45 protein-coding genes (1 of these 45 cut by a window edge) are annotated in these 57,671 nt (G+C 49.8%); 12 read left to right on the top strand and 33 right to left on the bottom strand.

All coding sequences use genetic code 11. The features are described 5' to 3' along the window. The 3 genes in view from AC0YNS_RS15410 to AC0YNS_RS15400 are tightly spaced (at most 51 nt apart) and all read right to left on the bottom strand, a layout consistent with a single transcriptional unit that may run on beyond the window. Window positions 1–503, bottom strand: the 5' portion of a protein-coding gene (locus AC0YNS_RS15410; protein WP_475781856.1) for a phosphotransferase. It extends 358 nt beyond the left edge of the window; 503 of the gene's 861 nt are visible here — the first part of the coding sequence; the start codon lies at window positions 501–503; the stop codon falls past the left edge of the window. Window positions 504–554: 51 nt separating this feature from the next. Further along, entirely contained in the window at window positions 555–2,165 is a 1,611-nt protein-coding gene (locus tag AC0YNS_RS15405) for a gamma-glutamyltransferase family protein (RefSeq protein WP_475781855.1), read from the bottom strand. Window positions 2,166–2,177: 12 nt separating this feature from the next. Further along, on the bottom strand, window positions 2,178–2,744 hold the full coding sequence (locus tag AC0YNS_RS15400) for a DUF1697 domain-containing protein (protein WP_475781854.1): 567 nt from the start codon (window positions 2,742–2,744) through the stop codon (window positions 2,178–2,180). A 155-nt stretch (window positions 2,745–2,899) separates the two neighbouring features. Here AC0YNS_RS15400 and AC0YNS_RS15395 point away from each other — a divergent pair, with 155 nt between their 5' ends. Further along, window positions 2,900–3,685, top strand: a complete 786-nt coding sequence (locus AC0YNS_RS15395; RefSeq protein WP_475781853.1) for an IucA/IucC family C-terminal-domain containing protein — start codon at window positions 2,900–2,902, stop codon at window positions 3,683–3,685. Between the two features lie 68 nt (window positions 3,686–3,753). On the opposite strand, the gene AC0YNS_RS15390 is transcribed toward AC0YNS_RS15395, so the two are convergent. After that, on the bottom strand, window positions 3,754–4,560 hold the full coding sequence (locus AC0YNS_RS15390) for an ABC transporter ATP-binding protein (protein ID WP_475781852.1): 807 nt from the start codon (window positions 4,558–4,560) through the stop codon (window positions 3,754–3,756). Between the two features lie 169 nt (window positions 4,561–4,729). Between AC0YNS_RS15390 and AC0YNS_RS15385 the strand changes: the two genes are divergently transcribed. The 4 genes from AC0YNS_RS15385 to AC0YNS_RS15370 all read left to right on the top strand — a co-directional run bounded on the left by AC0YNS_RS15385 (window position 4,730) and on the right by AC0YNS_RS15370 (window position 9,037). After that, entirely contained in the window at window positions 4,730–5,509 is a 780-nt protein-coding gene (locus AC0YNS_RS15385; protein WP_475781851.1) for a hypothetical protein, read from the top strand. A gap of 118 nt (window positions 5,510–5,627) precedes the next feature. After that, window positions 5,628–6,902, top strand: coding sequence for a stalk domain-containing protein (locus tag AC0YNS_RS15380; protein ID WP_475781850.1), 1,275 nt, complete (start codon window positions 5,628–5,630; stop codon window positions 6,900–6,902). A gap of 84 nt (window positions 6,903–6,986) precedes the next feature. Next, on the top strand, window positions 6,987–8,000 hold the full coding sequence (locus AC0YNS_RS15375) for a FecCD family ABC transporter permease (protein ID WP_475781849.1): 1,014 nt from the start codon (window positions 6,987–6,989) through the stop codon (window positions 7,998–8,000). After that, window positions 7,997–9,037: a FecCD family ABC transporter permease gene (locus AC0YNS_RS15370; protein WP_475781848.1), complete on the top strand. Its 1,041-nt coding sequence runs from the start codon at window positions 7,997–7,999 to the stop codon at window positions 9,035–9,037. Before AC0YNS_RS15375 ends, AC0YNS_RS15370 begins: the two co-directional genes overlap by 4 nt. A gap of 80 nt (window positions 9,038–9,117) precedes the next feature. Here AC0YNS_RS15370 and AC0YNS_RS15365 read toward each other — a convergent pair whose 3' ends face one another. From AC0YNS_RS15365 to AC0YNS_RS15325, 9 genes are all read right to left on the bottom strand, one after another. Continuing rightward, window positions 9,118–10,995: a methyl-accepting chemotaxis protein gene (locus tag AC0YNS_RS15365; RefSeq protein WP_475781847.1), complete on the bottom strand. Its 1,878-nt coding sequence runs from the start codon at window positions 10,993–10,995 to the stop codon at window positions 9,118–9,120. 165 nt (window positions 10,996–11,160) lie between these two features. After that, window positions 11,161–12,762: a gamma-glutamyltransferase gene (gene ggt, locus AC0YNS_RS15360; RefSeq protein ID WP_475781846.1), complete on the bottom strand. Its 1,602-nt coding sequence runs from the start codon at window positions 12,760–12,762 to the stop codon at window positions 11,161–11,163. Continuing rightward, complete coding sequence (locus tag AC0YNS_RS15355; RefSeq protein ID WP_475781845.1) at window positions 12,755–13,999, bottom strand: pyridoxal-phosphate-dependent aminotransferase family protein; 1,245 nt, start codon at window positions 13,997–13,999, stop codon at window positions 12,755–12,757. Before AC0YNS_RS15355 ends, ggt begins: the two co-directional genes overlap by 8 nt. Continuing rightward, on the bottom strand, window positions 13,986–15,233 hold the full coding sequence (locus AC0YNS_RS15350; protein WP_475781844.1) for an allantoate amidohydrolase: 1,248 nt from the start codon (window positions 15,231–15,233) through the stop codon (window positions 13,986–13,988). The genes AC0YNS_RS15355 and AC0YNS_RS15350 overlap by 14 nt, the downstream gene beginning before the upstream one ends. A 24-nt stretch (window positions 15,234–15,257) precedes the next feature. Continuing rightward, window positions 15,258–16,667, bottom strand: coding sequence for an allantoinase AllB (gene allB / locus AC0YNS_RS15345; RefSeq protein ID WP_475781843.1), 1,410 nt, complete (start codon window positions 16,665–16,667; stop codon window positions 15,258–15,260). A 304-nt stretch (window positions 16,668–16,971) separates the two neighbouring features. Beyond that, window positions 16,972–19,602 carry an SLC13 family permease gene (locus tag AC0YNS_RS15340; RefSeq protein ID WP_475781842.1) on the bottom strand — a complete coding sequence of 877 codons (2,631 nt, stop codon included), beginning with the start codon at window positions 19,600–19,602 and terminating at the stop codon, window positions 16,972–16,974. 187 nt (window positions 19,603–19,789) lie between these two features. After that, window positions 19,790–20,587 (bottom strand): hypothetical protein, encoded by a 798-nt coding sequence (locus AC0YNS_RS15335; RefSeq protein WP_475781841.1) that lies wholly within the window; start codon window positions 20,585–20,587, stop codon window positions 19,790–19,792. Between the two features lie 118 nt (window positions 20,588–20,705). Beyond that, complete coding sequence (locus AC0YNS_RS15330) at window positions 20,706–21,644, bottom strand: phytanoyl-CoA dioxygenase family protein (RefSeq protein WP_475781840.1); 939 nt, start codon at window positions 21,642–21,644, stop codon at window positions 20,706–20,708. Window positions 21,645–22,063: 419 nt separating this feature from the next. Continuing rightward, complete coding sequence (locus tag AC0YNS_RS15325; protein WP_475781839.1) at window positions 22,064–22,315, bottom strand: YolD-like family protein; 252 nt, start codon at window positions 22,313–22,315, stop codon at window positions 22,064–22,066. A gap of 214 nt (window positions 22,316–22,529) precedes the next feature. Here AC0YNS_RS15325 and AC0YNS_RS15320 point away from each other — a divergent pair, with 214 nt between their 5' ends. From AC0YNS_RS15320 to AC0YNS_RS15310, 3 genes are read left to right on the top strand one after another with little or no spacing between them, the layout of a single operon-like run. Beyond that, on the top strand, window positions 22,530–24,077 hold the full coding sequence (locus AC0YNS_RS15320) for a spore germination protein (protein ID WP_475781838.1): 1,548 nt from the start codon (window positions 22,530–22,532) through the stop codon (window positions 24,075–24,077). Next, complete coding sequence (locus AC0YNS_RS15315) at window positions 24,074–25,168, top strand: GerAB/ArcD/ProY family transporter (protein WP_475781837.1); 1,095 nt, start codon at window positions 24,074–24,076, stop codon at window positions 25,166–25,168. Before AC0YNS_RS15320 ends, AC0YNS_RS15315 begins: the two co-directional genes overlap by 4 nt. After that, on the top strand, window positions 25,165–26,319 hold the full coding sequence (locus AC0YNS_RS15310; protein WP_475781836.1) for a Ger(x)C family spore germination protein: 1,155 nt from the start codon (window positions 25,165–25,167) through the stop codon (window positions 26,317–26,319). Before AC0YNS_RS15315 ends, AC0YNS_RS15310 begins: the two co-directional genes overlap by 4 nt. A gap of 54 nt (window positions 26,320–26,373) precedes the next feature. On the opposite strand, the gene AC0YNS_RS15305 is transcribed toward AC0YNS_RS15310, so the two are convergent. The 7 genes from AC0YNS_RS15305 to AC0YNS_RS15275 all read right to left on the bottom strand — a co-directional run bounded on the left by AC0YNS_RS15305 (window position 26,374) and on the right by AC0YNS_RS15275 (window position 34,315). After that, window positions 26,374–27,360 carry a cell wall hydrolase gene (locus tag AC0YNS_RS15305; protein ID WP_475781835.1) on the bottom strand — a complete coding sequence of 329 codons (987 nt, stop codon included), beginning with the start codon at window positions 27,358–27,360 and terminating at the stop codon, window positions 26,374–26,376. 142 nt (window positions 27,361–27,502) lie between these two features. Next, complete coding sequence (locus AC0YNS_RS15300) at window positions 27,503–27,814, bottom strand: hypothetical protein (protein ID WP_475781834.1); 312 nt, start codon at window positions 27,812–27,814, stop codon at window positions 27,503–27,505. A gap of 24 nt (window positions 27,815–27,838) precedes the next feature. After that, window positions 27,839–29,686 (bottom strand): UbiD family decarboxylase, encoded by a 1,848-nt coding sequence (locus tag AC0YNS_RS15295; protein WP_475781833.1) that lies wholly within the window; start codon window positions 29,684–29,686, stop codon window positions 27,839–27,841. 117 nt (window positions 29,687–29,803) lie between these two features. Further along, window positions 29,804–31,669 carry a bifunctional diguanylate cyclase/phosphodiesterase gene (locus AC0YNS_RS15290; protein ID WP_475781832.1) on the bottom strand — a complete coding sequence of 622 codons (1,866 nt, stop codon included), beginning with the start codon at window positions 31,667–31,669 and terminating at the stop codon, window positions 29,804–29,806. Between the two features lie 303 nt (window positions 31,670–31,972). Then, the gene (locus AC0YNS_RS15285; protein ID WP_475781831.1) at window positions 31,973–32,431 is read right to left on the bottom strand and encodes a DinB family protein; all 459 of its coding nucleotides are present in this window, start codon (window positions 32,429–32,431) and stop codon (window positions 31,973–31,975) included. Window positions 32,432–32,474: 43 nt separating this feature from the next. Beyond that, window positions 32,475–33,290: an ABC transporter permease gene (locus AC0YNS_RS15280; protein ID WP_475781830.1), complete on the bottom strand. Its 816-nt coding sequence runs from the start codon at window positions 33,288–33,290 to the stop codon at window positions 32,475–32,477. Further along, window positions 33,287–34,315 (bottom strand): ATP-binding cassette domain-containing protein, encoded by a 1,029-nt coding sequence (locus tag AC0YNS_RS15275; protein ID WP_475781829.1) that lies wholly within the window; start codon window positions 34,313–34,315, stop codon window positions 33,287–33,289. Before AC0YNS_RS15275 ends, AC0YNS_RS15280 begins: the two co-directional genes overlap by 4 nt. Before the next feature lie 233 nt (window positions 34,316–34,548). Here AC0YNS_RS15275 and AC0YNS_RS15270 point away from each other — a divergent pair, with 233 nt between their 5' ends. Beyond that, on the top strand, window positions 34,549–35,298 hold the full coding sequence (locus AC0YNS_RS15270) for an SDR family oxidoreductase (protein WP_475781828.1): 750 nt from the start codon (window positions 34,549–34,551) through the stop codon (window positions 35,296–35,298). A gap of 67 nt (window positions 35,299–35,365) precedes the next feature. On the opposite strand, the gene AC0YNS_RS15265 is transcribed toward AC0YNS_RS15270, so the two are convergent. The 7 genes from AC0YNS_RS15265 to AC0YNS_RS15235 all read right to left on the bottom strand — a co-directional run bounded on the left by AC0YNS_RS15265 (window position 35,366) and on the right by AC0YNS_RS15235 (window position 45,365). Next, window positions 35,366–37,135 carry a methyl-accepting chemotaxis protein gene (locus AC0YNS_RS15265; protein WP_475781827.1) on the bottom strand — a complete coding sequence of 590 codons (1,770 nt, stop codon included), beginning with the start codon at window positions 37,133–37,135 and terminating at the stop codon, window positions 35,366–35,368. Window positions 37,136–37,295: 160 nt separating this feature from the next. Continuing rightward, window positions 37,296–38,573: an L-cysteine desulfidase family protein gene (locus AC0YNS_RS15260; RefSeq protein ID WP_475781826.1), complete on the bottom strand. Its 1,278-nt coding sequence runs from the start codon at window positions 38,571–38,573 to the stop codon at window positions 37,296–37,298. Window positions 38,574–38,731: 158 nt separating this feature from the next. Beyond that, on the bottom strand, window positions 38,732–40,000 hold the full coding sequence (locus AC0YNS_RS15255) for a Gfo/Idh/MocA family oxidoreductase (RefSeq protein ID WP_475781825.1): 1,269 nt from the start codon (window positions 39,998–40,000) through the stop codon (window positions 38,732–38,734). Between the two features lie 68 nt (window positions 40,001–40,068). After that, window positions 40,069–41,817 carry a glycoside hydrolase family 35 protein gene (locus tag AC0YNS_RS15250; protein ID WP_475781824.1) on the bottom strand — a complete coding sequence of 583 codons (1,749 nt, stop codon included), beginning with the start codon at window positions 41,815–41,817 and terminating at the stop codon, window positions 40,069–40,071. An 82-nt stretch (window positions 41,818–41,899) separates the two neighbouring features. Further along, entirely contained in the window at window positions 41,900–43,516 is a 1,617-nt protein-coding gene (locus tag AC0YNS_RS15245) for an extracellular solute-binding protein (RefSeq protein ID WP_475781823.1), read from the bottom strand. Between the two features lie 55 nt (window positions 43,517–43,571). Beyond that, on the bottom strand, window positions 43,572–44,456 hold the full coding sequence (locus tag AC0YNS_RS15240) for a carbohydrate ABC transporter permease (RefSeq protein WP_475781822.1): 885 nt from the start codon (window positions 44,454–44,456) through the stop codon (window positions 43,572–43,574). 15 nt (window positions 44,457–44,471) lie between these two features. Further along, window positions 44,472–45,365 (bottom strand): ABC transporter permease, encoded by an 894-nt coding sequence (locus tag AC0YNS_RS15235; RefSeq protein WP_475781895.1) that lies wholly within the window; start codon window positions 45,363–45,365, stop codon window positions 44,472–44,474. Window positions 45,366–45,624: 259 nt separating this feature from the next. On the opposite strand from AC0YNS_RS15235, the gene AC0YNS_RS15230 reads away from it, so the two are divergent. After that, the gene (locus tag AC0YNS_RS15230) at window positions 45,625–47,880 is read left to right on the top strand and encodes a helix-turn-helix domain-containing protein (protein WP_475781821.1); all 2,256 of its coding nucleotides are present in this window, start codon (window positions 45,625–45,627) and stop codon (window positions 47,878–47,880) included. Between the two features lie 55 nt (window positions 47,881–47,935). Here the strand turns inward: AC0YNS_RS15230 and AC0YNS_RS15225 are convergent, their stop codons facing one another. Then, a complete protein-coding gene (locus AC0YNS_RS15225; protein WP_475781820.1) occupies window positions 47,936–49,078 on the bottom strand; it encodes a Gfo/Idh/MocA family protein in 1,143 nt (380 codons plus the stop codon). 143 nt (window positions 49,079–49,221) lie between these two features. Here AC0YNS_RS15225 and AC0YNS_RS15220 point away from each other — a divergent pair, with 143 nt between their 5' ends. Continuing rightward, entirely contained in the window at window positions 49,222–50,136 is a 915-nt protein-coding gene (locus tag AC0YNS_RS15220; protein ID WP_475781819.1) for a helix-turn-helix transcriptional regulator, read from the top strand. A 10-nt stretch (window positions 50,137–50,146) separates the two neighbouring features. Here AC0YNS_RS15220 and AC0YNS_RS15215 read toward each other — a convergent pair whose 3' ends face one another. The 3 genes from AC0YNS_RS15215 to AC0YNS_RS15205 form a co-directional block, all read right to left on the bottom strand. Beyond that, the gene (locus AC0YNS_RS15215; RefSeq protein ID WP_475781818.1) at window positions 50,147–50,986 is read right to left on the bottom strand and encodes an MBL fold metallo-hydrolase; all 840 of its coding nucleotides are present in this window, start codon (window positions 50,984–50,986) and stop codon (window positions 50,147–50,149) included. A 148-nt stretch (window positions 50,987–51,134) separates the two neighbouring features. Further along, complete coding sequence (locus AC0YNS_RS15210; RefSeq protein ID WP_475781817.1) at window positions 51,135–52,097, bottom strand: helix-turn-helix domain-containing protein; 963 nt, start codon at window positions 52,095–52,097, stop codon at window positions 51,135–51,137. Window positions 52,098–52,223: 126 nt separating this feature from the next. Beyond that, window positions 52,224–54,329: a multicopper oxidase family protein gene (locus AC0YNS_RS15205; protein ID WP_475781816.1), complete on the bottom strand. Its 2,106-nt coding sequence runs from the start codon at window positions 54,327–54,329 to the stop codon at window positions 52,224–52,226. A 219-nt stretch (window positions 54,330–54,548) separates the two neighbouring features. Between AC0YNS_RS15205 and AC0YNS_RS15200 the strand changes: the two genes are divergently transcribed. Next, the gene (locus AC0YNS_RS15200) at window positions 54,549–55,418 is read left to right on the top strand and encodes an SPFH domain-containing protein (RefSeq protein WP_475781815.1); all 870 of its coding nucleotides are present in this window, start codon (window positions 54,549–54,551) and stop codon (window positions 55,416–55,418) included. Between the two features lie 273 nt (window positions 55,419–55,691). Here AC0YNS_RS15200 and AC0YNS_RS15195 read toward each other — a convergent pair whose 3' ends face one another. Together AC0YNS_RS15195 and AC0YNS_RS15190 are read right to left on the bottom strand one after the other, a co-directional pair. Beyond that, the gene (locus AC0YNS_RS15195; RefSeq protein ID WP_475781814.1) at window positions 55,692–56,462 is read right to left on the bottom strand and encodes a GNAT family N-acetyltransferase; all 771 of its coding nucleotides are present in this window, start codon (window positions 56,460–56,462) and stop codon (window positions 55,692–55,694) included. A gap of 23 nt (window positions 56,463–56,485) precedes the next feature. Continuing rightward, on the bottom strand, window positions 56,486–57,592 hold the full coding sequence (locus tag AC0YNS_RS15190) for a winged helix DNA-binding domain-containing protein (RefSeq protein WP_475781813.1): 1,107 nt from the start codon (window positions 57,590–57,592) through the stop codon (window positions 56,486–56,488). Window positions 57,593–57,671 lie beyond the last annotated feature (79 nt).

Here is a 57,671-nt window from a genome sequence, read left to right as displayed (position 1 = left end):
TTCCTCGCAATCGCAAGCACCAGCTCATAGTCGGCAGCCGGCAGCAGACTTCCAATCTCGTTTTTTGCAAAATCTAAACCATCAAGCGTGTGATCATCCCGCACGAGAGACGAGTCCGACTGCTCCACTTTCAAGTAATGATTCAACAAGTCTACCGTCAACTGAGGCAGCCATTCTTTCTTCAAACCACGCTCATCACCTGTAGTTCCGGGAATGAACGCATACACGATGAAGGAGTGATCCGGCGCCGAATAATGCACACTCGGCAATAGCGGACTACCCGCGTAATCATTAAGAAATTGCGCCACAACAGTCAAATACTCCGCTTCTTCCAGCTTCAGTACATAACGCGGCGCCTCGTCCACCATTAAGATATAAACGCGCCCTTCTGTCGTGCCATTCATCTGATGCATAAGCTTCGAATCCGGATGAATGATGTGTTTAACCGCAAGCTTGGTGATGATTTCACTGATATCCGCACCAGCAGTTTGTTCTGCTTCCACCTTGTTTACGCTCTCCATTCCTTTATCAAATTCCAACCACCGCGTCAAACGCTACCACGAAGCAATACAGCCGTCTGTTCTCGGTTCCGTTCCACCGATCAAGACACCATTCGCATCCCGCCAAATAATCTGTCCGCAGCCAAACGCTTTACGATCTCGCAGCACTTGAATGTCATGACCTTTACGCTTAAGCTCCTCTACGACCTCCGCACTAAACTCACCTTCAACGGCTACATGTTTGCCTTCCATCCATTGCCACCTAGGCGCATCGAGCGCAGCTTGCGGATTCTGATGATGATCCAATAAATGAGAGATCACCTGCAGATGACCCTGCGGCTGCATGAAAGCACCCATCACGCCGAATGGTCCGATCGGCTCACCGTTCTTCGTAAGAAAACCCGGAATAATCGTATGATAAGGCCGTTTGCCCGGCTCCAGTACATTCGCATGTGCAGGATCAAGGGAGAAGGATGCACCTCTGTTCTGCAGGCTGATCCCGGTTCCCGGTACCACGATTCCCGAGCCGAACCCCATATAATTGCTTTGGATAAAAGAAACCATGTTCCCTTCTCCGTCGGCAGTAGCCAAATAAACCGTTCCGCCTTTAGGCAATTGTCCAGGTTCAGGCATCAATGCCTGTTCACCGATCAAACCGCTGCGAAGCGCAGCATAGGAAGGCGACAGCAGCTGCTCGACACTGGCTTTCATTCGGTTTGGATCCGTAATATAATGCTTCCCATCGGCAAAAGCGAGCTTCAGTGCTTCAATCTGGACATGAAACCTGCTCGCGCTCTCCTGACCGGCGAGATCCCGTCCATTCAACATATTCAAGGCCATTAAGGCCACTAGTCCTTGCCCGTTTGGCGGCAGCTCCCATACATCATAGCCTCGATATGGCACAGAAATCGGGTCCACCCATTCCGGCTGAAATGAGGCAAGATCCGTGCTGCGAAGCAGCCCCCCGCTTTCTCTCGCATACCGATCAATCAACTCTGCCAACTCGCCTCGATAGAACGATTCGCTGCTAGATTCTGCAATCAGCCGAAGTGTCCGAGCATGATCCGGTGACCGCCACATTTCGCCTGCCTTCGGTGCTCGTCCGTCCGGAGCGAAGACGCGAAACCACTCTTCGAATGCCGGATCATTCCCGCTTCTCTGCGAATACACCTCATAAGCACGCTGCCATTTCAAAGCGAGCTCCGGCGAAACCGGATAGCCGCCATCGGCGTAATCAATCGCGGATTCCAGCAGCTTCGCGAATGGCAAAGCGCCGAATCGAGCAGATAAACCTGCCCACGCTCCCGGAGCACCGGGAACGGTCACCGGAAGCCATCCGCTTGATGGCATATCCGTTTCAAAACCGCGCTGGCGAACCGCTTCCGGCGTCAATAGCTCAGGCGCTCCACCGCTCGCATTCAATCCATACATTTGTCCTTTGTACCATACGATTGCGAACGAATCGCTACCAATGCCATTGCCTGTCGGCTCCACCACGGTAAGACATGCTGCCGCTGCAATCGCCGCATCAATGGCATTGCCGCCTTGCTGCAGCACACGAAGTCCCGCTTGAGATGCGAGCGGCTGCGAGGTAGCGACCATTCCTTTCCTCGCAACGACTGCCGTTCTTCTGGATGGATACGCATACTCGGATAGATTAAACATGATCGGCCTCCCTTAGTTGGCATTACCCATTTCCTGCGACATCGCGATAAGCTTCGTCAATGTATTCCAATTCCGAACGGTTACCGGTGCATTCAGCTTGTCCACTTGGACGGAAAGCTTGGAATCCCGCACACTTTGGCGAAATAATAGATAGACATCCCGGCCCGCAATAACATAGCGATCTTCTTTAAAATCATAGCTCTCCAGCTTCTCTATTTTATCGGACTGCGGCGCATCGAGCATCATCGCAATATAGAGGCATTCTCCTTCAAAAGAAGCTTCGGCTGCCGCAACTTCTGCATCCGAGAATGGCCGATTGGCAGCCATTGCCGCTAGCTCATCTGCTGTGCGAATAATGACGCGAATGGACAAACCAAACCTGTTCGCAATCAGTGCCTCGATTTGCCCACGCAATGTCGGTTCATCCTCATCCGACTCAAACAAAATATTGCCGCTCTGAATATACGTTTGAACTCGCGATAAACCCAGTGTTTCCAGCGCTTCTCGCAGCTCTGCCATCTTAATCTTGTTCTTCCCGCCGACGTTGATACCGCGCAACAAAGCAATTTGAATCGCCATCTACGCTTACACCACTTCCTGAAGAATCTATTTTTCAATAGTCTACCATATCCGTGCATCTGGGGCGTATAGGTCAGGAGGAATTCATTGACAAATGTAATTGAGAACAATTATCATGATCGTAGTTTTAAAACCAAAGGTCAGGAGAATTGCCCATGCTTCCATTGGATCCAACCGTTATCTTAAACCGACATAAGTTTAATTTCGGCGCGCCATCCGTCGAAACGAACGTATATTCATTCGAAGGTGATGACCCTGCTGCACGGATTAAAGAGCTGGTTGATCGATTCGGCTCGCAAATTAACGCTCCCGACAGCAAGACAGTCGGCATGTTGTTTTGGAAACGATATTGTGCTTTATTCGCCGGAGCGGTCTATACGTGGCTGCATCAGCGTTTTCCGCTTGATCTCTCCTTCCAGAATGTTCGTTTCGTACAGAGTGGCGCTAACGTCAAATTCTATTTGCTCAGCGATGCGCCTGTTACAGCTATCACGCTGCTGCAGAGCGAAGCCGAACAAGACGAAGCCTATCTGCGTCATCTCTTCCAAGACCATGCCTCGCAAGTGATTGCTGCTGTCGTCAGTCATACCGGTGTTCCCGTCGCCGGAATGTGGCATACGATTGCCTATTTGCTCGCCCATTGGAAGCAGACTTGGCTGCGCGAATCGCCTTCTGAGGCGTTTACTTCACACATCGAGCAATGGTTCGAATATGCGACAAGAAAGCTGGAGCCGGCTTGGCTGCCCGGTCGCGCCGTCAATCCCATGTCCTGCACCTTTAGGGCCGTTGAAGATCCGCTGCATGAGGGCCGCAGCATATTGGTGCGCAGAGCCTGCTGCATGAATTACAGACTTCCCGGGGATGACGATCCATACTGCTATACTTGCCCGCTTATCACCGACGAACTGCGCATCAAGAAATTTCTGGAATCTCATGCCTAACTAACCGCCCTACTAGCTTCCCTATAGTCATAAATAAAAGCGGCTTGCTCAACGCAACCCGCTTTTATTTATGCGAACGATAACGATAACGATCTGCCTTTTCCATGCGGAATACACATCGGTGTGCCAAATAACGGATCGGGAATAATGTCTGCTTTCATGTTGAAAACCGCATCAATCATGCCGGAGGTGACAACCTCCTCGGGAGGTCCCTCTGCATAAACACGATGGTTCTGGATGGCCACAATATGATGCGCGTACCGGCAAGCCAGATTAATATCATGCAGCACCATCACGATCGTACGGTTCTCCTTCGCATTCAGCTCAAACAGTAAATCAAGCACTTCGATTTGATGCGTTAAATCCAAATAGGTGGTCGGTTCATCTAGCAGAATGATATCCGTACCCTGTGCCAGAATCATCGCAATCCATGCACGCTGCCGCTGTCCCCCCGACAAGGAGTCGACTGTCCGCTCAGCTAAATCCGTCAACCCCGTCGTCTGCAACGCTAACGTGACATGACGTTCATCCTCCTTCGACCATTGCTGGAGCCAGCTCTGATAAGGATAACGCCCTTGCTTGACGAGCTGCAGCACGGTCAACCCTTCCGGTGCCGTCGGTCCCTGTGGAAGAAGCGCCATCCTCTTGGCAACTTCCTTCGTAGGCAGCGAAGCGATATTAACCCCTTCAAGCAGCACATTGCCCTGTTCAGGCTTTAGTAAACGCGCCATCGTGCGGAGCAGCGTTGACTTCCCGCAGCCGTTGCTGCCGATTAGCGCTGTGACTTTACCTTTCTCGATAGCGACATTTAAATCCTTAAATATAAATTGGCTACCGTATGCTACCGATAGCCGGTCGGTTTGCAGGGCATTCACGCGGCGCTCAACTCCTTCTTTTACCATCGATTGTATGAGGATTCGAACATTGTTGTCAATGAAAACGAAAATCATTATCACAAAAGTATTGAAAATGATTCTCATCTGAACTAGAATAACTTAGTATTGTTCCGCAATTCCATATTCTCACTCCTAAGGAGGTATCAGGATGAAACGTTATTTCGTAATCGCCATTGCGGCGGCCGCATTAATGACCGCAGGCTGCAATAATACTCCTGGCGCAGAACGCTCGCTTACAGGCGAACAGAACGATAACGGCAAAGCAGTATCGCAAGAAGCAGCACTTCTGGATGCACAGGAAGCTCAGGCAAATGCATCAGAACCGGAGAATACCGAGGTTGAAACGCCTGCCAAGGACACCGTCACAGAAGAAGCAGTCGCAGCAGATCCCTCTGCCGCAGCAGAAGAAGATACGGCTGCAAACAAATCGTCAGAAGTGAAGAGTGAATCTACCAAGTCGGAAGTGAAACCGGCAGAAGAGAAGCCTGCACCTCCCAAGAAAGCAACAAAGACAGAACAGAAAGTAAAGGAAGCTACGAAGAGTAACCTCGATGCTAACAAAGCCGTTACGGATTCCATTATGGATAACGCTGCGGATCAGAAGGCGGCAGATAAGCAAGTGTCCGAAGCGTTCAAGAGCTCCATCGAACTAATCAGATCTCAGATCAAAGACCTGAAGCAGCATGCAGAGAACAACGACGCCGAGCAGATCAAGACAGTCTCCGATCAAATTATTGCCAGCTGGGACGCGATGAAAGCAGATGTCAAAGCAGCGGTTCCCGATATGGTTAAATTTCTGGATGAGAAAGTCGTCAAGCTGACCGAGCTGAATGGCGCCGAAACAATCGACCAGACTGCTATTCTGCAAATCGACTATGAGCTGTATCAAGGATTCCGTCAGCTTGCAGATAAAGCAGGCGTGAAATAAACATAGCTCCTTCCTCATGGGAAATATTGTATTGACAGCGAAAGCCAACTTATACTATTATTCAATTTGACAATGATAATCATTATCAATATAAATCGAAAGGTTGTGCACTTCCCCCATGTTTAAACCCGTATTTCGTACGTTGGCCTTATCGCTTACTTTCATTCTTGCAATCGTCTCCGTACCATTCACAGCGGCGGCCGCAGAAACGCCGATTAGTGTCGTCCTTGACGGCAGCAAGCTTTCCTTCGACGTACCACCGCAAGTCATCAGCGGCTCAACTATGATTCCCTATCGTCTATTGTCCGAGAAGCTGAATGCCAAGATCGGCTTTGAACAAGCTTCTAAGAAACTAAGCGTTACTCGCGGCACAACGACCGTACAATTGACGATTGGCAGCAATCAAGCGACAATCAACGGCAAATCGGTCACACTCGATGCGAAAGCCGTTGAGAAGAACGGCCGTACACTTGTCCCTCTTCGCTTCCTTGGCGAAGCATTCGGCTTATGGGTCAATTGGAACAGCAGCTCCAAGACAGTCAACCTGGACAGCAAACGCACCATCACGCATGCTATGGGCAAAACAACATTGAATGCTGTGCCCAAACGTATTGCTGTTTTGTTTAACGGCGGGGTCGACGTATCCCTCACACTCGGTGTGAAACCGGTAGGTGCAGTTGAATCTTGGGTACAGACGCCTTGGTACCACTACCTCCGCGCGGATATGGCCGGCGTTACAAACCTCGGCAGCGAGCTGCAGCCGAATATGGAAGCCATCGTTGCTCTGAAACCGGACCTCATTATCGGATCGAAAACACGCCACGAGAAAATTTACGATCAGCTCTCTGCTATCGCTCCGACGATCTTCGTTGAAGAAGTTTTCGGCTGGAAAGCGAACATGCAGATGGCTGCACTGGCTTCGAACAAAGAAGACAAAGCCGCAGCATTCATGGCGGACTGGAACAAACGCGTTGCTGACTTTAAATCCAAACTCGGCAGCCGTGCGAACACGCAAGTATCGATCATTCGTTTCCAAGACGATAACACGGCTCGTTTCTATGTCACCGGATTTGCCGGCAATATTCTCGAGGAAGTTGGCTTGCAGCGCCCTAAAGCTCAGAAGGTCGATGGCAAGGTGCTTGTGAACCTAACCTCGCAAGAGCAAATTCCACTCATGGATGGAGACGTTATCTTCGATATCACATCAAGCTACGGTGAAGGCGAAGAGTTCAAGTCCCAACAAGAATGGCAGAAGAACCCGCTGTGGAAGAATTTGAAGGCGGTTAAGAACAACAAGTACTATAAAGTCAACGACATCACATGGAACATGTCCGGCGGTGCAACTGCTGCGAAAATGATGCTTGACGACCTCTACTTCTACTTCGATCTATAAGAGACTGTATCTACAATAAGTACGTCTGAGAGAATGGGCCGACCGGCTCATTCTTTCGTGCGTCAGGGGACTGGAGCGACGAGCATGGAAAGGTTGTTTGCCGGAATTCCGGCTAAGATTACAGGTCTGCTACTTGGATTCATTATTATGATCCTCTTTATTATTGCAAGCATGGTATTCGGCGCAACGCCAATTTCGCTTTCGGATGTCTATCATTCCTTCACTCATTACGACGAAGCATCGAACGAACAAATTATCGTACAAACATCGCGTGCGCCGAGAGCTTTCGTGGCAGCCGCTATCGGAGCGAGCCTAGCCGTTGCCGGGTCGTTGATTCAAGGGTTAACCCGTAATCCGCTGGCTGATCCGAATGTGCTTGGCATTAATTTTGGCGCATCGTTTGCCGTCGTGTTTACCGTAACCATGTTATCGATCAGCTCACTGCCTGTGCTTACCGGCGTTTCTTTTTTAGGTGCCGCAGTCGCTGCTCTGGCTGTTTACTTCTTAGGGTCAATCGGACGCGACGGTCTGACGCCGCTCAAAATCATTCTTGCCGGTGCAGCACTCAGCGCACTATTCTCTTCCTTCACGCAAGGCATGCTTGTCCTTGATGAGCAAAGCTTAAACGAAGTAATGTTCTGGTTAACCGGCTCTGTTGCCGGCCGTTCCCTGGATATGCTGCAGGCCGTGCTGCCCTTCATGGCGGCAGGCTGGGTTGCGGCATTATGGATTGCGCGACATATGAACGTGCTGACCATGGGTGAAGATACCGCGCAAGGACTTGGTCAGCGGACGATATTCATTAAGCTGATCGCAGGAATCATTATCATGGCACTCGCAGGCAGCTCTGTCGCTGTAGCCGGCCCCGTCGGGTTTATCGGACTCATCATTCCTACGATTGCGCGCCTATTTGCCGGAAACGATTATCGCTGGATTATCCCTTACAGCGCATTGCTTGGCGGGATTCTGGTACTTGCAGCTGACATCGGCGCGAGATTCGTCGTAAGACCCGAAGAGCTTCCGGTTGGCGTCATGACCGCCGTCATTGGCATTCCTGCGTTCATCGTGATCGCCAGAAAGGGGATCGTTAAGTCATGAGAAACTTCACCTATATCCGGTTCAATAAGGCTCCGGTATCCTTTTTCCTACATAAGAAAACGGTCAAACTCACGACCTTGCTGCTGCTCGCAAGCATTGTCTCCTTACTGGTCAGCACGGCGCTTGGCGACATGCGCATCTCTCCAATGAACGTGATCCGTACGTTGGTCGGCGGAGGAACGGAGGAGTATAAACTCATTATCCATACCCTTCGGCTGCCTCGCATTATCGCTGCGTTCCTGGTAGGCGCTTCGCTTGCCGTCGCCGGTGCCATCTTACAAGGGATCATCCGGAATCCGCTTGCCTCCCCGGACATCATCGGCATTACGAGCGGAGCTTCTGTTGCAGCAGTCGCGTTTATCAGTTATCTATCGGGTACGCTCAGCATTGCGTGGCTGCCGGTTGCGGCTATGGTTGGCGCAGGCATTACCTCTATCCTGATCTACACGCTCGCTTGGAAGAAAGGCGTGACGCCAATTCGCCTCGTGCTTATCGGGATCGGCATCAATTTCCTGCTTGCCTCGGTTACCAAAGTCATGCTCGTCATGAATCCCATCTATACCGCTTCGCAAGCCTATGTCTGGCTAACAGGTACCGTTTACGGCACCGATTGGAAAATGGTATGGACCATCGTGCCATGGGTCAGCGTCTTTATCCCCCTTTCCTTCCTGTTCGCACGGAACGTCAATGTGCTGCAGCTTGGCGATGATATTGCCAAGGGGGTAGGCAGCACCGTGCAGCGTCAACGTTTCGTGCTGCTTATGATCAGCGTCGCGTTAGCCGGCGCCGCCGTTTCGGTCGGCGGAGCTATCTCTTTCGTCGGTTTGATCGCGCCGCATATGACTCGTAAACTAGTAGGTCCTGCCTTCGGCGGGGTGTTGCCGATTGCAGCATTGATTGGCGGACTCATGGTAGTCATAGCCGATACAGTGGCTCGAACTGCCTTCTTGCCTTATGACATTCCGGTCGGCGTCTTTACAGCTGGCATCGGAGCACCATTCTTCATCTTCTTGCTCTATCGCAATCGAAACGCGTAGGGAGTCTAAAAGCAACGATTGCAGGAATCGTCCCACCCACGAAAAAGACGTGCCCCAACCAGGCACGTCTCTTCTCTATTCTAATATTTGAATTTCTCCACAGACTCATTGAGCTTCGCGGCCATATAAGAAAGTTCCTGCGAAGAAGCAGCCGTCTCTTCCGCCGCCGCTGCCGATTGTTCGCTGATTGCCGCAACCGAGCTGATCGACTGCATAACTTCACCTGATGCTGCTGCTTGGACCTGGCTGTCCTTGAAGATTTCTTCCACTTTGCTTGAGGTCATCTGCACATTCATGACGATATCCCCGAAGGAATCTCGCGTTCTGCCAAACTGGGCTACACTTTCGGCAACCGCTAGAACGCTCTTCTCCGCGCTGTTCTGCATAACCTTAATGATTCCTGCGATTTGTCTGGTGGCATCACCGCTTCGTTCAGCCAATTTGCGCACTTCATCTGCTACAACCGCGAAGCCGCGTCCCTGCTCCCCTGCACGGGCTGCTTCGATGGCCGCATTCAGCGCCAGCAGATTCGTTTGCTCCGCAATATCGTTAATAACGCCGCTAATATCGCCGATTTTGCGCGAATCGCCCTCCAGCTGGGACATATGCCGATTCACTTCGTCCATCTGACCGATCGTTTGATTAATCAGGTTCGTGCCTTCTTTGGCAATGTTCACCGTTTCACCCGACAGCGATTTCGCTTCTCTTGCACTTGTCGACACAGACCGGATGGAGTTATCGAGACTGCCGAACAATTCTGACATGACACCTGCTTGTGCTGCCTGATCCACGCTTCCTTTTGCCACTTCATCCGTACTGATCGTAATTTGTTCAGCCGACGAGGCTACGCCTACGGAAGCTGTCGATACCTGCTCAATCATACTGGACAAGCCGTCTAACATCCCGTTCATATGAACGGCCAGTTCGCCCAATTCATCCTTGGAACGAATTTCGATTCTAGGTCGGAGATCACCTGTCGCCAGTTTCTTTACCATCGCTGTAATGTAGATGATCGGCTGAACCATTCTGGTTGTAAACGTATAGATCGCGACTAAAGCGACTAATGCAACAATGAGTGCTGTAACCAGCGTAGTGCGCATCATTTGATTGATTGGCGCCATTAGTTCGCTCTCCGGAACGGCCAGCATGGTCACGAATCCGGTTTCAGATCCGTACGCGTAGCCGATTTTTTTGACGCCGTCAAATTCATAGGAGTAAGAGGCCGGTTTTCCTTTCTTCGCCGACTCGAACGCTGCTGTAAGTTCAGGAATGTTTAGATCAGCGATGTTTTTCTTCATGATATAAGTGGCATCCGGATGATAGACCATTGTCCCGTTCATATCCAGGAGGACCGCATAGCCGGAGTCGCCGATTTTCGTTTCGCGAATGACGCGAGTAGCTTCATTGATCTCTATAGCAGAGGAATAGAAGCCGTAAGTGACGCCATCCTTAATCAGCGGGGCTGCAAATGGAACAATCAAAGTGGACGGATCTGCCTTGGAGGCTGCAGGAGGTGCAATCGCCGACTCTCCACGTCTTAATTGCGGAATATACGTCCTTCCCGATAGGTCTATGCTCAAGCCTGTACTCAACACGGCATTCTTGCCATCCAGATCCATGGAGAGAGAAACACCTTGCCCAAATTCTTTGTGCTGTGCCGCGAAATCCTTCACCATCTCCAAGTGACGCGCTTTATCAGGGCCAAGCAACTGCGCGTAGCTCGCAAAGGACTCCAGCTTTGTTAACTCTTGTTGTAGATTATGATCAAAGGAAGTGGCTATATTCTCTGTCGTTAACGCCAATTCCTGATTAATCTGATCACGAAACAATTTAGAGTTGGGCAAGAAAAGTGCGATCGACATCGCCGCAACGATGATAATCATAATGAAGAGTGTTACCGCTGAGAACCTAGTTGCTAGCTTACGGAATGTGAATAATTGAAGTGCGTTCTTAACCATCGCTTAATGCTGCCCCCTACTTGAAGTGAATAGTTTCTGGTTGACTTCCAGCTATCTCCAAGTTTAAGCGCTAAATGTTTAAGAAGATTATGTATAACAATTAGATCCCTACGAGATTTCATAGAAAAGTTAAATAAATATTAGATTGCAACCAAATTATGTAAGCTAGCCGCCAATTGCAGTTCCGTCTCCCCTTGGATCCGCCGCTCCACTGATGACGCCATCACTGCCAATGAGGATCCCTTGCGCCTGACCCATTATGCCGTCCCAGCCATCAACCAAATCCACCTTATGTCCCCAAGCTTTCAATCGCTCAGCGGCATCGCCGAGATCGCGGTTCTCCAAACGGAGCCGATCACTATCGTCGCCCCAGGTGCGCCCGTACACCCACCTTGGTAATTCAATAGCCTCTTGCATGGTGCAGCCGTAATCCAATACGCCGGTAATAAGCGACAACTGGGTCTGCGGCTGCCCTTCTCCGCCTTGCGTTCCCATCAGCATGATCGGTTTTCCATCCTTTAGCGCCATACCGGGCATAAGCGTATGGAAGGGACGTTTTCCCGGAACCAGTACGTTAGGATGAGCAGGATCGAGAGAAAAGTAGGAACCGCGATTTTGCAAAATAATGCCTGTCTGCCCGGCCGTATACGCGGAGCCGAAATCGTAATAGAGGCTTTGAATGAAGGACACGGCATTCCCCTCTTCATCTACGACCGAGGCGTAAGCGGTGTCTTGACCAGTGGGCACGGAGTCAAAATCACTTGCCTGCACAGGATTCTTCTGAATCTCGTTAACCAGCTGCTCCGCCATTTCCTTACTAAGCAGCAGCTCCAGCGGAATTGTGCGGAATGCCGGATCGGTAAGATACATGTCTCTGTTGCGAAATGCTCGCTTCACCACCTCGGTCACCAAATGATAGAAAGCCGAAGAGCTGCGCGGTATTCGCTTTAGATCGAACAGCTCCAACATATTCAACATCATGAGGAGCGAAAAGCCTTGTGAATTAGGCGGCATTTGATAAACCTGTACCCCTCTGTATTCCACGGCGAGCGGCTCCACCCACTCACTATGGTGCGAGGTGAAATCCGATTCGGCAAGCAAACCGCCATCCGCCCGCACCGCATCGACGATTGTTTTCATGAGTGTGCCTTCATAGAAGGCATCGCGACCTTCATGCATTAAGATGCGCAGTGATTCGGCAAGCTGCGGCTGTTTGAGCTTCGCACCTTCGGGCTTGATCGCATTCATGACGGGATCGATGTACAAGTCGCGCAGAACAGGATCCGCACGCAGCAGCTGCTCATCGCGAGTCATCCAAACATGCAGATTGCGCGAAATCGGAATGCCTTCTTCGGCATATCGGAGTGCCGGTCGCAGCAGCTCTTCCCAAGGCAGCTTGCCGTATTTCGACCAAACCTCCCACCATGCATCCACCATCCCGGGAACCGTTATCGCACTCTGCACGCCGCGATCAGGAAGCCGACTTAGCCCGTCCTTCAGGAACAGGTTCGGATTTGCAGCCGCTGCTGCTCTGCCGCTGCCGTTCAGGCCGATGATTCTACCTTCTTGCGCGGAATAAATCATAAAGAAGCTGTCACCGCCAAGCCCTGTCATATGCGGATACATGACGGCAAGCGCAGCGCTGACCGCCACGGCAGCATCTATCGCATTGCCGCCTTGAAGGAGAATCGCGCTTCCCACCTGGCTTGCCAAATAATGAGGTGTCGTCACCATATAGCGATAGGATCGCGGCATTACGTTATGCATCCGGCTTCGCCCCTTCCACATAAACAGCCAGTGCCGCCGAAATTGCAGAACCTTGTATAATGCTTGCTCCATTTAGCGGCAATACCGCTTCGAGCGCCGCCAAACCAAGTAAGATATTGGATTTGCGGCAGCTGTACCCCATTGTGCCGATTCGCCAAATTTGACCTTTGAGCGGGCCGAAAGAGCTTGCGATCTCGATACCGAAATCCGCAAGGAGCTGGCTGCGCACCGCTTCACCGTCTACGCCTGAGGGAATGCAAACGCAGGTAACGACAGGCATCTTGCAGCTGTCGTCGCCGTATCTTGTCAGTCCCATCGCTTGAAGCCCTGCGACTAACGCATGTTCATGCAGGCGGTGACGCGCAAAACGCTGCTCCAGTCCTTCTTCCAGCACAAGACGCAGTCCTTCTCGAAGTCCATACAGCATCGCCGTCGCTTCGGTATGATGGTTCAATCGCTGCGGACTCCAATATTCCTGCAGCTGCGTCAAGTCCAAGTAATTGCTGCGGATGAATAATTGCGGATCCTCAACGATGTAACCATCCGGCCGGATTCCCTTCTCAATCCGCTTACGCTTCATTAGCTTCGCTTCAATCCGATCGTTATACGTGATTGGTGCCATGCCGGATGGGACAGATAGGCATTTCTGCGTTCCGCCGATCACGGCGTCGAGCTGCCATGCATCCGTTTCAACAGGAACGCCGCCGATTGTCGCGACTGCATCCACGACGAGTAAGATATCCCGTTCGCGGCAGGCTTGGCCTATCGCTTCAAGCGGCTGCATGCAGCCTGTCGAAGTTTCGCCATGGACAATGGCTACAAGAGTCGGCTTGAGTCTGTCGATGGCATCGATGACATCGCCGGGCTTAAACACAGTGCCCCACTCCGTCTCGATGGTCACGACTTCCGCGCCGCAGCGTTCCGAGATCTCGGCGAGCAGATAGCCGAATCGGCCGAAGATCGGAACGAGCACCCGGTCTCCCGGCTCGATGAGTCCGGTTAGCACCGCCTCCAGTCCTGCGCGAGAAGTACCGTCAATCGGGTAAGCCCATCGATTGGACGTTCGGAAGAGCTCGCGCAGCATTTGCATCGTCTCATTCATGAGCGCCGTAAACTCCGGATCGAATTGACCTAGCATCGGATAGGAGAGCGCTCTGGATACGCGCGGATCAACCTCGACGGGACCCGGTGTCAGTATAATGCGTGGCGAGGGAGATAAATCCTTATATCGCTTCATGGGACTCCTCCACATAGGCAAGTTGATAGAGCAGTTCGGTTAATACGTCGGTACCGCGCACGATGGCGTCCGGAGCTGTATATTCCAGCGGTGAATGGCTGATGCCGCCTTGACTCGGCACGAAGATCATCGCGCACTCACATTGCGGAGCGAATAATCCTGCATCATGGCCGGCTCCGCTGGTGACCATCATATGCGAATACCCTTTCTGTTCAGCGATGCGAGCAATGCGTTCTTGTATCGCCGCATTCATTGGAGCAGGATGCTCGCTCAGCCAGCACGACTTCGATATCTTGACGTGATGCCGAGCCGCTGCCTCTTCGAACGCTTGAAAGGTCCTCTCACAGAATGCGGTAATCACGACTTCATCTCGGTGCCGAATGTCTACGGAGAAGCGAATTATACCCGGTATGACGTTGGCGATATTCGGTGAGACGTCAAGCTTTCCGACCGTGGCCACGAGACCATCCCCATGCTCCACGCAGGCTTTGCGCAGCCAGACAATCATTTCCGCTCCCGCTGCCAATGCATCCTCGCGGATCGCCATTGGTGTCGTACCTGCATGTCCGCTTCGTCCCTCAATATCCACGAAATAGCGCCGCTGCCCGCAGATGGCATCTACGACTCCGATATCACATTGCGCACGCTCCAGTACTTCGCCTTGCTCAATGTGCAGCTCGATGTACATGCCGATATCCGTCCGCCTGCTTCGCCGATGTGCATCCGGATCGAATCCTGCTTCTACCATCGCTTCGCGAAGTAAGATGCCCTCGGAATCCTTTGCTTCCAATGCGCCATCGAAGCTCTTGCAGCCGGTAACATTGCCCGATCCCCAATACGCCAGCGGGAAACGGCTGCCCTCTTCCTCACAGAACGACACCACTTCAAGCGTTCGGCGAGGCTGTCCGAACTTGAACTGCAGCTCCGAGAGTGCCGCAATGCCAGCCGCAATACCAAGCGCACCGTCATAATGTCCTCCGCATGGCACCGTGTCGATATGCGAACCGGTCAGCACATGTGATGCTTCGGCATCCGATCCGGCCAACCTCCCATATACATTGCCGACTTCATCGATGGTGACAGCGAGTCCGGCATCAGCCATCATACGAGCAGCCGCTTGCTGCGCTTGCCGCCAGGCTGAATCATACAGCAGCCGAGTGACGCCTCCACGCGGATCTACGCCAATCGCAGCGAGTTCCGCAAGCAGCTCTGATGTCCCTATGCTTGCCTTCAATACAGACTCCCCCTCCCTGCATATTCAAGTCCCGGCAACATGAGGCGATAGCCGCTGCCCACCGCCACCCACCGTCCGGACTCCTCCTGCTTCAGCGCTTCTGTTATAAAGGATATTCCCGCGCAGCAGAGTCATGTCTACTTGGCAGCCAAACGCATAGCCGACATATGCGCTGTGCGGATGCCGATATTTCAGCTGCTGCTCAGTAAGCACATAGGGAGAAGTCAAATCGACTATAGCCAAGTCGGCATCAAATCCGAACGTAATCTTCCCCTTCTTATGCCCGAAGCCGAAGCGTTCAGCAGGCGCAGCCGACATTGCCCTGGACAACACGTGAAGGGGGATACCGCGTTTCAACCCGCCCTCGCTCACGATGACTTCAAGCAAACTCTGCGCGCCGAGTATTCCGCCCCAAACGTCAAAATAATTCCCACCCGTCTCTTCCTTCATTGCCGGCGGACAAGGAGAGTGATCGGATGCGATGATCTCGATCTCTCCTGCGGCAAGCTGCTTCCATAGTGCCTCGCGCTCGCGTGAAGAGCGTATTGGTGGCGAGCATTTCGCTGCGGCGCCAATTCGAATCACATCCTCATCGGTGAAAGCCAAATAATGCGGGCATGTTTCCGCCGTAACATCGAGCCCCGATTGCTTGGCCTCACGAATGAGATCAATCGCCTCAGGCGTACTGATATGGACAAAATGCAGCTTGCACCCCGTACGCTGTGCCAAATGCAGCGCATGCTTCACTGCTTTCCATTCAGCCGCAGGCGGTCTGGCGTCCAAATAATCTCGCAGGCTTACTTTGCCTTCTGCTTGCTTGGCAGCAGCAAGCGCCGATACCATCGCTTCATCCTCCGCATGCAGCGCCAAGATTCCGTCTAGCGAGGCGATTACTTTCATGCCCTCCATTAATGTCTCGTCGTCCACATTCATGAAGCACCCTTCTCCCGTATCGCCGGGATAGGACATGAAGGCTTTAAACCCCACAACTCCTGCTTCGGATAGCGCCGCCAAATCGCCGATATTCCCGGGGACCAGCCCTCCCCAGACGGCATAATCCGCACACGATCCGTTCTCCCCGGCTGCCGCATCCAGCTTCAACTTCAGTGCCGACAGATTTACGGTAGGCGGTAATCCATTAAGCGGCATATCAATGAACGAAGTGCAGCCTCCTGCAGCAAGTGCCGCAGTACCGGTCGCGAAGCCTTCCCAATCGCCAAGCCCCGGCTCATTGAAATGCACATGGGCATCCACAACACCGGCGAAAATATGCTTGCCTGCTGCTGAAATCACGAAATTCGCAGCGGCTTCCGGTAGATTCGATGACAGGCCGGTTATTCGCCCATCTGTAATTCCGATGTCGAGTACCTCGACTCCATCCGGCAGCACGACACTGCCGCCTTTAATGAGGAGATCCCATTGCCTATCGTTCATCTCGCCTACCTCCCTATTTATGCACAAAAACGGCAAACCTCGCCCGAACCCACGCTCAAAGTTTGCCGCCTTACTATACTCCAACTAATAATGTCAGATAACATAACACAACAGTGACTAATAAACCTATATTATCCTGATTATTTCGTGATGTCACTTCCTAATTCATACAACTACTACCCTATGCTTGTATATCATCTGCTAGAACGAGCTTGCCAGGCAACCACAATAACAATCTAGCGTTACATAGTCTTACACAAAATAAAAAGAAGACTCGCGAAACGCGACTCTTCCAATGAAATCATTATTGCAGCAGCCCGATCCACTTCCAATAAGGAACGGAAACGACTACAGCGAGCAGCACGGCAAGGGCATACCCGAAAGCAACCTTTTGCCCCTGTCGATGACTGAACGCTCGCTCTTCCGAACTGAAATAGGCAGTCAAATAAGTAGGAGACTGATAGCTGAAGAAGAACGGATCTGTTGAGAGCAAGATGACAAATACCAAGATCCAAGGATGCACCCCAGCCTGCTGGGATAATGGAAGCAGTGCCGTCACAAGCAGGATAACCGCCGGATCATCTCTGACGATCAGCGTCACAAGAAAGCACAGCACAATTACTGCCGTCAAGAACAGCGCAGGCGAGCTGATAAAGAACGACATGTTGGAACCCAGAAAATCAGTCAGCGACTCCACGATACCAAGCTCATTGGCTACATTGGCGAAGCTAAAAGCGATGCCAAGGAAGATCAGGAACGTCCAGTCGATGCCGCTAATGAGCGACTGCCTGTCAAGCACGCCGCTTATGACGAGAACCGAGAAGCCGATCAGCATAATCCACGTACTGTCTATGCCATGCAAAGGCTGCAGCATCATGAGCACAATACATCCGACCACCGTGCACACCGATATTCGTTCCTCATTGGTCAAAGGCCCCAGCAAACGAATTTGCTCATCGAGTACTTTGCCGGAAACTTGTTTGACTGCTATCGTACTACCTCTAAACATAAGTGATAACGCAGCCAGCATGACCGCCCCGAAGACGACGAAAGCCGGCAGCGCGTACAGCGCCCACTCCAGCCATGTGACCGGCCTGGCTGCTCCCGCCAAACTATACGCCATCACGTTGGTGTAAGATCCGGTTAATACAAAAGGAGCTGTAAACCCGTAGAACACCATGGCAGCGAGCCCCAGCCCGGCAGCGCCATGACTGCGATCCTTGAAGCCCATCGACTCCGATAACGTTTGGGCAATCGGAACCCCCAGTGAAACTTTGGCGGAAGAGGATGGAATGAGTGGATTCAGCACAATGCCTCCCGCCACGATTCCCCAGAGCTGACCGCGAAAATGCGGCGGAAATCTTTTTAACGCATGTAAGGACAGCCGGTAAAGGATGCCTGATTTCGTAATGACCACGCTGATCGACATGATGAAGATCATATACAGCCACGTAGGGGAAGCGAACCCCGATAAGGCCACCTCCGGTTTTGCAACGCCTCCAAGCACCCACAGCATGGCCATCCCTAACGCTACAATATAGTCCGGGATGATATTGACAATCCACAGAATAACCGCTGCGATGGCGATTCCGATGAACAGCATGCCCTTGTCAGACAGGCCGGCGACCGGCGGCATGAAGCCGAAAATCACAATCATGCTTATCGCCATTACAAGTGCAAGCCAGCGAGCCCATTGACTCGGATTAATAAGGCGGCTTGCCCGCTCAGCGAAGAACATGCTTTTGCGATTGGTCAGCTTCTGCTGGGCCAGCTGATATTCCCGTTCCTCATCTTGAATCGTATGCGGCCTGCGGCCTGACAACGCCTGTGCCGCTGCTTCTGCCAGCTGCAAGTAATCCAGTGCCTTATGCCGATTATGCAGCAGTCGGCTTAGCTCAGCTCCCCATTCATACAAGGCAATGAGCTGTACGGCTTTGTCATTTAACGTTCCCTCTCTTACGGCATATTCGACGATCCGAAGGCCCTCTTCTGCGCCATGAAGCATACTTAATCGAACAGCCAGCTCCAGTGCAGGATTACAGCGTAACAATACCTCGATCGGACATTCCGTGAGCAGCCTGAACATGTCCTGTTCTTGCGACTCCGACATCGCTTGCTGCCTAATGACAGTGTGTACGACTTTGTCCCAATTGCCCTCATCCTTGTACATAGCCGCTAGGGCGAGCCACTGTTCCTGTTCCGTATAGAAGGCTTGTGCATCCTCGGTCCATTGCCGTTTCTCCTTGTAGCTGTACGCAGCAGTTGCCATTTCCATCAAAGCCGACTTGGCTTCCTGCTTGATATGGCTCCACTGTTGCTCGCCACTGTCATCATTATCTAGCGATAGGAATTTGGTCATAGCCGGGTATTGCTTGATCTGCTCTTGAAGTGAGAAACCAAAGCGAAGCTCGATCAGTTGGTTATGAACCTTCGCCATATGAGCGGACCAGAGCAGGAATTGGACAAGCGGTTCCGGCAGCTGCTCCAGCTCTTGCATGATCCAATGCGTCCGCATTTCCTTCGAATCGCGCAAGCGTTCATTCGTATTCATCAAACGCTGCGAGATTAATCTGATAAAATAAGCCGAAATCGTCGGGTGCTCCGTTATGAGTTGGTCGAAGGTTTCCCGATCCAGCTGCATCAACACGACATGGGTTGTCGCTACTGCCATGGCTGAACGAGCTTCGCCGGTGAGCAGAGCCATCTCCCCAAGCGTGTCACCTTCACTTAGAAAAGCAAGCGAGTGTCGCATCCCATCCGAACGCGTAAACAGCTCAATCGTGCCGCTGTCGATAATAAACATCTTATCTCCGGGGTCACCTTGTTCGAACAAGGTAGCTCCGGCCTGCAGCGTTAGCCTCTCCAGCTTGCCGAGCAGCTTAGCCAGCTCCATATTGGTGAGTTGCTTGAACATTTCAATTTCAATTAGTTTCATGGACCCTCTTCCCAAACTTTTGACCTATAGCTTCACATTATCTTCTATGATTTACGACATAAACCGACTGGTTCCCTTCTTTACGTATCAATAATTTCAAAGCTTCGTGGTTGCCGCCATGAAAGACAACAAAAAACACGCCGCATTCGGCGTGTTTGATGACCTCTATATCGTCACTTGGCTCGGTTTAGGAAGGTATTCTTTCCAGCATCTCTTTGGCTCTAACATTCCGCTCTTCCGGCGTCATTCGCGGACAGACATAACATTTGGTCCCATCGACGCGGCGGTCAAACAAACAGCAGGAGGATCGCATGACCCAGTTCTCGTCAGGCTTCAAAGGATTTGCTACATAGCGGCGGGTCCACTGAAACGGATTCCGTTTACGGTTAAAGACTTCAAGGGAAATCGACTCTGTGAGGAGCTTGAAATGATAATTAAACCCATCCTTCACTTGCTCCGGCAGCTGCATAGCATGAACGAACTCCATCATCATGCCCGCTAATCCGCCAAACTGCTGCCAAATCAGCTCCGGCTTCATCGATGCTGCACTTGCAATCGCTTCGACCGCCGGCCTAACCGTCGTAACGATGAACTGCTCCCAATCCGCCAATACGAAGACCTCGCCATTCTCCGAAGGAATATCTTGCGTAATGAGCTGGTTAATCTTGTAGCCCAGATGAGCGTGACCATGTCCTTCTTCATAATCAATTTGAAATAGAAGATGATCGAGGGATAAGTCCAGCACCTTGTTGTACGCCGACAGAAAATACAGCTTCGTAATACATAGATTGCACAGAGAAGTGCCGAAGAATGAGCCCGCCAGCTGGTTGTCACTCGCTTGAACCGTCTCCCCTGTCTTGCGCAGCATGTCATCTAAGCGAGCAGGTTGAAAGAAATCCACGGCCGGCATTTCATCCAGAATATGATCGGCTCCCTCAGGCGAGATATGTAAATACATTTTAATTAAGGAAAAATCGTAAGCCATTGTCATCTCTTCACCTCACATGAAAATGATTATCATTGTCGTCATTCTATCATGACAACCACTTTCCTACAATGAAATAAAGAAAAGTCCACGATCATGATCGTGAACTCTTCCTTATTTATTCCGCTCTGGACCAAGTACACGGTTCCCCGTCTTTCAGGCCGAGCGCTGTACGTATCATGCGTTCCACAACCGAGTAATCCTCTGGATTCTCCCGATTGAAATTCATTCGTTCATGCGTTGGCGCTACACGGTTGCACATGAAGCGAGGAACGCCAAGCTCGTTGTCGGATGGAGCATGGTACAGGAACGGATGACAAATCACCATGTCGCCGGGTTTTCCTGTTGTCTCTACTACACGAAGCGAGTAGCCGTCCGGATCTTCGTAAGCCGTATCCTTAAACTTCTGCAGACGCTCTTTCTTCGCTTGACGATTGTCGGAAGGCGTTGCAGCATAGATGTCATCGGAAGCTGGGATGTTCTTGCCCAGCAAATCAGCCAGCCATGGGTGCTTGTTACACTCGCGAATCGCCTCGCCAAGGCCGATGCCTTCAGGGTGCTTCTCCAGCATCTTAGCCACAATATTATGGGAGCCTTCGGCAACCAACGTTCCCGAGCCGCCTTTGTTAACTTCGGAGAACAAGCAAACGAGAAGTACGCCCTGTTCCCAGCTATCCAGGTAATGACGGAAATGGCTGCCATCGTAATGCCAGTTGCCCGGCACCTCCGGTCCGAAATTGACGATATAACCGCCCCAGCTGACATTCTCTCTTTCTTTGCCCAGTTGCCAGCGGCCTTCACCGATCAAATCTTCAATTGCGCCCGTCAGTCGATCCGAGTTCAAACCGTTATGGATGGGATGAACATAGTCGCCAAGCCGAACGACAGGTTCCGTCCAAGTGGTTTGATCTTCTCGTTGCACCCCCCGTTTCGCCAGCTCCTCCCACAAGAAATCCTGCACCTTAAGCGCTTCTTCCCGCGGATAAGCTTCCTCGACTTTAACCCAGCCTTTGTCTATGAAATGCTTCACTTGTTCTTCTGTAAGTACTTTGGGCAATCTGAACACTCCCTAAATAATGAGATGGTTGAACTTGCTTGTCCTTATGTTAGCGCTTTTATGGAATCAGAGCGAGAGAGGATTATCATAAGCTGATAGGAATATCGTAGGAAACTCCTCAGGATTGCTAACAATTATCGGAGGTTCTGCCAACAATATTCCTACCTGAGAGGCTAGGCGCATCGTGGAGGCCCTATTTGGCGTTTCACATCTAGTTAAGAGCCAATTTCCCCATAATAAGACCTCTACGATTCGTTAGCTATCCAGAACCGAGAAATTTATCCAAATAACATCTCTACGGTTCGTTCGCTTTTCAATTAAAAGCTCTGCTCTAACAATCGAGCTGTTCAGTTGAAAGCGACAAGAAGCTGCCGGTACCAGCCGGCAGCTTCTTGCTTCTTGCTTTTTGTGCTTCTGTTTTACATTCTCGGATAATTCACTTGCATGATGTCCATAAACGGCACCTTCTGCAGGCCCTCGGCCGTCTCGACATGCACCCGACCGGTCCGCGAATCCATCGTGACGATTTGACCTTGCACGCTTTCTTCTTTTCCCCACACCGATAACACGATTATGGATTCCTCTTGATACGCTTCAACCAATTGATTACCCAATTCCTCCATTACAAACTCGTCTCGCGTCGGCCTTTTTGGAACCTTTGCTTTAGCCACTACTGTCACTCCCCATTTATATATGAATCCGTTATGTCTATTGTTAAATTGCAGCCAAGCGTCTACTAAAGAGCCCTGGACTTCCTATTATACCAAATTATTTCTACTATAAATAAAAAATTGTGCTGCTAGAATGCGATCAACTTGCCAAGGTGCATAAATATTCCAATCTGTCGCAAAATAACCATATTGAGCGTACTGGGGGTATTCGACGATGGGATTTTTTCGCTACATACTGCGAGGAAAACGGCAAAACAGCCGGCATCACAGTTCGGCAGCTCAAGCGAAGAAGCCGCAAGCTACGAAGCTGATCAGCAGTGAACTGGACACCAATATATCTGATCTACAATCCTTGCTCACCGAATCTCCCGAACTCATTACACGACGATTTCTAATTAAATCGACGCAAGAGCGCGCAGCCTTGATCTATCTCGATAATATGACGGACAAGGTTGCCATTAATAACGATATCCTTCGGCCGCTTATGCACGAAACCATAGCCGATCCTCAAATCGAACATATTATTACCGTCGGCGGGATCAAAGCCGCAACGGATTTATATGTAATCGAGCAGGCCGTTCTGCAAGGAACAAGTGTCCTATTTGTTGAGCATACTAGCACGGCTACTCTTCTAGATACATATGGCTGGCCGCAAAGAGCCATTGAAGATCCCCAAATGGAAGCCTCATTGAAAGGTGCTCACCAAGGCTTCGTGGAAACGGGATGCCAAAATATCGCCCTTATTCGAAGATACATTCCGAACCGGGAATTGAAAATAAAGGAAACCAGCGTCGGAGAACGCGGGATGACCAAAATCAGTATTTTATATTTGGCAGACGTAGCTAATCCGCAATTGCTTCAAGAGTTAATCGACCGAATCGACCGAATCGATGTTGATGCAATCCTATCCTCCGGTGAGTTGGAGGAGTTCATCGAAGATAACTCGTTCTCTCCCTTTCCGCAATTCATTACGACGGAACGACCGGATTCCGTCGCATCGCAAATCCTGCAAGGCCGCTTAGCCATCGTGATCGATAAGTCTCCGGAGGTTCTGATCGGTCCTGCCAATTTCGTGATGTTCTTCCAAACGATCGATGACTACAGCAATCGCTGGCAGGTGTCGTCCTTTATTCGGATACTGCGGTTTCTCGCCTTCTTTATTACCATATTCTTGCCCTCGTTCTATATCGCGGTCATCTCGTATAACTTCGAGGTCATCCCGCTTCGGTTACTATTATCGGTCGGGCAATCCCGGGCAAGCGTTCCGTTCCCTCCGATTCTTGAAGCATTGATTATGGAAATTACACTTGAAATGCTGAAGGAAGCCGGGATTCGACTGCCGGCTCCGATTGGCCAGACCGTCGGGATCGTCGGCGCCATTGTAATTGGACAAGCGACTGTTCAGGCAGGTGTCGTGAGCAATATCATGGTTATCGTTGTTTCGCTAACAGCGCTATCTTCGTTTATTATCCCAAATAACGACATGTCATCCGCCATCCGATTAATTCGCTTCCCCATGATGCTGGTTGCGTTCATCTATGGCATCCTTGGCGTAGCCATTGGCATGCTGGTGTTGCTCATCCATTTGATTTCGCTTGAGTCGCTTGGCACCCCTTACTTCAGTCCCTTCAGCCCGGTAAGGTTTAGAGATTTGAAGGATACGATCATCCGTTTGCCGATTTGGAAAATGACTACGCGTCCACTCAGTGCCAGAGGCATTCAGAGTAAGAAGCAAGCTTCTGACCGAGGTGATAAAAGTTGAAAAAATATGCGTTGAACGAGATAACGGTGATGCAATATATCTTAATGATCCACTCGACGCAGTTAGGATTTGGTTTATTGTCGCTGCCGGCGGATTTAGCGATGTATGCCGGAACGGACGGCTGGATTTCCCTTCTGATCGGATGGGCACTTGCCGTTCTTGCCAGTCTCTTTATTGTCCAAGTGATGAAAAAACACCAAGATGACACGATCTACGATCTTTTTCCTCGCTACTTCGGCAAAGTACTGGGGTTTTTCCTGAACAGCTGTATGATCGTCTTTTTCATGTGCGGTTTCTTTGTATCGTTCTTTTCCGCTGTTGGCTTCTTCAAATTAGAGCTCTTAGCCAATACGCCGAATTTCTTATTGGTACTCTTGTTTGCCTTGCCCACCTATCAGCTTGCCCGTAACAATGTTCGCATTCTAGCGAGATATGCGGAAATCACGTTTTGGAGTTTCATGTGGATTATGCTCGTCATCCTGTATCCTTTGAAAGAAGCGCACTGGCTGTACTTATTGCCGGTCCTCAAAGATGGATGGGGGCCAGTCCTGAAAGCGGTAAACCCGACCGGACTCTCTTTCCTCGGGTTTGAAATCAGCTTTATTCTGTATCCATTCCTTAAACATAAAGAGAAGGCGGCAATGGGTATTATCGTGGGAAATACGATCACGCTTGTGATCTATATGGTTGTGATCCTGATTTGTTTCCTGTTTTTCTCGCCGGACGATATTACCTCGTACAAATATCCAACTTTAAAAGTATTAAAGATTATAGAATTTCGCTTCATGGAACGGATTGAAATTATCGTCCTGGTCGCCTATTTGTTCTTGATCTTTCGCGTATGGACCTCTTATTTGTATGCATCCACGTTTGGGATCAGCCAGCTTCTGGGAAAACAAGACCATGAACCCTTTGTTAGGCTCACCATGATTGTAGTGCTTCTAGTATCAACCTTTTATAGACCTTCCAGTACTGGATTTGCTTCTCTCCTTCTCAGGTTCGGTCAGGTGGGGTGGTACTTCTCTTTTGCTCTTCCTTTATTCTTATTGGCATACACAAGTGTATTCACGCGTAAAGGAGGACTACAATGATCCGCATCCTCAAGGTGCTCCTTACACTAGCCATGTTTGTGCTGCTGCTGCCCGGCTGCTACGATCAGATGAATCTGGAGGATGCCTCCATTTCACTCATGCTCGGCATTGATGTCGATGAGGATAATCAAATTGTCATCTACTCACAGAGCCCTGTCTTTTATAAAGAAGCGCAGGAAAAAACCGAAACCGCGTCCGTACGTGCAGATTCAATCAGGCTTGCGCGAGCAAAATTCGACTCCATGTTAACAGGGATTACAACCGGCGGGAAGCTCCAATCGATTCTAATTGGCAAGCGACTGTTACAGCAGAAAGATTGGTATAATATGTTCGATCTTTTCTATCGCGTCCCGAAGCAGACGGAGACGCCTATCGTAGTCGTTGTTGACGGGCCGATCGAGAGCATCTTTCACTATAAGCCGATTGATAAGCCGCGCCTCTCCCTTCATGTACGGAAGCTCATTGAAACGGCGAATAAAAGCAACATTACGGTTTCAAGGAATTTGCAGGAGCTGCGGCGAGAGATGAAAGACAAAGGAATGACAGCCTCTTTAACGCAGGTAAGGAAAGAGAAGAAAAACGTTGTTGTAACCGGAACTGCATTGTTGAACAAGAAAGGTCAGTTTACTGAGCATTTCTCGCTTCAAGAAACAACATTGTTTCTCCTCTTACAGCATCAATTTATAGGGACGCCTTCGTTCATTCTCGAATTGGATGGCGTTCAAGAACAAAGTGAAGATAGTAATCAAGCCGTCAAGAATGCAGTAGCGTTCGAGATTGTAAAAAGCATCTACGACGTGGATACAAACGTACGAGATGGAAGGTTTATATATGACGTAACGATGCAGCTCAATATAATCATATCGACGCTGCAAACCGATAATCCAGAACTCGCCAAGGAAACGACACCCAAATTACAGCGTTTAATTGCAGCTAAACTTCAGCAGCAGTTCGAGCAGCTCATCCATAAATGTCAGGACAAGCAAATTGACCCTTTTGGATTCGGCATATATGCCAGAGCTTACCAGTATAAAGCCTGGAAGCCTGTTCAGGATGATTGGGGTGCTGCGTTCGCGGATGCGCATGTGAACATCAAGATGAAAGTCGCGATTAAGAGTACAGGGGTCGTCGATTTGTATAGTCCTTTGTAACACGAACGGCAAGGCAAGAGAAAAGCCCACGATCATGATCGTGGGCTTCTACGTTTATTTGGCAAAACGATGATGGCCAATAGTTGAAATGACTTCAAGACCGGACCAGAATGGTCCTTGGGAGACCGCAGGATTGAAGAAATAGACGGCATCCTTGATATTGTTCTTCCCGTTCAGCGCATCCTTGGCTGCCCGCAGCGCACCTGCATTCGGCTGGCTCTTGTCCAGCATCCCGTTATGGGCCGGAGGAAACTGTCTTCCGGAATAAATGACATCGCGGATCGAATCCGGGAACTTCGAATTCTTCACTCGATTTAGAATCACATTAGCTAATGCAAGCTGACCTTCATACGATTCATAACCGGCTTCCACCATCGTAATCTTGGCGAGCAGCATCAGATCTGCTTCTGTGAAAGGTTTGGCCGCTTTATTAAAGAACGAAGGAATGACAACTTTAAGCTTCTTTCCAGCGGCAATCTTCGAATCACCTGATAGAGCATTACGCTTCAGGAGTTCTTCCTTAGAGATATCGAATTGCTGACTGATTTGGTCCAAGCCATATTCTTCTGTAATCGCTGCGGGTTCAACTGTCTTCAGTTCAATGACATCCGTGTCGGCATTCCATTTCAATTCTGCGTGGAGCAATTCTGAGAGCTGACGCAAAGGAACATAGAGCCTATCATCCGCCAGAAACGGGAGAGCTCCCATCCGGTAACGTGCACCGTTGAAATAAACGACCGGAACTTCATTTCCAAGCACAATCTTATCGCCGAGCGCTGTGTTTATCGTTAATTCCTCATTCACTTTGTTCCAGCTTGTCTTCGCGCCAAGCAGCTGTGCAACTCGAGCCACAGGTATGTAGGTTCTGTTCTCTACCATCATTGCAGGATCGGCCAGTTTCACCGTCTCGCCATTCAGTTCAATCGCAATATGGGTCTTCTTCGTAGTTTCCGCTGCTGAAACGATGGACTTTGGCCCAATTCCAATCAGAAGTAATGCCAAGGCCATCGTTACGATAAGCGACTTGAATGGTCTGATCATGAATACCTCCAAGCTCATCCGTAGTATAAATCTGCCAAACTTGCTCTGGGCAAAATTATAACACAGCTAAATGCACCTGTAGGATTAACATTTTCACAGAATTAATAAAAACTTTAACTTTGCTCCATGCTGAAATGAACAATTACCCTTCTTCGATGTCTGCAACTAGGTCGCTTGCCACTTCTACCATCTTCGGAATGACCGCTTCATTCGTACCGGAAACGTAGAGATCCCCTTGATAATGACGGAACGGGATCTGGCTATCCCCATAGCTCCACATGAAGAAATCACCTTCGATGGACATGGTCGTCTCGCCTTTCACGGTAAATACGGATGTATAGGTAAAATCAGGCTTAGACGCAAAATAATTCTTGCATTCCTCCAGCGAAATCGTTTGTGCGGCTAAATCCTCATGGGCTTGTAACGATCTCGTAATGCGATAACGCTGACTCATAATCGGCCTCCAATATGATGTTGATTAAGCTTTATGCAGTTGATGAACGCCGCTTAAGCTGGCACCTTCGACGAAGAAGCGTTTAATGTTCTCCTCCACCACAGGATCCTGCAGCAACGGCGGCGCTTGATGCGGTTTCGTGCGAGCGTCGATAATGACATTATCGCATGCCCAATGCTTGAACTCGTAATAGCTGTTTACACCGTAGATATCATGGGAGGGATTGCTTCGCGTGAAGGTCGCCCACAAGAAATTATTCAACGTTTCGCTTACGAATTGGCTGTCGTCACAAACAATAATCATCGGGCACCCATCGATCGAGCCTTTGGCATGAATCGCCTCGGATAACGCCTGGAATTGCTGAGCAGCTTCGGGGTAATCTCTAAATGCAGGTCCTTGAATAGCAACGATGCCCGGCATGACAAGCGAGGCATGCTCATACCCCGGAAGATCTCTCAGGACCTCCGGAACCTCTTGGCACAGCACTCTCTTCTTCTCCCCAACCGCGGCGAAAATCACCTTACTGCCGGAATTTAATCCGGTTCCGGAATAATCCAACGTGTCGATGGTCGTATTCGTATAGAAATGGATATCACGCTGAAGGTCGATCCGCTCTAGGATATAGGTGAGAAACCCTTCAATATCATGCGTATCCACCGGCTGATCTTCTTCGGCCGTGATGAACAAATACTTCGCCAGGCTCAATTGTCCTGTTCCCAAAATGCGATTCGCGATGGTCAGAATCTCTGCCGGCTGTTTGATTTGTGCATATGGCGTGTATCTTTCGCTGCCGATCGCAAACAGGAGCGGATGGACGCCTGCCGCATCTACGGCATGGACCTCCTTGACGCCGGGAATTTCCTGCTGAATCGCATCCCCTGTCAGTTCATGAATGAGTGCGCCGAAGGCCGTGTCCTCTTGAGGCGGGCGGCCAACAACGGTGAACGGGAAGATAGCGCCCGGCCTTGCATATACTTTATGCACTTTCATAACCGGGAACTCGTGCGTAAGGCTGTAATAGCCCAAATGATCGCCGAAAGGACCTTCCGGCTTGGTCTCGCCTTGGTGGATTTCTCCTGTGATGACGAAATCGGCATCATTGCTGATACAGAAGCCATCGATATAGCTATAGTGGAAACGACGTCCCGCGAGTAAACCTGCGAAGGTAAGCTCACTCATGCCTTCCGGCAGCGGCATCACCGCAGACAAGGTGTGGGCAGGCGGACCGCCGATAAAGCAGCTAACCTTGAGGGGAACGCCTAGTTTGTTCGCTTTTTTTTGATGAACGCCGATGCCGCGATGAATTTGGTAATGGACGCCAATTTCTTTGTTCAACTCATAGTCATTGCCGCTAAGCTGAATCCGATACATCCCCAAATTGGAGTTCATAATGCCCGGCTTCTCCGGATCTTCCGTATACACTTGTGGCAAGGTGACAAAGGCACCGCCATCATCCTGCCAATGTTTGATCAGGGGAAGATCGCTAATTTGAATTTCCTGCATGGCAACAGGCTGCCCGCCGGATTTCCGTACCGGCAGCGCTTTACGTGCGGCTAGGCCTGTTCCGATATGCTTGAAGGGGTTCTTAAGGGCTTGCATAGGATCATTGCGCAGCGCAATCACGTTCTGAACCGAATCCCATGTATGCCGGAATATAAACTTACTGCGTTCCACCGTTCCGAAGAGGTTGGATACCGCACGAAACTTCGAACCTTTGACATTCTCGAATAATAAGGCAGGACCGCCGATTTCGAACATTTTCATATGGATGGCCGCCATCTCCAGATGCGGATCCACTTCTTCACGTACACGGACCAAATGACCGTTTCGTTCCAGGTCCATAATGCATTCTTCCAAACTCCGATAATTCATCGTATGACTCCAATCTCTGAGCTTCCTATCTGCTATCTTTCATTATAGCCTTATCATTAAGAAAATAAAGAGCGTGCCGAATGGTCTCGGAACGCTCTGTAAGAAGTGTTGATCTTGTTACACCACAGCCGCTTGCTGCTTCTGCTCCAGCCAGACTGTCATATCCTGAGCCGTCATCGGCTTACTATAATAGAAGCCTTGCATCACATGGCAGCCTCTGGACTGCAAGATATCGATTTGATCTTGCGTCTCCACGCCTTCGGCCACGACCTCTAGGTTTAAGTTCTTCGCGATGGCGATGATATTGCTTATAATAGCTTGTTTGGACAGCTGCGCGCTCTTGTGAATAAAGATTTGATCGATCTTCAGCGTATCCACCGGCAGCTCGTCCAATGTGCCGAGTGAGGAATAGCCCGTACCGAAATCATCAAGCGACACTTTCACAGCAAGATCGCGGATGCTGCGCAGCTGACTGACGATATCGTTCACATCACTCTTCGCAATCGATTCCGTAATCTCCAGCTCCAAATAATTCCCCTGCAATCCCGAAGCCCTTAGTGCATCATCAACCATCTCAAACAGCAGCTGACTTTCGAAAATCCGAATCGACATATTCACCGAAATACAAGTGAAAATGTTATCGTTCTCCTGCCAGGATTTGTTCTGCTTGCAAACCTCTTGCAGCATCCAGCGTGTCATCGGAATAATCATGCCCGTTTCTTCTGCTACTGCAATAAATTCACTCGGCGATACGGCGCCGAGCTCCGGATGCTGCCAGCGCATTAAAGCTTCCATGCCGCTCAATTGATCGGATCCCGTATCCCACTTCGGCTGATACATGATCGCGAACTCGCCATGTACCATCGCTTTGCGCATATCCTTCTCCAGCACCAGCTTGCGTATCTGATTGCGGCTCATCTCTTCATCGAAGATCCGGAATCTGTTCTTGCCATCCACCTTAGCGGCATACATCGCCGTATCCGCTGCTTTAAGCAGCGAAGAACGGTCTACGCCATGAAACGGAGCATGGCTGATTCCGATGCTGCAAGTCACATACAGTTCATGTGCTTCTACGAAATAAGCTTGTTTAATCTGGTTCAACAAATTATTGGCCAGCTGCTCCAATACGCCGATGTCCGGTGTTCTTGTGACGATCAGGAACTCGTCGCCCCCGAGTCGGAATATCAATTCCCCGTCGGCGGCACATAATCGCAAGCGGTCCGCCACCTGCTGTAGCAACAAATCGCCAACATCATGTCCTAGCGTGTCGTTGATCATTTTGAAGCGATCCAGATCAATAAAGAGGAAAGCGCCTTGCTCAAGGCGATCATTCTTCTCGTTGAAAAACCGCTGCAAGTCATGTCGATTAGGCAGATTCGTCAGCTGATCGTAATAGGCCATCTTCTCCAGTACATGTCGATCGAAGAAAACGGCTCCCCACGAAACAGCCAATATGAAGAAGGTGGATACGGTTACGCCGAACAGTAGAAAAAACTGCGGTTCTCCGTTATCCATTACATGCTGAATCTCACTGTTTACGGTAAACTTCGCTGCCGCCATTCCCGTATAATGCATGCCACAAATGGCAATGCCCATCACAATTGCAGAGATGAGCTTCCATAACGTGAAATCAGGAGAGTAACGCAGTTTATGGAACAAATAAAGTGCGGCATAGGAAGCTGCTAGTGCGATAAATGCCGATAGTAACCATAACGCCTTGTCATACGTCACTTGCCCCGGCATACGCATCGCACTCATGCCTGTGTAATGCATCGCCACGATGCCGCATCCCATAATCAATCCGCCTAAAGCATACCTCAGCGGGCTGGACTGACTTCTGGCCGTAATCCGAAAGGCAATGAACGAAGCCAAGATGCTGCCAAGCGACGATAGAATCGTCGTAGTCGTATCGTATGTAACTTTCGTATCCATGTGATAGGCCAGCATTCCGACAAAATGCATGGACCAGACGCCCATCCCCATGACCACTGAGCCTGCAATTAGCCAAATGGTTCTCGTTCTGCCGCTTGATCGTGTAATTTTACCTGCTAAATTCAAGGCTGAATAGGAGGCCATCACGGCAATAGCAAATGATAGAAAGACAACCCATATATTAAAGTGACCCTGCATGTGTTGTTCTATGGGAATCCCCTCTTTCCGAACGAAATAATTATGTATTCCTATTATATGTTATTCGACATTTCTCTGATAGCAGAAATATATATTTTTGTTTGAAAAGATCGAAAAAAGCCACTTCTCATCGAAGTGGCTTCGTTCTTGTAATCTCTATCCTCGACTGACGAAAAACGGCAGCTTATCGATACCTGCTATTCGCAAATAGATAAACATCTGACCTTTGTGATGAATTTCATGATCCTTGGCATTCTGAAGCAAGACGCTGCCTCGGAGGACATTCCCGAAAAAATCGATCGGTTGATCCAAATGCTCCGGTGTGATCGTTCTCAGAATCGCTTCAGTTTGTGCGGTTTGGGCCTCTATGTTAGCTTTGAGCTCATCGATTGTCGCGAAAGGTTTCGGAGGAACGGGCGGCGAATAGGCTCCATTCTGAACCGTCGAGGCAAACATGCCCATCGAACCGGTAATATGCAGGACAAGCCCCGACAGGGACATGCCTTGCTCCCATGGCTTCATCTGGAGCTGTTCGGTCGTTACATCCGTCAGCATTTGATGCAGAACTCTGCGATGGCTCAGCCAGTCTGCAATAAATCCATTAATCATTGTCATGTGAAGGCGTGCTCCTTAGGTTTCTCTGCAAGTAGTATATGCACTATGTCCGGCGCATATAAGCTTTCACCGTAATTGGAGCAAAGATTGCTACGATTACTGCGGCACCGAGGAGGGAAATGACTAGATCCCAGCCTACCGTTCCTTTGTTGGTCAAATCGCGAACGGCCGAAATAAGGTGCGAGATCGGATTCATTTTGACAAACCATTGGAGCCAGTTCGGCATCGTTTCAGTCGGTACAAACGCGTTAGACAGGAATGTAAGTGGAAACAACACAAGCATGGAAATCCCTTGTACGCTCGAAGCGGTACGCGCGATAACGCCGAAGAAAGCGAAGATCCAGCTCATAGCCCATGAGCAAGCAATGACAAGAACGGCAGCTAAGGCAACGTGCTCCAAACCGCCTTCAGGACGATAACCCATGATATAGCCCATACTGAACGTTAGCACAGTGGCTATCGTGTATCGAATGGTATCGGCCAGCAGTGCTCCCGCAAGCGGCGCAATACGAGCGATCGGCAACGACTTGAATCGATCGAACACACCTTTATCCATGTCCTCCCTCAGCTGCACCCCAGTGACGATGGAAGTCGTAATAACCGTCTGCACAAGGATGCCGGGAATGATAACAGGCAAGTAGCTCGCAACGTCCCCGGAGATCGCGCCTCCGAAGATATACGTAAACATCAAGGTGAAAATAATCGGCTGTAACGTAACATCAAATAATTGCTCCGGTGTACGCCGGATCTTCAGCAAACCACGGTAAGCCATGGTAAGCGAGTTGCGTATGGTCTGCCCGAGGCTCGTGTGGTTCTTTAGCTTGAGCGCTGCGGCCGATTTATTGGATATTCCACTCATGCTCTTGCCTCCTTCGCTTTGTACATTTCATCGGATCCCTGTGTCACTGTCGCATCTTCCTTTACACCTTCGCCTGTAATCGTTAGGAAAACTTCATCGAGCGTCGGTTTCTGCACGCTCATCTCGGATAGATGAATGCCCGCGGTGCGCAGCGCAATCAACAGATCGGTAACGAGGTCGGCATTCGCCATCGGGGCCGTAATTTTGCCCGCTTCGGATGATATTTTGGTCGGGACACCCAGCACCTGTTCAATAATGTGACGCGCACCGTTGTTATCCTCCGGATTTACAAGACGCAGATGCAGCGAAGATGTACCCACGGATGCTTTCAATTCATCTACAGTACCTTCCGCAACTACTTTGCCCGTATCTATAACGGCAATTCGATCGGCTAATTGATCGGCCTCATCGAGGTACTGCGTAGTCAGAAGGACGGTTGACCCCGTTTTCACGAGACGGCGGATCGTGTCCCACATCTGCGAACGAGTACGCGGATCCAAGCCGGTCGTCGGCTCATCCAAGAAGATGAGCGGCGGCTGCGCAATAAGGCTTGCTGCCAAATCCAGCCGACGTCTCATACCTCCTGAGAAATTCTTGAGCGGACGCTTCGCGGCCTCTGTCAAACCAAATTCCTCAAGAAGCTCTTCTGCCTTACGGCGCGATTCTGCCCGTCCCAGCCCAAGCAGCCGGGAGAAGATGATCAGGTTCTCGGTAGCGCTAAGTGATTCATCAACGGATGCATACTGTCCGGTCACTCCGATCAACTGGCGGACGATCTGTGCCTCCTTCACCACGTCATGTCCGAAAATTCTCGCCGAACCTGCATCCGGACGAAGCAAAGTCGCCAGCATTCTGATTGTCGTTGTCTTCCCTGCACCGTTCGGGCCGAGAACACCGTAGATCGAACCGGTGCGTACTTTTAAATCGACACCATCTACTGCACGGTTATCGCCAAATGTTTTGACGAGTCCATGCGCTTCAACGGCCCAATCGCCGTTTGATCCGCTCTTGTTTCCATAAACCATTGCAATTCCTCCTAGATAACTGATTACTTAGGATGTTATCTCAAATTTATGAACTGAATATGAACCGCCAAGTCATATTGAAACAGCATTTCAGGAAATAATACGATGAAGGTTGTCACAGATTGAAGCCGACTATCGTTTTATGAGTGTTCAGGCAACAACACAGCGGCGTCTGGATCTTCGCGTTGGAGATCAAGTTTATACAAATACAGCAAACAACTAGGAGGATTAACATGAAAATCGTTGTTATCGGCGGTAGTGGACTAATCGGGAAGAAACTCGTAGCTAATTTAAAGGATCTTGGTCATGATGTAGTGGCGGCATCGCCTTCCTTAGGTATCAATTCCGTTACCGGAGAAGGACTGACTGAGGCAATCAGCGGTGCGCAAGTTGTCGTTGACGTTTCGAACGCCCCTTCTTGGGAGGACCAAGCCGTTCTGGAATTCTTCGAAACATCAACGCGTAATCTGCTTCAAGCTGAAGCTGAGGCTGGCGTGAAACATCACGTTGCATTGTCGGTCGTGGGTACAGACGGACTTCTAGAGAGTGGTTACTTCCGCGCCAAGATGGCGCAAGAAGAAATGATCAAAGCATCCGGCATTCCTTATACCATTGTTCGCGCGACACAGTTTTTCGAGTTCGTCGAAAGTATTGCTCAATTCTCCACTGAAGGGCAAACCGTCCGTATGCCGTCTCACTTTATTCAACCGATCGTTTCGGATGATGTTGCAGCCGCGCTTGCGGTCTATGCACTCGAAACGCCGGTTAATGGTCTAACCGACCTGGCCGGTCCGGAACGTATGGGGCTCGATGATCTTGTTCGCAAATTTCTAACCATTACGAAAGACTCGCGACATGTGGTTACAGACGATAATGCACCTTATTATGGCGTAGTATTAAAGCAAAATTCTCTGGTTCCCGTTGGCGAGGCACGAATCGCAACGACACGATTCGAAGATTGGTTAAACCGCGCTGCGAAATAAAATGTTCGGATAAAAAATCGGATGATCTCCTCCCATGGAGATCATCCGATTTTTGTATTTGTTTCTATTAGATCACGAATCGACTAACAGCCCCGCCAAGCTTGGTTGCCATGGCCCGGAGCTGCTCGGATGCACCGTAGACCTCTTCAACCGAAGCCAGCTGCTCCTCAGATGCCGCCGCAACATGATGGGAATGGGTGGATGATCGTTTGGCGATCTGCTCCTGCTCCACCATTGTCGCCGCAATTTGCTCGCTGCCGGCAGACATTTGCTGACAGGCTGCCGATACATCCTGCACCAGATTCGAGACTTGCTTAATGGATGCGAGAATCAATTGGATCGAGCTGCCCGTCGTTTGGGCCAGCTCTGTACCTGTGCGAGCTTCCTCTGCGGAAACTTCAAGCACCGCGGATGCTGCCGCTGTCTGTTCCTTGATCGCTTGCAGAATCATTCGAATTTCATCTGATGATTCTCTGGATCGCTCTGCTAATTTGCGAATTTCTTGAGCGACGACTGCAAAGCCCTTCCCATGCTCGCCTGCGCGAGCCGCTTCTATAGAGGCATTCAAAGCCAGTAGATTCGTTTGACCGGCAACCTCCGTAATAAGCGTGAGAATGCCGTCCACTTTGCCGCTGGAGAGCTGCAGCTCATGCATCGTGTCCGTTGCATGAAGAACGCCTGCTTGAATGGAATTCATTTGGTGAACGGTGTCTCGCAGTGCCTGCTCACCTTCTGAAGCACGTTCTGACGTATGTAAAGCCAGATCGGATACGATGGCAGAAGACTCGGTAATTCGCTGAATACCGATTGCCATCTCGGTCATGGCCCGCTGGGTTTCCTGCGAGCTGCTAAACTGCGCTTCCGCACCGGAAGCGACCGTTTGAATCGCTATCGTTATCTCTTGGGTAGCCTGTGAGGATTGATTCGCAAATTCTTTCAAGTTTAAGGAAGATACGGTCACCTCGTCCGAGGTTTGCTTGATGCTGCTCGTCAACTCACGCAAACTATGGATCATTTCATTGAACGAGGCAGCAGCTCGGCCGATTTCATTGCTGCTCGTAACCGGCATACGGATTGTCAAATTACCTTGTGCTGCTTCCTGCGCCGCTACGGCCAGCATGCGAAGCGGTCGAACGGTCGCGCGGATAATAAAGAAAAGAATCCCTATCGCTACAGCTGCAGCGAGCATACCAATCCCAATAACTCCCCATAATAAAGCAGTCAGTTCTCGCTTGACTTGGCCGTAATCGTAATCCAGCCCGAACATAGCGACAATGTTTCCTTGATCATCTTTAACCGGAGCCAAGTAGGAAATCCATGTTCCGATATCATCCGAGTATGCATGGGTTAACAACGTCTCTCCGGTCATGACACGATGATAACCATCCAGAAATACATCATCCAACGGATAACTCGTCCCGTTATCGTCACTTCCCTCGCTGCTGAGACTGGACTGAATCATGGTAATCAGGTTCGGCTGCCCATCGATCTCAAATTGTTTCGCAGACATATAATAAGCGTTGGTCAGGTTGTCATCATCAATCATCGCATTAAGCTGCAGCTGCAAGCTGGATACATGGTCTGCTTGAGGAATCTGTTTGTTCTCGTAAGCTCCCGCCACAGAAGCGATGAGATCACTGCTGACTTGCGCCTGAGCACTTAGCTTCGCCCCAATTTCTGTGAAATCATGAAAGGCCGCATTCTTCTGCTCGTTGTATAAAAGTCCCACCATAACGGCGATCAGACAGAGACAAAGGATGGAGAGTACCAAAGTGGATGTTACGACCAGGCTTCTGCGTTTGGAAATAAAGGACAAACTAAACACCTCGTTACTCAAGTTTTATTAGCTTCAGTATACGGGTAACTTGTTAAGAAAATAGATTGCTAAACGTTTAATTTCTGTTAGTTGCCACGTCTATCGCTATTCCTTCCATTACTTGCGCACACCAAAAATCCGCCAAGAAGGCGGATTCTCGCTGATATCCATAGGTTCATTCTTATTCCTTATTCAACATCATGTCGAGAATAAGGTTATCAATATCCGAGGTCGCTTCATTCCCGATCCGGCAGAAATTATCGATCGTTTTCTCTGCATCGTTCTCGATAAAACCATTGGTCGATGAAATGGTCATCCCTTTAGAAGCCAGAAGTGCCGATTGAACGGCAGCGCTCGTACAAGTGGCTACTTTCATGGCGCAGCCGCCTTTGGCACCATCACACATCATCCCGGTCACATTCCCCAGCATGTTCTGGATCGCGCCTTTTATCTCTGATTTGCCTCCGCCAAGCAGATAGGTGATCCCACAGCTTGCCCCTGTACCGGATACCGTCACGCCGCATAATGCCGATAACCGGCCAAATTTTGATTTGATATAAATCGTCACTAAATGGCTCAGTGCTACCGCGCGAATCAGTTTGTCTTCCGATGCTCCAAGCTTCTCTGCGGCTGCAATAACGGGATTCGTCGCTGCAATTCCTTGATTGCCGCTTCCCGAATTCGCCATAACAGGCATCGTCGATCCTGCCATACGCGCATCCGATCCTGCTGCCGCCAGCGCCATCGCATGAGAGATTAAATCGTCGGACAGAATGCCTCTTTGCACATTTTCTTTAATCGTCTTCCCGACTTCCAGACCATAGGAATGAGCTAACCCATCTAACCCGGCCTTACGGTTCAACTCGATACTTTGCTTAACCAGATGAAGTTCATCCGGATCAATCGTATTCACAAAATCTACAATCGTATCGATGGATAGCGCACTGCGTTCTTCCTTGGAGCTCTTAAAGCTAACGTTCGCGCAGCCGCCTGATTCGACGACCTTCCCGTCCACTTCGATCAGCGTAATATTCGTGTGATTGTCTGTAATGACAACCTTTGCATAACCGTCTGCTGTTTCCGCGATGACCTCTATATATAATTTCCGAGGCGTATCCGCCAGTTGAAACACGGCATTACCTTGATCCACCATCGCCTGAGCCTTTGCAATATCATCTGAAGTGATATCCGCAAGAACCTCCAACTGCTTATCGGCATTACCTGCCAATGCACCTAAAGCAGCGACAAAATCTATACCCGTCAGCTCCGTTCCGGGTATTCCGACAGCCAGTGCATTCTTAATAATACCGGCACTCGCTTTCACCGTGATTCGTACAATCGGATCAGGCAAGTAGGTTTTGGCTTTTGCCGCCGCTAAGGCGATCGCAACCGGTTCCGTACAGCCAAGCGCGACGACAAGCTCATTTTGCAAGATTTGAATGAAATTGTGCTTCTCCAACTTATGTCCTCCTAGAACACCTAAAGGCACCGAACACCTTCGCATAATTCTAAAAATATACTATAGGTTGCTCCTCTGAATCAATCATATTCTCCAGTAAGTTTTAACCTTTCCGCTAAAGCACAAAGAGACTGCTTATCGCTAAGCAGTCCCTCCGTTTATTTCGTTATATGATTCTGCATCAATTCTTCCGCATATTCGGCGAGCGTAATGGATTTACCGCCGTTCAAACGCGATTCTTCGGCAGCAAATGCCATCAGATGACTGCGCACAGAAGCCACTGCTGATGTTAATGTCTCTTGTCCGTTATAATCCCGCACATCGGTCAGGAAACTTCTGACGATGCCTGCGTCACCGCCGCCATGTCCGCTCGATTGCGATGGGATCGTGATTTCGGTCTTCTGATGCGTAAGGAAATCAAACCATGTAATCTTGTCGTCATCCCCGCGCAGTTCACCGCGTGTACCCATAATTTGAATTCTTCGTTCCTGCTCGAACGTAAAGCCGCACATACTAAACATGGCCGTTGCTCCGTTCGCAAACTCCATGCCAACGACTTGATGGTCAACCACGTTATTATCGCTCTTATAGACGCAGCGGCCATAATTCGTTTCGCGCAAGCCTTGAACGATATTTTCTTTGGTAAGCTCCGGTGTGAAATGTCTTGCCCAGCCTTTAAATTGATCGCTTAAATAGAATCGAGGCGCGGAATACGGACAAGTCGTTTCGACTGCACAATCGAGGCAACGATCAGTCGATCCTTCAGGTGCATTCGCTTCATTGAAGTGCATGAGCGATCCGTAGGAGTTCACACGCACACAAGGCTGATCCATGAGCCAGGAGAGAACGTCCATGTCATGGCATGATTTTGCCAATATCATCGGGCTGGACGTCTCGGAATTGTTCCAATTCCCTCTGACGAAGCTATGCGCGATATGCCAGTAGCCTACATTCTCATTGAGCTGTATCGATACGATGTCGCCGATATGCCCCTCATTTAGAATATGCTTGATCTTACTCCAGAACGGCGTATACCGCAGCACGTGGCAGATCGACAGCAGACGGTTATTCTCACGAGCAGCCTGCTCCATCTGCAGACACTCCAGAGGGTCCGGGGACATCGGCTTCTCCAGCAAAACATGATATTTCATGTTCAAAGCCTGTATGGTCGGGTGATAATGCATCCGGTCCATCGTGCAAATGACGGCAATATCGGCAAGCTTCGGATTCGCCAATATCTGCTCCCACGACTCAAAGCACATCGTTTCAGGTATATGGTGCTGCTCGGCGAACTTCACCCGTCTGGCCGGATCCGGCTCGGCTACCGCAACGAATTTCAATTCATGTGGAAAATCCAGCGCAAAAGGAGCATAGCTGGCCGCTCCCCGTGCACCTGCACCGATTAGTATTGCAGTAAGTTGAGCCATGTTGTCTCCCCCATTTGATTCATAGATTTGATTCTATTCCCTATCCCGATATTCATTATTCCATGTCGTTACCCTAGCACTGCGCTGTCTTGTAACTTGACGATAGGCTCCTCGCAGCCGTGCAGCTCAAATATAACTAGTTCATTAGCGCCTTCACGAAGCAGCGGTGCCGGGATATACAAGGTCTGCTGCGGTCCAATTTCCCAATAGCGACCAAGATTATAGCCGTTCACATAAACAACGCCTTTCGTCCAGCCGCTAAGCGCGAGGAAGGTATCCGCCACTTCATCAACTTGGAAAGAGCCTTTATAGAACGTCGGCTTCTGTTGCTTCTCGCTGCTCTCTAGATAGACCAGCTTCTGCAAGTCGTTAAGCGGCAGCGGACGGATCGACCAATGGTACAGAAATTGCTGCCCCAGCCGTACGCCTTCCGTAATGCCTTTGGGATCCTTCATATACGGACCATAATTAATCCGCCCCATGTTCTCAACCAGAATGTCGAGTGTAGCACCTTCTGCCGGGATATCGAGCAGCACATCATGGTCTGGGTTATTGCGTTCAATGATGCCTTTATACTCACCATTCAAGAAAATAAGAGCGCGGTCATGTACATCCTGCAAATTTAGTCGGGAAGCGGTAAGCGGCCCAAGCACGGTAGTCGAATACAGAATAAATCCGTAATCCTGCCCAAGCTGCTCCATCGTTTCCGGGCATGTACGCTCTACCGGTTCAGACAGCATGTCGAGTGACGAGAAGAGCGGAGCTTGCTCAGTCAAGACTACGCGGCCATAGGCTTTCTTCTTAATGGGTTCCGGCAGGTTAAGTGGTCCAAGCTCTACATACTTCGAGATTACCTCGCGGAATTTATAGAATTTGTCCGTCAGATCGCCTGACTCACTGATTGCCACGTCGTAATCATAGCTAGTAATCGTCGGTTGATGTTGGTTGTCGCCGAAGTTCGCGCCGTTATAGAAGCCGAAGTTCGTACCGCCGTGATACATATAGGCATTCACCGATGCGCCGGCGGCCAGCATATCATCCAGCACCTTCGCCGCATCGTCGGAATCACGTGTATGATGCGGTTTGCCCCAGTGGTCAAACCAGCCATTCCAATATTCCATGCACATAAGCGGCTGATCCTGCTGATATTCACCTAATTTATCGAATGCTTCATCAGCGCGAGAACCGAAATTCACTGTCGCCAGCACTTCGTCCACCATGCCGCCTTGCAGATAGAAATCTCCCGGTCCGTCGGACGTAAACAGAAGCACGTCAATGCTTCTTGCCTTCATGCCGTTCTCCAAATACTTCAAATACTTCTTGTCATTCCCGTAGCTGCCGTATTCATTCTCGATCTGCATCGCGATAATGGGACCGCCATTCGTCGATAGAAGCGGTACCAGCTTCGGCAGCAGTACGTCGTAATACGCATCCACTTTATCGAGAAAAGGCTGATGATAGCAGCGCAGTCGCATGCCGGGATCAGCAAGCAGCCATGCCGGCAATCCGCCGAATTCCCATTCCGCACAGATATACGGACTTGGACGTACGATGACATGCAAGCCGAGCTCACCTGCAATCGCAATGAATTGTACGAGATCTGCAATGCCTTCGAACACGAACTGACCTTCCTTGGGCTCGTGAATATTCCAAGCCACATAGGTTTCAACCGTATTAAATCCGCCTTCCTTAAGCTTCCAAAGGCGATCCCGCCAATATTCCGGCACCACTCGAAAATAATGAATGGCCCCCGACAGAATGCGAAGCGGCTCACCATCGAGCAAGAATTGTTGTTTGTTAGTCGTCAATACCGGCATACGATTACCCCTTTATATCTTGATGCGAACATGTTGTGACAGCCCGAACCGAGTCGGTTCGGGCTGTCTGTTATGGAATCACTTACTTCCACTCGCCTTGGACATGGTTGTCTTCCAATTGTTTATTGACCTCATCAATCATTTCTTTACCGCCTTTGGCCATATACTCCTCGACCATCTTGTCCCAGTCGCTCAGCGGTCTTTCACCGAAAATCATCTTCGTCGTTTCATCCGTAATATACGCCTGCAGCTCTCCGCTCTTCTCCATAAGCAGCGGCGAGATAATCCGACTTGTTGGATTTACGTAGAACTTCATGGTATGCAGCATATCAGCGAGCGTTTGCTGGAACTTCTGATCCTCAGGCGTCTTGGCGATCTTAGCGAACGTGAACAAATCTTCGTCCTTCATGAACCATCCGCCTTCGGTAATATAAGCGCCCGGAGCGACGTTCGAACGATTCTCGGCAATTGGCTGTGCCACGCCGTCGACCATTTGGTAGCCTTTTCCTTCGCCGCCGTAGAGCCAGTCGAAATATTCGTTCTGCGGATTACGTTCCTCGAATGTTACCGGCTTGTGGAAGTAATCGATCATTTCAAGAATACGTTTCACTTTCTCCGGCTGATCCTTCAATTTCGCCGAAATCATATACATCCGATACCAGCCGCCGCTGATGGTTAATCCCTCAGAACCGTCAGGAGCCTTAAACGGTGGAATCGGCTCTACGACTGCTTTCGGATCGTTCTGCTTCAGCACATCGAACAATACCCCGTTGTTTCCGCTATTTCCGGGCTGTTCATACCAAATGCCGACTTTACCCGCATTAAATGCTTTGAAAATATCCTTGTAGGCCGTTACCGCCCAGTCCGCTTGTAGAATGCCTTCTTTCTGTAGATCAGCCAAGAACGTCACTTTCTCTTTATTCCCGTCTGCGATAATACCGGGAACCAGCTGACCGCCGCTGTTCTTGTGATACCAAATCGAATTGCCATAATAAGCCCCGAAGGAAGGATCATAATAAATGCCTTTGGCCAGACCTAAGCCAATCGTATCCGCTTTGCCGTTGCCGTCCGGATCGTCTTTGGTAAAGGCGATTGCAACCTTCTTCAGCTCTTCATAGTTCGTTGGCATTTTCAAACCGAGCTTGTCCAGCCAGTCTTTACGAATGATCGGCTTCTTGCCGCCTTTAGCGGAGAAGTAGGTTGGGATGCCGTACACTTTCCCGTCTACCTTCAAGGAATCCCATGAATAATTAGGCACGGCCTTGGTCGACTCATACTGCTGCAAGAACTCGTCCAATGGCAAGAATGCGCCTTGATTCGCCCATTTCGTATAATTGGAGTTTACTTCTTCCATTCCAATGACATCGGGGATATCGCCGGAGGCCATTTTCACTGCTAACTTCTCTTCATAGGTATCGAAAGGAATGTATTGCGGCTTAAAATCCACATTGAATTTCTCGTTGATTTTCTTCACAGCTTCGCTGTTATCCGTCGGAACCGGATCTTCCCACGTGCCGTCGAACCAATCAATGGTAATCTTCTCTGCATGCGGGTCTGCCGTCGTTGCGGCGCCATTGTTTGTCGTACCCGCGTTTGAGGACGTGTTGGAATTGGATTCCTCATTACCGGATGAGCATGCTGCAAGCATGGATCCGGATAGTGCAACTACCAGAACGGATGTGACTAGTTTGTTACGCATACTTTCGACCTCCTCTATATGTTGGGCACTTCGGTGATACTCACTTACATGAAAGCTAGCCTTTCACGGAACCGAGCATCACCCCTTTCGCAAAATGCTTTTGCAGGAACGGGTAAAGCGCAAGTATTGGAAGTGTTGCAATGAGAATGGCAGCCATACCAATCGTTTCAGCCGGTGGAGAAGCATTCGCCAGTGCGGCCTGCTGTCCATCGGAGAGTGAATCGAGGCGTTGGCTTAAGATGACGATTTGCCGCAATATAACCTGTATCGTCCACTTGCTCGGATCGCTAATATAAATGAGCGCGGTAAAATACGTGTTCCAGCTCGTAACCGCATAGAAAAGTCCGAATGCAGCCAGTGCAGGTTTCGACAGCGGAAGAATGATGCGCGCGAAAATTTGCATATCATTCGCACCATCGAGCACGGAGGCTTCCGTCAGATCCTGAGGGATACCGAGAAAGAACTGCCTGAGGACGATCAAATTAAAGGAATTGATGGCCCCCGGAATGATAAGCGCCCAGTAGGTGTCGAGCAAGTGTGTTTCCTTTACAACCATATAGGACGGAATAATACCTGCTCCGAAGACGAATGTAAACAACACGAGGAACAGGAAAAACTTCTGACCTGTAATATTCCGCGACAGCGCGTAAGCCATCATCGAGGTGAGCCATAGGCTGAAGATCGTACCTACTACCGTCACACAGATGGTTACGATAAGCGCCCGGACAAACACCTTGGAGTGGAAAATGTATTGATAAGCATCCACGACCCATTTCTCCGGAAACAGAATAAACTGCTTGGCTGCGCTCTCCGTAACCGATGTAAATGAGGTCGCAATCATGTAATAGAACGGAAACAGCATGGCGAGCCCGACCGCGGCAAGCATGATCACGTTAAGTGCATTTGCTAATTTTTCCGAAATGGAATGAGTTTTAACCACTGCTCCACCGCCTCCTTAGTAGATTCCTTCTTCTCCGAATTTTTTGGATAACTTATTCGCTCCGACGATTAGAATCAACCCGACGAGCGACTTAAACAGCCCCACTGCTGTTGCAAAGCTGAAGTCTGAGTTCTCGATCCCTTTGTAATAGACGAACGTATCGAGTACATTACCGATCTCCTTGTTGAGCGGGTTCAGCATGAGGAAAATTTGTTCAAATCCAACATCAAGCACGCTGCCAAGCCTTAAGATGAGCAGGATAATGATAGTGCCGCGGATCGAAGGCAATGTGATATGCCAGATCTGCCTCATTCGGCTTGCGCCATCGACGACAGCGGCCTCATACAAATGGGGATTAACTCCCGCCAATGCTGCGAGGAAAATGATCGTCCCCCAGCCGGACTCTTTCCAGATGACCTCGAGCACAATGATTGGCATGAACCAATGCGCCGACGTCAGAAACGGAATCGGTTCGATGCCGAAAACCATTTGAATGAGCTGATTAATAATGCCCTCGGATTTCAAGAATGTCGTTACAATCCCGATCACAACGACCCAGGATAAGAAATGCGGCAAATAGACGAGCGATTGAATCACTCTCTTATAACGTTCGTTACGCACCTCATTAAGCATGATCGCCAGTACAATCGAAATCGGGAAAGCGAATACAATTTGAAGAAACGAGAGATAAAGGGTGTTCCAGATGACCCTGATGACTTCACTATCTTCGAAAATTTTATGGAAATGCTTCAGTCCGACCCAGTCGCTGTGCAAGAAACCTTGAAATGGACTGAAATCTTGAAAGGCGATTATGTTTCCCAGCATCGGAATGTACCGATAAATAATAAAGTATAAAAGTCCCGGGAGAAGAAGCATGAACAGGTAGCGCTCATTCCACAGCTTGTCCATGAAGGAACGTTTTCTTTCCCTATGAGCTATAACTGTTGCCGGTGCATTTGCACCTGTATTCGTGTAGTTAGTCAATGATGATCCCCCTCGATTTATTTGAAATATATGAATCTTGATTTTTCATTCCTAGCGCTATACTATAAGAGTCACCCCTTGAAGAACATCGGAAATATGCCCGATTTCACGCGAATTTCAAGGTTTCCGTAAAATTGCACAGTTTTCGAAAATAGGATCAGACCAAGGCAAAAGGGGTTTATTCATGAGGCAGATTTTGCAATTGAAGATTAATACCCGTTCGATCTTAACCAAGATGGTACTCAGCTTTATGGCCATTATTTTGTTGTTTGTTTCCTTTAATTTGATCTCGCTCACCTTGTTCAGAAAAAGCATTCACAGCGAGATCATTACGTATAACGATGCGAATCTGACACATACCACAAGCGGATTCGAGCAGTACTTTGAGCTGCTGGACAATGTTATCGTAGGCATGTACTTGAATGATCATCTGAATGATTTACAGAAATCGAAGCCATATTATAGGGCCGCCGGGAGAATCATCGACGATTTAGAGAAGATCACGGTGAATCCGCGGATTTATTTGAACAATATATTTATGTACGACGTGAAGCATCATTACATATTGGACAAGTATCGCGGCAGCTCGCTTGCAGTCATGTTCTCCGAACACTATGTGAATCGCATCTATACGCCGGACTTCTGGGAAGAGGAACTAACCAAAGCCGGCTCAGATGCCAAGCTGTATCCGGCCACAGTATTCACGAGTCCGCCGCCAACTTATCAGGATTCGCAGCCCGGCATCGTCATTCCTTACTTGTTCCGCAGTCAGCTGTATCCCGATTTCAAGTTCCTCGCATTCATTGATGCGAATCAGCTGTATCGCAATTACCATCAGTCCATTAACAACACCTTCTATATACTGAGTCCGCAAGGTAATCAAATTTACACCTCAGATCCCGCCTTTGACGAAGCCATACCGGAATTAAAGCCGGGGAGAAACTGGATTAAGCAGCACGGCTACTATTTCTTCTATCAAAAAGGCGCGACTTCCGGGCTTACTTACGTAAATATCATTCCGGACAGCAGCGTTTCCAACCGAATTGTGAAGCTCACGTTTACTCTGATCGTGCTGCTTGTAGTTACCTCTATTGTCAGCCTGATCTTATCCGTCATCTTCAGCAGACGATTTAATAATCCGGTTCGCAAAATCGTGGAGTCGATTCGAAGTTTAAACGAGAATAAGGAGCTTGTTCGCGGAACGGTTAACGACTTTGAGCTGATCCATGCCAATATCGGCCACATGATCAAAGAGAATCAGGAAGCAAAGCGAAGCCTGGAAAGCAAGAAAAACCATCTGCGGCATTATTCGCTCATGAATGTACTCAAACGCATTCGGATCGAATATGAGGACTCGGATCCGGCAGCCGAGCAGGACTACAGGCCGTTTCGATTTGTTCTCTTCCAGATGAATTTCAAACAACGATTCTGGGATGAAATGCCCGAAGAAGAAGAACGGACCATTGCCTTTATTCGCGAATATGTCATTCAGGCGATTGGGCGAGAGATGGATGGCGCACAAACCTTCCAAATCGAGGCGAATCAAATCTTATCGGTCATCTATCTAAACAGTGAAGATGACAGCTGCCTGACAGCAGTCCTTTCGGACATCAAGACGGTGCTGGAGACGGATAACACCTATAGTTTCTGTACCATTGCCGTGAGCTCGCATTATCCGCATTCTTCTCAAATGACGAGTGCTTATGCGGAGGTGCTCAAGCTTGTGAAGCTGAGGCCTTTCGATGATTCGACCTATGTGTCTCAGGCCGGCGAAACGTACGAGAAGCCGATGCTGCCGACTACTATCCTGGAGCAGGAGCTGAATGTGAGCTTGCAAGAAGGCAACGATCAGCTTGCCCTGCAGTCGCTGCGCCGGATGCTCGCGAAGATGAAGAAACGGAACATTGCCGCCATCAAGTTTCATCGTTTCGCGGAAGAAACAACAGACAAGGTCATGCGCGTGCTCCACAGCATGCAAATCGACAGCGATGGCTTGTCCGGCATGCTGCCTCTTATTGAGAAGCAACATACGATTGAAGAGCTGGATGGTTACCTTGAGAAGCTGGTGAGCGAAGCCGGACGGCTTGTTCGGTTGAAGAAAGAAGAACGCGATCCGATCATCAGCTTTACCGTCAGCTATACGGAGACCCATTATGGAGAAGAGCTCTCCCTCGACCTCATCGCCGGCAAATTGAATATTAGCAGCGGCTATCTCTCCACTTATTTCAAGGAGAAGATGGGCACGAATTTCGTGGATTTCGTCAATGAGGTGCGCGTGAAGAAAGCGAAGGACTTACTGCTTCTCTCGGAGATGAAAATCCAAGAAATCGCGACCGAAGTAGGCTATACAACGCTCAGTTCCTTCAATCGCTCCTTCAAGAAAATCTCCGGCGTCACGCCAACGGAGTACAGACGCAATGCTGCTGTTGTTGAGCGGTAACATGCAAGAAGCCTGTCCAATGATGGACAGGCTTCTACTCGTTTATGAGATAAGACTAGGTCGTCGTCCAAGCTACTTGCTGGAACGTATTCGTATTCGCTGACTCGTTGGCCTTCAGGCAAAGAAGAGCGCTCAGAAGTCCATCGTCGAGCGAGGTGAACGAACGCTCTGCGCCGCTCACGATTTGGAAGAAATTGCGCAGAAGCATGCCATCTCCCCCGCCATGCCCGTCCATCGCATTCAAGTCGAACTGATGGGTTTCCACTCGCGCCTCGTGGTGCATGTAGACCTTCAACTCGCCCGTGTACCAATCGAATTCGAGCGTTCCTTTATAACCTAACAGACGCGCTCCGCGTCTCTGAGCCCCTCTTCTTGCGAAGAAGTTCTGCGAGTAGTTAACGTGCATGCCTGATTCGTAACGAATCAGAGCACTGCCTGAATCTTCGTTGCCGGTATCCGTCGCAAAGCTGCAATAGTTCCCTCTATCCTTGTTCGCCGGCTTGAGCGTGCTCTCTTCGCAAGTGCGCTTCTCGTCGCAATCGCGGCACATCAGACCTGCAGGCTTATCGCCTTTGAATATTTGCTTGGATTTCATCGCCGATACAGCTGTGGGATTGGCACCCAGCAAATAATTAATATAATCGAAATCATGTGTCGCCTTCTGCAGGAACAATCCGCCCGTAATGCTCTCATCGCGGTACCAGCTATGATAATAGACCCCGCCGTAAGGCACATTGTTCACAGCCTGCACATGCTCCACCGTTCCGATTTGGCCGGAATCGATGATTTCCTTGGCAAGTTTGACAAGTGGCGTGTTGCGCAGCGGGAATGAAACAACTACCTGTGAGTCTGAAGCCTCGTAGCCCGCTTTCAGTCGATAGAGATCTTCGAAGGTCGTGGCAACCGGCTTTTCCAGGAATAAAGGCAGGCTGCGTTTCAATACCTTAAGTGCCATCTCCGTGTGCAAATTGCAGCGAGTACCGATTACGACGCCATCCAGTCCGGCATTATTCAGCATATCATCGGCGTCCTCGTACCATTCCAGGTTGTTTGCTCCCTCACCCATCTGAGCGGCTAGCTCCTGTGCACGGGGATCCGCAATCGCGACAAGGCGGCAGCCCGTTTCCTGCTCATCCAATTTGCCGAACAAACCACTGACTCTGAGCCCATACCCGATGATTCCGATTCGCTTCACCATATCGCCAGTCCCCCATCTTGATCAATATCATAGTTGTTTATTGTCGCTAACTATTTCGAATGATACTATAGGTTCTATAGGATGTATTTACTCTATTTCGCTATAAAGTTGTCTATTATCGACTTATACTCCAATAAAGGGGTTTGGACCAAATAGCTATATTATCGGAAAGCAACTACAAACCTGATCCTATGAATTGGATGCCCAGCATTCACTGGGCCCAGTACCAGAACTCCGCCTATTATCAAGGAAACGAACGGCGTCTGTACGACTTCGAGGTCATGTACGTCATTTCCGGGGAAATGATCGTTCATTTCATGGATGAGCCCGAGACGATTCGATATTACCCCGGCGACTTCTTGTTTCTAAGTGCTCGGGAGAGGCATCGCATTGAAATTCCGACCGCAGCCGGAGCCCAATTGCTCGGTGTTCATTTTGACTTCTATGACGAGTTCGAGCTGACACCCGATATCCATATGGTTGTAGACGAAACTCACGACGTCCAAGAAGCATTATTCTGCCGATTGCCCGTAAGCGATGATGGTGAGCGGCTGTTCGCGCGCAAATACACGTCGCTTTCCGTCGAAATCGTGAAAGGAATGGAATTGATTTGCGAAGAATTCACGACGGCCAGAGCCGGCTATGAGCTTATCTGCCGAGGTGCCATGCTGCAAATGCTCGCATCGATCTTACGATTACAGACCGTTCCGCAGCGAACCACCTCCGCAGTCTACTTAACGGCTCTTCGGGAGCTGGTCGACGAGATAAGCAGCAGCTTGCATTTGACTTGGCCGAATTCGGTGATGGCGGAGCGTTTGAACGTCAGCGAGGATCATTTTATCCGTCTGTTCAAAGAACAGTTCGGCGTCACTCCGAATCAATATGTACAGCATCTCCGCCATCAAGAGGCCAAGCGGTGTTTGAGAGAAACGGAGATGAAAATCGAGGCGATCGGCTGCCGTATCGGCTACGACAGCTTGCATCAGTTCAGTCATGCATTCAAGAGATGGCAAGGCGTATCTCCACGAGAGTATCGGAAGCTGTGCAGCATTCTATAAGCGTTGTCTATTATTTAAGCGCTCGATCAGATACGTACACATACCTTTCAAACCGCGCCAGAATATGGCTCTTCTGCGTTGGATAATTCTCGTACAAATAGTCGATGAAATGTCCCGGATGCTCCGTATTGCCCTCGAACATGTCATAGTGCGCAGGAATCACCGTGTCGATCCCGGCCGCAACCGCAAACTCCGCTGCCTCACGGAAGTTCATGTTGCCGACGATATTACGCGCAAGCCGGAACGGATCGCGTCCGTTAATTGGCAGAAGGGCAACGTCGACCTGCTCCGCTTTCACCGTCTCGATCAGGCCGGGATAGATCGTCGTATCGCCGGCATGGTAGAACGTCACGCCGTTTAGGTTCAGCACATAACCAACAAATCGATGATCCTGCTCAGGATCATACGCAAGCTCCTCATGTGCCGCAGGGATCGGTAAATAGCGCAAACCACGCTGCTCCCGCCATTCGCCGGTCACCGCATGAACACGCCGCTCCGGCGCAACACCGAATTCAGCGAGAGCGCCAAAGCAATAGCCCGGCGCCACAAACACCGTATCGTTGCGGGTTTTCGCCATCCCCGGTATCGTATCCGGATCCAAATGATCGATATGATCATGCGTGATCAGCACAACATCGGCGTTATTCGCTTCCTCCGGCAGAAGTGGCGGTTTAAACCGCCGATATGTCGCATCGGCCAAATACGGATCGATATATACGATCGTATCTCCCCCTTTGACGATGACGCTCACCTGGCCGAGAAACCAGATGGCCAGCATCCCGTAAGGTACACGAGTTTCGTTAATTTCCCGAATCAGTTCCTGACCTGTCCGCACATTAGGAATATTCATTTGTTCTCTCCTTAGACTATAATGAAGTAACCAGTACTACTCATCTTCTACACCGGATGCAAGTAAACCTTCTCGCTCGAAAAAGCCAGGGCTCCATCATTAGGAGACCTGGCTTCATTGTTTCGCAGAATGGCGAGTAACCATACTCTTATTCAGTTGAACGCGACAACGTCTTCTCCAGCATACCCCGAACCAGCTTCTCCAGCGCATCTTTATGAATGAATGGTGCTAGTGCGGAGAGAATGTCGGCGCCAAGAAAACCAGACTCCACATGCTTCAGAAGCTTCTCTATGCTTTCCCTTGATAAGAAAGGAGCAAGTCCGACAATTTGTCTGGCATCGATGCTGCCGGCGGCAATCCGATCAACAAGTCGGTCCAGCGTATCCCGGCTTATGAACGGCGCCAAGGCTTGAACAATGTGCCAATCGATTGTGCCTTCCTCGGCTTGCAGAACAAGCCGGTCGATTTGTTCTGTATCCAGGAAAGGAGCGAGTCCTCCAAGCTTCCTCATATCGAGCTTTCCAAGAGCAGCATTATCCACCAACCGGGCTAAGGAGCTTTTACTGATAAACGGGGCCAAGCCCTGAATAACATCAGCGCTCAGACGGCCTTCCTCCACATAACCGAGCATCTCATCAATCGTATCGCTCCCCAGAAACGGTGCTAGCTGCAGGATCGCTTGCAAGCTCGGATGAGATTCATCATCCGTATCGTTCGAATCATCCTCCTGCTCTTCCTCCTGAGCTACGGTGGGCTCAATTTCCACATTTACTTCTTCATCTATTCCTTCTTCACCTATTCCTTCTTCAACTATTCCTTCTTCACCCTGAGGCTTCTCGATGCTGTAAGGCACTTCACCTGCAGCAGGCTGTACGGATGCTGTTTCCTGCACAAGCACAATCCTGCTTTCACCGGCGAGCAGCTCATCAATAGACGCTTCGAGCAACCGGCTGATTGCCGGCAGCATCCCGATATCTGGCAGCGACTCACCGCGTTCCCACTTTGACACGGCTTGATGACTTAATCCTAAATGCTCGGCGAATTCCGCCTGCGTCATTGCCTTCTCTTTTCTTAGACTGGAGATAAATGCACCGATCTTACGCATTTCCATTATAGAACGCCTCCACTTGCAGGATTGTACAGTGCGCACTGTCTGCATTCAGCATAGCACGCTTGATGGCTCTACTCTATCAATAGTCAGTTGAACACGTCAATTCAACCGACGGTTGAATCCATCTTATTCGGGGTGATTTTGTGCTTCCGTCCCGAGAGCAAAAGGTGTCGTAATCCCTTCATAGGCGAGATGCATCGACATGCCAACTTTGGCATGATCCAGATTGTGACAATGATCCATCCAAATGCCTGGGTTATCCGCGAGAAAAGCAACCTCATATCGCTCGCCCGGACCGACGTACAGCGTATCGGACCACCATGGACTGCCGCTTACCGACTTGCCATTCCGGCTCAATACCAGCATATGATGACCGTGCAAATGCATGGGATGCTCCACCATACCGCGGTTAACAATGGTTGTCTTGACCAAATCCCCCTCTTTAACCATGTACATAGGTGTATTCGGGAACAACTCGCCATTGATGGTATACAATGCGCCGAAACCGCCGTTATAGAAAGTGAACTGATTATCCAAGACCATCAGAAACTCTCTGTCAAAATGACTGTCTAAACTAAAAGGCAGCACTTCCTGTGTTCCGTAAGTGGAAGGATCGAATATCGTACTGCTCTTAGGCAAATCAAGAGGTTCGCCCTTGCCCTGCACACTAAAGAGAATGCCTTCCTCATGATTGCCGATGTTAATAAATACCGGCGTCTTCGGCATTACGAATGTCACGTCATACCGGCCGCCGGTCGTTACTTCAAGTCGAGTATTACTGCTCAAATCCGTTGGGCCGTTTAGCTCCGTACCATCGATCGCCGCTACTTGAAAAGGAACGCCTACAATGGTGAATGCGCGCTGCACCCAGTTCTCGGTATTGATCAAACGCAGCCGCACCGGCGTACCTGGTTCAGCTTGAACTTGCTCAAGCCTATGAGCATCGGCTGCTGCACCGAAGGAGAATCCGCTATTCTTTAACGAATAGGTCATGATCGTCCGGTCGATCCCATAATTAGTTGCAGAATCAGCAGGATCCTCCACCACTAATGCACCGAACAACCCTTTCTTCACCGCCTCGGCTGAGTCTTGGTGCGAATGATACCAGAAGGTACCGGTTTGTTCCGCGATGAATCGATACGTATGCGTCTGCCCTGGCATGACCGCATTCTGAGTCGCCCCTGCTACGCCATCCTCTGCATTGGGAACATCCAGACCATGCCAGTGTAACGTAACACCTGCATCAACGTTGTTATTGATCAAGGTAACCTCGATCAGTTCCCCCTGCCGCATTCGCAGCTCCGGTCCGGGAACTTGACCGTTATATGTCCATGCCTCCACCATTGTACCCGAGCTGCCCCGAACCAGCTTCTTCTCTGCCGTCAGCGTGAATCGGCGATCCGGCTCTCCCTCTCTTGGGCCGGTTAACGCCTCCACCCTGACACTGCCGTCGCCCGTAGTTACAGCATGGGCAGCGTGCTGATGAGCGCTCGCACTACCAATACCTCCGCCGAAATCGGCTGTTCCGGTCATCATGCTCATCGTTTCCGGGAGACGGCTCGCCTTCGTTTCATACATCCAGACACCGCCGATAATCAGCACAACAATTAGGATCTCGACTACTCCTTTGGCCACACGCAGCTTACGACCCGGTGGTGCCCAATTCTCATGTTGATGAATGCTCTTGCTGCGGTTAAGCACGCGGTAAGCCATAATCGTGATGAACACCAGCAGGATGAGAAGAACTGCTGCCGCATCCAGCCATCTGATCGGCACAACCGGAACGAAATAGAACAACAAGCTCGCTATTGCGGTGTATTTCATTGCTTTGAACGGAATGATCAGAGAGGCGTCGCCTGCCAGGCGGTAAGCTGCCGCATCCAGCGGCATATCTTGATTCTCAGCCGGCAACCGCATGACGCGGATTATGCGAGGGATACCGTAGACACCGCTTGCCATTACTGCAAGTAGAAGCGGTGGAAGTTGGAGGAGAATGCGATCCTGCGAGAACAGCCAGCCGAACTGCGTATACAGCTGCTGTGCAATGACAATTTTACCTGCCAACGCCAGCAAAGATAGGCTGAACAAGATCATAACGGTTCTTGATTTATGTTTCAGCTTCTTGTAAGACGCGCTGTAAACAAGTCGCCCGGCCTTGCCTCCGGCCATCCAGCCGAAGACGACGAGTACTATCGTAGTGAGAGCATCCAGCCCGTAAAGTAACGCATACATCGAACAAATCCCCTTTGGCATCATTAGTTATGCCACATATTACGGGAAAACGGGCATGACTTTAATGGACTGAAGTTTAGTTTTCCCCCAGTCTAAGGTCGGAACCGGGTCCTGCATCAGTTGTAAACCTTTGGGAAAAGTGATATCATAACAATATCACAAAGATATTAAAGTATTGAGCGATCAAGATCGATGCCCACACAGACAAGGAGGATAACCATGCAAGAACACAAAGCGTGGCACGTAAATGGATTTGCCGTTATATTTGTTTCCATCATGTTATTCGTGTTGATGATTTTGACATTCGTCAAAGGAGTAGCCGAAACGCCGAATTTCACGCTTATCGCGCTCGGAGCCGTTCAATTAATCCTGCTCGTGGTTTGCTTATCATCGCTAATCATCGTGAATCCGAATGAGAGCGCAGTCATCACATTCTTCGGCAAATATAAGGGTTCCGTGCTCGAAAGCGGACTATGGATGGTGCTACCGCTTACAGAGAAGAGAAAGGTAACGCTTCGCGTACGCAACTTCACGAGCCAGAAGCTCAAAGTAAACGACGCGCAGGGCAATCCGGTGGAAATTGCGGCCGTTGTCGTATTTAAGGTTATGGATACGGCGAAAGCATCCTTCAACGTGGATAATTACGAGAAATTCGTGGAAATTCAGAGCGAAACGGCTGTACGGCATATTGCTGCGCAATATCCGTACGATACGTTTTCGGATGAGCAGCAGTTTTCATTGCGAGGTAACGCGGATGATGTGGCAAGGGAATTATTGACGGAACTGCAGAGCAAATTGTTGTTTTCCGGCGTGCAAATCATTGAAACACGTCTCATTCATCTCGCATACGCGCAAGAAATCGCAAGCGCAATGCTGCAGCGACAACAGGCTACCGCAATCGTAGCGGCGAGATCCAAGATCGTCGAGGGAGCGGTGGGCATGGTCGACATGGCACTTCGTCAACTGGAAGACAAGGGGATTGTCCTCGACGAGGAGCGCCGCGCGGTAATGGTCAACAATCTGATGGTTGCCATCGTATCCGATAAAGGCGCAACGCCTGTCATCAATACGGGCACCTTGTACTCCTAAGGGGCGGATATCGATCGCAACTGAGAAGAGGGCGTTTCCCCTTCGCCTAGATCCTGAAATTTATCGCGCGTTAGAACAGTGGGCGAACGAAGAATTCCGAAGCGTCAACGGACACCTCGAATTTCTGATCCGCGAAGCGTTGAAGAAGGCTGATCGTTTGCCGAAGAAGCCGCCTAATGTTTAGATGGAAGATCATATAGAAATGGCGGCCTTGGGTACATTCCCCGTGCCGCCATTTTCTATAGAACCATCAGTTGTACATGACAGCTGGTATTATATGACTTTAATATTCAACAGTCTGGTCTTCGTAACCATTCCCGCGCTTTCCAATGTTAATTTTGAAGCTTCGTTATAGTACCAACAGCCGCATATAGGCGTTAGATTGTGCTCATAACACCATTTTTTCAAGTGCAAAATGATGTTCCTCCCAATCCCCTGCTTTCGAACCTGCTCATTCGTAAACATCCCTATGCTTGCCACTCCGGCAATCATCTTGGATTGCTCCATAACGCCGACTCCGAGTAATAGTGTGCCTCTATAGTAGGTGAATAGCTCTCCGTTACGGATTCGGCGCTCATAATCATCTAGAAAATCGCCGCAAACCTGCTCGATGGCAAGCAAGTCATTCGGAATAGCTAAGCGGAAAGTCTCGTCTCCTGACCCCTTATGTTCCGATAGCTCCGCCTGGCTGTCTTGAAAGAAGTAAGCTTGCTTATCGATCTTGAAGTCTTTATCCAAAGCCAGACTTAGAAACAGTTCATCGCAGGTCGGAACAAGCATCGAGGTTAACGTGTTCCCTTCAAGCACTTCGCTGAATAGTGGTTGCGAATGCTTCCGGTAAGCGCGGCTGATATAGAACTGGGTTAAGGTTTCATTATTATGGATCGCATAGTAGCCGATGGCTGCAGCCTCTTCTTCAAACAGGTAGAACGTCGATGCAACGATGTGTTCCTCGAGAAATGAATCGAATGGCGAAGATAGACTCTGCGTATATTCTTCGATAAGATGATGAATCTCACTGATCTGACATGGCCTCGTTATCATCTCAAGCAGCTCCTCCCTAGCTATTAGTTGAACCGGATCTCATGGGCTTGATTCTCACCAGCCACGAATTTCAGCAGTTGCGCTCCTTCTTCGGCTAATTCGTCACCTTCCTGTGAAGTAAGCTTCTTGAATGGTTCAATGGTTAATACAGTCCTCGTTCCGCTTCCCCGATTCATATGCCACATTCCGCTAACAAAACCGTCAACAAGGATAACCGATCGGATGATGCCGTTCTTCGTAAATACTCGATTACGATAGGCATCATCGATAATCCGGGTACGATCAGCATGCGACAAGAGTATATTGTCAAACTCGCCCAGCAATCGAGGCGGGGACGGACTGTCAGCATCAGGCCGCGGCGCATCCGGCAGATCGAACAGCTCATTCCCCAGCTCGTCACGGAAGCTAACGAGTCTAGGTCGGAGCTTCTCGAATTCACTGCGCAGCCCAGTTAAACCCGACCACGTCTGCATGTCTTTCACAGAAGCCGGGCCAAAGGCAGACAGATAGCGGAGGATCATCTTCTCCATTTCCGGTTCGGAAGAAAGAGTCTGACCTAACCATGCTTCTGCAGAAGTATGTGTAGCTTGTCCGCTTTCACCCCAAAGGCCGCGTGGCGGCAATTGGACAAGCGGTACTGAATTTCGAGTTGCGGCTGCAAGGGCTTCGGGATCTCGGTCCGGCCATTTCTCGCTAAGCCGTTTACCAAGCTCGTTCGAGGTCATCGGTTGCTCCTCGACCAGCGCACGGCCTGCATCAGCAAGCTCCTTCTCATCTATACCAGTGAGAAGTTTGCCGTATGCACCTTTTAATCCGCGGTTAAGGACGGTTTGTACCCATGGTCGTAATGCCAAACAATCGCGAGCAGACACCAAATGGATGGTCGAGCGCATCAGCGCGATACGAACGGCCTTTCGTTCTTGCAGAAGCTCGCTCAATTCTTCCTGCCGGAAACCTTCGAGCCGCGTCCACAAACCGTAATAAGGCGAATTCGGTGCTTGGGCTTGCAATCCGACTAATCGCTCTATTGCATCCAGTGCCGGCAGATTGACGCGCTTCAGCAGCATTTGCCTCGCGAGCAATGCGCGGTTCAAAGCGCGCTTTCCAAGCTCAGGAACCGTAATCGACATGTCTTAAGCCCCCTGTTTAGATGGAAATTTCTATCAGACTATGAGAAACTAGATATGAAACTAGATTTGAGGAGGATGA

This window comes from Paenibacillus sp. J22FR21, from assembly GCF_056269135.1.
The sequence above is the reverse complement of the archived record's forward strand: the minus strand, read 5'-3'. Positions and strand labels throughout refer to the sequence as shown.

Excerpts from the sequence above, each read along its gene's own strand:
- AC0YNS_RS15370 (WP_475781848.1), top strand. The coding sequence starts at position 7,997 with ATGAGAAACTTCACCTATATCCGGTTCAATAAGGCTCCGGTATCCTTT.
- AC0YNS_RS15235 (WP_475781895.1), bottom strand. The coding sequence starts at position 45,365 with ATGGACAAGCTGTGGAATGAGCGCTACCTGTTCATGCTTCTTCTCCCG.
- AC0YNS_RS15300 (WP_475781834.1), bottom strand. The coding sequence starts at position 27,814 with ATGAGTCAGCGTTATCGCATTACGAGATCGTTACAAGCCCATGAGGAT.
- allB (WP_475781843.1), bottom strand. The coding sequence starts at position 16,667 with ATGAACGATAGGCAATGGGATCTCCTCATTAAAGGCGGCAGTGTCGTG.
- AC0YNS_RS15335 (WP_475781841.1), bottom strand. The coding sequence starts at position 20,587 with ATGGCTTACGATTTTTCCTTAATTAAAATGTATTTACATATCTCGCCT.
- AC0YNS_RS15400 (WP_475781854.1), bottom strand. The coding sequence starts at position 2,744 with ATGGCGATTCAAATTGCTTTGTTGCGCGGTATCAACGTCGGCGGGAAG.
- AC0YNS_RS15305 (WP_475781835.1), bottom strand. The coding sequence starts at position 27,360 with ATGATCAGACCATTCAAGTCGCTTATCGTAACGATGGCCTTGGCATTA.
- AC0YNS_RS15225 (WP_475781820.1), bottom strand. The coding sequence starts at position 49,078 with ATGGTGAAGCGAATCGGAATCATCGGGTATGGGCTCAGAGTCAGTGGT.
- AC0YNS_RS15380 (WP_475781850.1), top strand. The coding sequence starts at position 5,628 with ATGTTTAAACCCGTATTTCGTACGTTGGCCTTATCGCTTACTTTCATT.
- AC0YNS_RS15215 (WP_475781818.1), bottom strand. The coding sequence starts at position 50,986 with ATGAATATTCCTAATGTGCGGACAGGTCAGGAACTGATTCGGGAAATT.
- AC0YNS_RS15200 (WP_475781815.1), top strand. The coding sequence starts at position 54,549 with ATGCAAGAACACAAAGCGTGGCACGTAAATGGATTTGCCGTTATATTT.
- AC0YNS_RS15385 (WP_475781851.1), top strand. The coding sequence starts at position 4,730 with ATGAAACGTTATTTCGTAATCGCCATTGCGGCGGCCGCATTAATGACC.
- AC0YNS_RS15365 (WP_475781847.1), bottom strand. The coding sequence starts at position 10,995 with ATGGTTAAGAACGCACTTCAATTATTCACATTCCGTAAGCTAGCAACT.
- ggt (WP_475781846.1), bottom strand. The coding sequence starts at position 12,762 with ATGCATAACGTAATGCCGCGATCCTATCGCTATATGGTGACGACACCT.
- AC0YNS_RS15255 (WP_475781825.1), bottom strand. The coding sequence starts at position 40,000 with ATGGCTCAACTTACTGCAATACTAATCGGTGCAGGTGCACGGGGAGCG.
- AC0YNS_RS15320 (WP_475781838.1), top strand. The coding sequence starts at position 22,530 with ATGGGATTTTTTCGCTACATACTGCGAGGAAAACGGCAAAACAGCCGG.
- AC0YNS_RS15405 (WP_475781855.1), bottom strand. The coding sequence starts at position 2,165 with ATGTTTAATCTATCCGAGTATGCGTATCCATCCAGAAGAACGGCAGTC.
- AC0YNS_RS15250 (WP_475781824.1), bottom strand. The coding sequence starts at position 41,817 with ATGCCGGTATTGACGACTAACAAACAACAATTCTTGCTCGATGGTGAG.
- AC0YNS_RS15195 (WP_475781814.1), bottom strand. The coding sequence starts at position 56,462 with ATGATAACGAGGCCATGTCAGATCAGTGAGATTCATCATCTTATCGAA.
- AC0YNS_RS15270 (WP_475781828.1), top strand. The coding sequence starts at position 34,549 with ATGAAAATCGTTGTTATCGGCGGTAGTGGACTAATCGGGAAGAAACTC.
- AC0YNS_RS15375 (WP_475781849.1), top strand. The coding sequence starts at position 6,987 with ATGGAAAGGTTGTTTGCCGGAATTCCGGCTAAGATTACAGGTCTGCTA.
- AC0YNS_RS15205 (WP_475781816.1), bottom strand. The coding sequence starts at position 54,329 with ATGTATGCGTTACTTTACGGGCTGGATGCTCTCACTACGATAGTACTC.
- AC0YNS_RS15340 (WP_475781842.1), bottom strand. The coding sequence starts at position 19,602 with ATGAAACTAATTGAAATTGAAATGTTCAAGCAACTCACCAATATGGAG.
- AC0YNS_RS15190 (WP_475781813.1), bottom strand. The coding sequence starts at position 57,592 with ATGTCGATTACGGTTCCTGAGCTTGGAAAGCGCGCTTTGAACCGCGCA.
- AC0YNS_RS15275 (WP_475781829.1), bottom strand. The coding sequence starts at position 34,315 with ATGGTTTATGGAAACAAGAGCGGATCAAACGGCGATTGGGCCGTTGAA.
- AC0YNS_RS15210 (WP_475781817.1), bottom strand. The coding sequence starts at position 52,097 with ATGGAAATGCGTAAGATCGGTGCATTTATCTCCAGTCTAAGAAAAGAG.
- AC0YNS_RS15310 (WP_475781836.1), top strand. The coding sequence starts at position 25,165 with ATGATCCGCATCCTCAAGGTGCTCCTTACACTAGCCATGTTTGTGCTG.
- AC0YNS_RS15395 (WP_475781853.1), top strand. The coding sequence starts at position 2,900 with ATGCTTCCATTGGATCCAACCGTTATCTTAAACCGACATAAGTTTAAT.
- AC0YNS_RS15290 (WP_475781832.1), bottom strand. The coding sequence starts at position 31,669 with ATGGGGATGGGCGTCTGGTCCATGCATTTTGTCGGAATGCTGGCCTAT.
- AC0YNS_RS15230 (WP_475781821.1), top strand. The coding sequence starts at position 45,625 with ATGAGGCAGATTTTGCAATTGAAGATTAATACCCGTTCGATCTTAACC.
- AC0YNS_RS15280 (WP_475781830.1), bottom strand. The coding sequence starts at position 33,290 with ATGAGTGGAATATCCAATAAATCGGCCGCAGCGCTCAAGCTAAAGAAC.
- AC0YNS_RS15295 (WP_475781833.1), bottom strand. The coding sequence starts at position 29,686 with ATGAATTATCGGAGTTTGGAAGAATGCATTATGGACCTGGAACGAAAC.
- AC0YNS_RS15285 (WP_475781831.1), bottom strand. The coding sequence starts at position 32,431 with ATGACAATGATTAATGGATTTATTGCAGACTGGCTGAGCCATCGCAGA.
- AC0YNS_RS15245 (WP_475781823.1), bottom strand. The coding sequence starts at position 43,516 with ATGCGTAACAAACTAGTCACATCCGTTCTGGTAGTTGCACTATCCGGA.
- AC0YNS_RS15355 (WP_475781845.1), bottom strand. The coding sequence starts at position 13,999 with ATGAAGCGATATAAGGATTTATCTCCCTCGCCACGCATTATACTGACA.